At 65.7% G+C, this 57671-nt stretch carries 51 protein-coding genes (2 of these 51 cut by a window edge); 25 read left to right on the forward strand and 26 right to left on the reverse strand.

Features of this window, described 5'->3' with window-relative positions; genetic code table 11:
* Positions 1-604: the 3' portion of a LysR substrate-binding domain-containing protein gene (locus tag MWU77_RS15470; protein ID WP_169688798.1), read on the forward strand. The gene continues 326 nt to the left of window position 1, outside the view; 604 of the gene's 930 nt are visible here — the last part of the coding sequence; the start codon falls outside the window, past its left edge; its stop codon occupies positions 602-604.
* Positions 605-629: 25 nt separating this feature from the next.
* Here the strand turns inward: MWU77_RS15470 and MWU77_RS15475 are convergent, their stop codons facing one another.
* The 4 genes from MWU77_RS15475 to MWU77_RS15490 all read right to left on the reverse strand — a co-directional run bounded on the left by MWU77_RS15475 (position 630) and on the right by MWU77_RS15490 (position 6185).
* Positions 630-1403, reverse strand: a complete 774-nt coding sequence (locus tag MWU77_RS15475) for a LysR family transcriptional regulator substrate-binding protein (RefSeq protein WP_247274173.1) — start codon at positions 1401-1403, stop codon at positions 630-632.
* A gap of 31 nt (positions 1404-1434) precedes the next feature.
* Positions 1435-3939 (reverse strand): RNA helicase, encoded by a 2505-nt coding sequence (locus tag MWU77_RS15480; RefSeq protein WP_247274174.1) that lies wholly within the window; start codon positions 3937-3939, stop codon positions 1435-1437.
* A 31-nt stretch (positions 3940-3970) separates the two neighbouring features.
* Complete coding sequence (locus tag MWU77_RS15485; protein ID WP_169688801.1) at positions 3971-5008, reverse strand: alpha/beta fold hydrolase; 1038 nt, start codon at positions 5006-5008, stop codon at positions 3971-3973.
* A gap of 235 nt (positions 5009-5243) precedes the next feature.
* Positions 5244-6185 (reverse strand): proteasome assembly chaperone family protein, encoded by a 942-nt coding sequence (locus MWU77_RS15490; RefSeq protein WP_169688802.1) that lies wholly within the window; start codon positions 6183-6185, stop codon positions 5244-5246.
* A gap of 149 nt (positions 6186-6334) precedes the next feature.
* On the opposite strand from MWU77_RS15490, the gene MWU77_RS15495 reads away from it, so the two are divergent.
* Both MWU77_RS15495 and MWU77_RS15500 read left to right on the forward strand, forming a co-directional pair.
* Entirely contained in the window at positions 6335-7072 is a 738-nt protein-coding gene (locus tag MWU77_RS15495) for a DUF5642 family protein (RefSeq protein WP_247274175.1), read from the forward strand.
* A 199-nt stretch (positions 7073-7271) separates the two neighbouring features.
* The gene (locus tag MWU77_RS15500; protein WP_247274176.1) at positions 7272-8402 is read left to right on the forward strand and encodes a DUF4192 domain-containing protein; all 1131 of its coding nucleotides are present in this window, start codon (positions 7272-7274) and stop codon (positions 8400-8402) included.
* Here MWU77_RS15500 and galE read toward each other — a convergent pair whose 3' ends face one another.
* Positions 8403-9398: a UDP-glucose 4-epimerase GalE gene (galE, locus tag MWU77_RS15505; protein ID WP_169688804.1), complete on the reverse strand. Its 996-nt coding sequence runs from the start codon at positions 9396-9398 to the stop codon at positions 8403-8405.
* Between the two features lie 51 nt (positions 9399-9449).
* Positions 9450-10136: a metal-dependent transcriptional regulator gene (locus tag MWU77_RS15510; RefSeq protein ID WP_169688805.1), complete on the reverse strand. Its 687-nt coding sequence runs from the start codon at positions 10134-10136 to the stop codon at positions 9450-9452.
* 103 nt (positions 10137-10239) lie between these two features.
* On the opposite strand from MWU77_RS15510, the gene MWU77_RS15515 reads away from it, so the two are divergent.
* The gene (locus tag MWU77_RS15515; RefSeq protein ID WP_247274177.1) at positions 10240-11511 is read left to right on the forward strand and encodes an acetoin utilization protein AcuC; all 1272 of its coding nucleotides are present in this window, start codon (positions 10240-10242) and stop codon (positions 11509-11511) included.
* 82 nt (positions 11512-11593) lie between these two features.
* On the forward strand, positions 11594-14251 hold the full coding sequence (locus tag MWU77_RS15520) for a bifunctional GNAT family N-acetyltransferase/acetate--CoA ligase family protein (RefSeq protein WP_169688927.1): 2658 nt from the start codon (positions 11594-11596) through the stop codon (positions 14249-14251).
* 81 nt (positions 14252-14332) lie between these two features.
* Here the strand turns inward: MWU77_RS15520 and MWU77_RS15525 are convergent, their stop codons facing one another.
* The 3 genes from MWU77_RS15525 to MWU77_RS15535 form a co-directional block, all read right to left on the reverse strand.
* Complete coding sequence (locus tag MWU77_RS15525; protein WP_169688807.1) at positions 14333-15295, reverse strand: sigma-70 family RNA polymerase sigma factor; 963 nt, start codon at positions 15293-15295, stop codon at positions 14333-14335.
* Between the two features lie 178 nt (positions 15296-15473).
* Entirely contained in the window at positions 15474-16952 is a 1479-nt protein-coding gene (locus tag MWU77_RS15530) for a methyltransferase (RefSeq protein WP_169688808.1), read from the reverse strand.
* A gap of 104 nt (positions 16953-17056) precedes the next feature.
* Complete coding sequence (locus tag MWU77_RS15535; protein ID WP_169688809.1) at positions 17057-17416, reverse strand: DUF3099 domain-containing protein; 360 nt, start codon at positions 17414-17416, stop codon at positions 17057-17059.
* A gap of 73 nt (positions 17417-17489) precedes the next feature.
* On the opposite strand from MWU77_RS15535, the gene MWU77_RS15540 reads away from it, so the two are divergent.
* Positions 17490-17726: a DUF3039 domain-containing protein gene (locus MWU77_RS15540; protein WP_169688810.1), complete on the forward strand. Its 237-nt coding sequence runs from the start codon at positions 17490-17492 to the stop codon at positions 17724-17726.
* On the opposite strand, the gene MWU77_RS15545 is transcribed toward MWU77_RS15540, so the two are convergent.
* Entirely contained in the window at positions 17699-18967 is a 1269-nt protein-coding gene (locus MWU77_RS15545; protein ID WP_169688811.1) for a YihY/virulence factor BrkB family protein, read from the reverse strand. The two genes, MWU77_RS15540 and MWU77_RS15545, sit on opposite strands and share 28 nt — an antisense overlap.
* A gap of 221 nt (positions 18968-19188) precedes the next feature.
* On the opposite strand from MWU77_RS15545, the gene MWU77_RS15550 reads away from it, so the two are divergent.
* Positions 19189-20916 carry a DEAD/DEAH box helicase gene (locus tag MWU77_RS15550; protein ID WP_169688812.1) on the forward strand — a complete coding sequence of 576 codons (1728 nt, stop codon included), beginning with the start codon at positions 19189-19191 and terminating at the stop codon, positions 20914-20916.
* Positions 20917-21028: 112 nt separating this feature from the next.
* Here the strand turns inward: MWU77_RS15550 and MWU77_RS15555 are convergent, their stop codons facing one another.
* On the reverse strand, positions 21029-21223 hold the full coding sequence (locus tag MWU77_RS15555; RefSeq protein WP_169688813.1) for a hypothetical protein: 195 nt from the start codon (positions 21221-21223) through the stop codon (positions 21029-21031).
* Between the two features lie 284 nt (positions 21224-21507).
* Between MWU77_RS15555 and MWU77_RS15560 the strand changes: the two genes are divergently transcribed.
* On the forward strand, positions 21508-21852 hold the full coding sequence (locus tag MWU77_RS15560; RefSeq protein WP_169688814.1) for a DUF952 domain-containing protein: 345 nt from the start codon (positions 21508-21510) through the stop codon (positions 21850-21852).
* A gap of 88 nt (positions 21853-21940) precedes the next feature.
* Here the strand turns inward: MWU77_RS15560 and MWU77_RS15565 are convergent, their stop codons facing one another.
* Positions 21941-23290 carry an RNA polymerase sigma factor gene (locus MWU77_RS15565; RefSeq protein WP_169688815.1) on the reverse strand — a complete coding sequence of 450 codons (1350 nt, stop codon included), beginning with the start codon at positions 23288-23290 and terminating at the stop codon, positions 21941-21943.
* A gap of 134 nt (positions 23291-23424) precedes the next feature.
* Positions 23425-24210 carry a polyphosphate--glucose phosphotransferase gene (ppgK, locus tag MWU77_RS15570; protein WP_247274178.1) on the reverse strand — a complete coding sequence of 262 codons (786 nt, stop codon included), beginning with the start codon at positions 24208-24210 and terminating at the stop codon, positions 23425-23427.
* Positions 24211-24314: 104 nt separating this feature from the next.
* Between ppgK and MWU77_RS15575 the strand changes: the two genes are divergently transcribed.
* Complete coding sequence (locus MWU77_RS15575) at positions 24315-25241, forward strand: inositol monophosphatase family protein (protein WP_169688817.1); 927 nt, start codon at positions 24315-24317, stop codon at positions 25239-25241.
* Positions 25242-25352: 111 nt separating this feature from the next.
* On the opposite strand, the gene cei is transcribed toward MWU77_RS15575, so the two are convergent.
* Positions 25353-26036, reverse strand: coding sequence for an envelope integrity protein Cei (gene cei / locus MWU77_RS15580; protein ID WP_169688818.1), 684 nt, complete (start codon positions 26034-26036; stop codon positions 25353-25355).
* Between the two features lie 367 nt (positions 26037-26403).
* Between cei and MWU77_RS15585 the strand changes: the two genes are divergently transcribed.
* On the forward strand, positions 26404-26706 hold the full coding sequence (locus MWU77_RS15585; RefSeq protein ID WP_054714450.1) for a DUF4193 domain-containing protein: 303 nt from the start codon (positions 26404-26406) through the stop codon (positions 26704-26706).
* 157 nt (positions 26707-26863) lie between these two features.
* Here the strand turns inward: MWU77_RS15585 and MWU77_RS15590 are convergent, their stop codons facing one another.
* On the reverse strand, positions 26864-27367 hold the full coding sequence (locus MWU77_RS15590) for a DUF3093 domain-containing protein (RefSeq protein ID WP_247274179.1): 504 nt from the start codon (positions 27365-27367) through the stop codon (positions 26864-26866).
* 60 nt (positions 27368-27427) lie between these two features.
* Between MWU77_RS15590 and dut the strand changes: the two genes are divergently transcribed.
* Together dut and MWU77_RS15600 are read left to right on the forward strand one after the other, a co-directional pair.
* On the forward strand, positions 27428-27898 hold the full coding sequence (gene dut / locus MWU77_RS15595; RefSeq protein ID WP_169688819.1) for a dUTP diphosphatase: 471 nt from the start codon (positions 27428-27430) through the stop codon (positions 27896-27898).
* 1 nt (position 27899) lies between these two features.
* Positions 27900-28724 (forward strand): DUF3710 domain-containing protein, encoded by an 825-nt coding sequence (locus tag MWU77_RS15600; RefSeq protein WP_169688820.1) that lies wholly within the window; start codon positions 27900-27902, stop codon positions 28722-28724.
* Between the two features lie 46 nt (positions 28725-28770).
* Here the strand turns inward: MWU77_RS15600 and MWU77_RS15605 are convergent, their stop codons facing one another.
* The gene (locus tag MWU77_RS15605) at positions 28771-29517 is read right to left on the reverse strand and encodes an alpha/beta fold hydrolase (protein WP_240959294.1); all 747 of its coding nucleotides are present in this window, start codon (positions 29515-29517) and stop codon (positions 28771-28773) included.
* A gap of 134 nt (positions 29518-29651) precedes the next feature.
* Here MWU77_RS15605 and MWU77_RS15610 point away from each other — a divergent pair, with 134 nt between their 5' ends.
* On the forward strand, positions 29652-30029 hold the full coding sequence (locus MWU77_RS15610; RefSeq protein WP_169688821.1) for an OB-fold nucleic acid binding domain-containing protein: 378 nt from the start codon (positions 29652-29654) through the stop codon (positions 30027-30029).
* Between the two features lie 59 nt (positions 30030-30088).
* The gene (locus tag MWU77_RS15615) at positions 30089-30823 is read left to right on the forward strand and encodes a DUF3159 domain-containing protein (protein ID WP_247274180.1); all 735 of its coding nucleotides are present in this window, start codon (positions 30089-30091) and stop codon (positions 30821-30823) included.
* Here the strand turns inward: MWU77_RS15615 and MWU77_RS15620 are convergent.
* The gene (locus tag MWU77_RS15620; protein ID WP_169688823.1) at positions 30820-31473 is read right to left on the reverse strand and encodes a TrkA family potassium uptake protein; all 654 of its coding nucleotides are present in this window, start codon (positions 31471-31473) and stop codon (positions 30820-30822) included. The genes MWU77_RS15615 and MWU77_RS15620 overlap by 4 nt on opposite strands.
* Positions 31474-31483: 10 nt before the next feature.
* Positions 31484-32152: a TrkA family potassium uptake protein gene (locus MWU77_RS15625; protein WP_169688824.1), complete on the reverse strand. Its 669-nt coding sequence runs from the start codon at positions 32150-32152 to the stop codon at positions 31484-31486.
* Positions 32153-32273: 121 nt separating this feature from the next.
* Here MWU77_RS15625 and MWU77_RS15630 point away from each other — a divergent pair, with 121 nt between their 5' ends.
* The 5 genes from MWU77_RS15630 (at position 32274) to dxs (ending at position 39866) form a co-directional block, all read left to right on the forward strand.
* Positions 32274-34298 (forward strand): APC family permease, encoded by a 2025-nt coding sequence (locus MWU77_RS15630; protein ID WP_169688825.1) that lies wholly within the window; start codon positions 32274-32276, stop codon positions 34296-34298.
* Between the two features lie 56 nt (positions 34299-34354).
* Entirely contained in the window at positions 34355-35587 is a 1233-nt protein-coding gene (locus MWU77_RS15635; protein ID WP_247274209.1) for a class I SAM-dependent RNA methyltransferase, read from the forward strand.
* Between the two features lie 114 nt (positions 35588-35701).
* Positions 35702-36184 carry a MarR family winged helix-turn-helix transcriptional regulator gene (locus MWU77_RS15640; RefSeq protein ID WP_169688826.1) on the forward strand — a complete coding sequence of 161 codons (483 nt, stop codon included), beginning with the start codon at positions 35702-35704 and terminating at the stop codon, positions 36182-36184.
* Positions 36181-37800 carry an MDR family MFS transporter gene (locus MWU77_RS15645; RefSeq protein WP_247274181.1) on the forward strand — a complete coding sequence of 540 codons (1620 nt, stop codon included), beginning with the start codon at positions 36181-36183 and terminating at the stop codon, positions 37798-37800. Before MWU77_RS15640 ends, MWU77_RS15645 begins: the two co-directional genes overlap by 4 nt.
* A gap of 152 nt (positions 37801-37952) precedes the next feature.
* The gene (gene dxs, locus MWU77_RS15650) at positions 37953-39866 is read left to right on the forward strand and encodes a 1-deoxy-D-xylulose-5-phosphate synthase (protein ID WP_247274182.1); all 1914 of its coding nucleotides are present in this window, start codon (positions 37953-37955) and stop codon (positions 39864-39866) included.
* A 47-nt stretch (positions 39867-39913) separates the two neighbouring features.
* Here dxs and MWU77_RS15655 read toward each other — a convergent pair whose 3' ends face one another.
* The 5 genes from MWU77_RS15655 to MWU77_RS15675 form a co-directional block, all read right to left on the reverse strand.
* On the reverse strand, positions 39914-41320 hold the full coding sequence (locus MWU77_RS15655; RefSeq protein ID WP_169688829.1) for a sugar porter family MFS transporter: 1407 nt from the start codon (positions 41318-41320) through the stop codon (positions 39914-39916).
* A gap of 198 nt (positions 41321-41518) precedes the next feature.
* Positions 41519-43627, reverse strand: a complete 2109-nt coding sequence (locus tag MWU77_RS15660) for a 3-hydroxyacyl-CoA dehydrogenase NAD-binding domain-containing protein (RefSeq protein ID WP_169688830.1) — start codon at positions 43625-43627, stop codon at positions 41519-41521.
* 2 nt (positions 43628-43629) lie between these two features.
* Positions 43630-44838: a thiolase family protein gene (locus tag MWU77_RS15665; protein WP_247274183.1), complete on the reverse strand. Its 1209-nt coding sequence runs from the start codon at positions 44836-44838 to the stop codon at positions 43630-43632.
* Positions 44839-44978: 140 nt separating this feature from the next.
* Positions 44979-46241, reverse strand: coding sequence for a ribonuclease D (locus MWU77_RS15670; protein ID WP_247274184.1), 1263 nt, complete (start codon positions 46239-46241; stop codon positions 44979-44981).
* 10 nt (positions 46242-46251) lie between these two features.
* Positions 46252-46827: a DUF3000 domain-containing protein gene (locus MWU77_RS15675; RefSeq protein ID WP_169688833.1), complete on the reverse strand. Its 576-nt coding sequence runs from the start codon at positions 46825-46827 to the stop codon at positions 46252-46254.
* Between the two features lie 117 nt (positions 46828-46944).
* Between MWU77_RS15675 and hemE the strand changes: the two genes are divergently transcribed.
* From hemE to MWU77_RS15705, 6 genes are read left to right on the forward strand one after another with little or no spacing between them, the layout of a single operon-like run.
* A complete protein-coding gene (gene hemE, locus MWU77_RS15680; RefSeq protein WP_247274185.1) occupies positions 46945-48042 on the forward strand; it encodes a uroporphyrinogen decarboxylase in 1098 nt (365 codons plus the stop codon).
* Positions 48039-49394, forward strand: coding sequence for a protoporphyrinogen oxidase (locus MWU77_RS15685; RefSeq protein WP_169688835.1), 1356 nt, complete (start codon positions 48039-48041; stop codon positions 49392-49394). The genes hemE and MWU77_RS15685 overlap by 4 nt, the downstream gene beginning before the upstream one ends.
* 4 nt (positions 49395-49398) lie before the next feature.
* On the forward strand, positions 49399-50094 hold the full coding sequence (gene hemQ, locus MWU77_RS15690; RefSeq protein WP_169688836.1) for a hydrogen peroxide-dependent heme synthase: 696 nt from the start codon (positions 49399-49401) through the stop codon (positions 50092-50094).
* Positions 50095-50147: 53 nt separating this feature from the next.
* Positions 50148-52460 carry a molybdopterin-dependent oxidoreductase gene (locus MWU77_RS15695; protein ID WP_247274186.1) on the forward strand — a complete coding sequence of 771 codons (2313 nt, stop codon included), beginning with the start codon at positions 50148-50150 and terminating at the stop codon, positions 52458-52460.
* Positions 52461-52504: 44 nt separating this feature from the next.
* Positions 52505-53776, forward strand: a complete 1272-nt coding sequence (locus MWU77_RS15700; protein ID WP_247274187.1) for a serine hydrolase — start codon at positions 52505-52507, stop codon at positions 53774-53776.
* A 40-nt stretch (positions 53777-53816) separates the two neighbouring features.
* On the forward strand, positions 53817-54542 hold the full coding sequence (locus tag MWU77_RS15705; protein WP_169688838.1) for an HAD family hydrolase: 726 nt from the start codon (positions 53817-53819) through the stop codon (positions 54540-54542).
* Here the strand turns inward: MWU77_RS15705 and msrB are convergent.
* From msrB to MWU77_RS15720, 3 genes are all read right to left on the reverse strand, one after another.
* Positions 54505-54933: a peptide-methionine (R)-S-oxide reductase MsrB gene (gene msrB, locus MWU77_RS15710; RefSeq protein WP_169688839.1), complete on the reverse strand. Its 429-nt coding sequence runs from the start codon at positions 54931-54933 to the stop codon at positions 54505-54507. The genes MWU77_RS15705 and msrB overlap by 38 nt on opposite strands.
* Positions 54934-55009: 76 nt before the next feature.
* Positions 55010-56293 carry a glycosyltransferase family 87 protein gene (locus MWU77_RS15715; RefSeq protein WP_247274188.1) on the reverse strand — a complete coding sequence of 428 codons (1284 nt, stop codon included), beginning with the start codon at positions 56291-56293 and terminating at the stop codon, positions 55010-55012.
* 61 nt (positions 56294-56354) lie between these two features.
* Positions 56355-57671: the 3' portion of an alpha/beta hydrolase gene (locus MWU77_RS15720; RefSeq protein WP_206040130.1), read on the reverse strand. It continues 243 nt past the right edge of the window; 1317 of the gene's 1560 nt are visible here — the last part of the coding sequence; its start codon lies beyond the right edge, outside the window; its stop codon occupies positions 56355-56357.

Below are 57671 nucleotides of genomic sequence, written 5' to 3' on the forward strand. Positions count from 1 at the left end.
GCCCTACTTTCTCCCCGGCCTGTTGCCTGAACTCCGCATGCGCATGCCCAATCTCGCAGTGCACGTGATCGAGGATCAGACGGCCCGGCTCCTCGGTTCGCTCCGTTCGGGCACGCTTGATGTCGCAGTGCTCGCTCTGCCGTCCGAAGTGGCGGGAGTCGTGGAGATCCCTTTGTATGTCGAGGATTTCATCCTCGTTGTTCCCGCTGATCATCGCCTCGCAGGCAGAACCGATCTGCCACTGTCGATCCTCGACGAGCTTCCACTCCTGCTTCTCGACGAAGGCCACTGCCTCCGGGACCAGACCCTGGATCTGTGCCGATCCGTCGATGCCCGGCCCGATGCCGGAGACACACGGGCGACGTCGCTTGCCACTGTCGTGCGGTGTGTCGCAGGTGGCCTCGGCGTCACGCTCGTGCCCGCGTCGGCGGTGCCGGTGGAAACGGCAGGCGGGGACCTGGCCGTGGCGCACTTCGCCGCCCCCGAACCGGGACGCACCATCGGACTGGTCTTCCGGGCGTCGAGCGCGCGCGCAGACGACTACCGGGCATTGGCAGATGTGTTGCGGTCGCAAGCCCCGCCGCAGTCCCGGGTCACCGGCTGATCAGCTGCGCTGCGGAGAAATCCGATCAGCCACGTCGGCGGTTGGGACGGCCGGTGTTCTTGCCGCGTCCGGTGGCGCCCCGCCGCGATCGGGGTTTCTTGTCGCCGACCACCTTCCTCGGTTGTGAACCCTGACGCTCGCCGCGACGCTTACCCGAAGCTGCGGGTGCAGTGTCGGTTCCGGAAGGATCCTGCCTTCCACGGGAACTGTTCGCGGTGCGGCCCCGGACGATACCGACGAACTCGTCCACCTGATCGGTAGTGCGGTCGGTGAGCCACACGAGACCCACCTGCGACTGAGGGGCATCGGCGACCGGGCGATACGTCAGATCCTTACGATGATGCAGACGAGCGAGCGACTGCGGTGTCACGAGTACCCCCACCTCCGACGCGACATGCGATATCGCGTCCTCGGTGGTTGCGGGGCGCTCGAACGCTTCCTCCCCGGGCAAGCTCACCCAATCGAGCACGTCGTCGAGGGGGTGCAACACGGTCTCGTCTGCAAGGTCGGCTACCGACACCTCGTCGACGACGGCTATCGCGTGCTCCTTCGGCAGGACCACTACGGAGGTTTCCGTGTAGAGGGGGATCACCGACAGGCCGTCACGTTCGAGCGGCAACCGCAGGAGTGCGATGTCCGCCGTCCCGGCCCGCACGCACTCCGCCCCCGAGGTCGAATCGACGGGAACCAGCTCGATCGGTATCTCCGGAATCCGTTCCTTCCACACCCGAACCCATTTGGCCGGGGTCACGCCGGGGACGTAGGACAGGCGAAACGCCGCAGCGGGCTCATCGTTCACCGGAACCAGGGTACCGGTCTCGTCTCCGCTCTCAGCCTTCGACGATCTCGAACTCGTCGAAGACGACCTCGCCCGCGGCATCCGACTCGGCGAGGTTGACCTCACCGATCAGCGCCCAACCGTGATCACCCTGCGGATCCGCCAGCGTCTGGCGCACGCGCCACACTTCGGAGCCCATCTCGGCCGAGAACAACAGCGGTCCGCGCGCATCGGGGCCGGTGCCGATCTCGTCGTACTCGTCGAAGAAGAGCTCGAGCAGATCCGACCAGTCTTCCGCGTCGAGGCCGTCACCGAGGTCGGCAAGATCGTTCCAGCGACGTCGTGATGCGAGTTCGACGCGCTTGAACATCGCGTTGCGCACCATCACCCGGAACGCGCGAGTGTTCGCCGAGAGCGGTCGCGGTGTATCGGCACCGAATGCGATCTGCTGATCGTCGGATTCTGCGCCGGGGTTGGTGAGCGACTCCCATTCGTCGAGCAGAGATGAATCGACCTGCCGGATCAGCTCCCCGAGCCACTCCGTGATGTCCTCGAGTTCCTCGGTGCGCGCGGAATCGGGAACTGTCTGCCGCAGTGCCCGGTACGCGTCGGCGAGATACCGGAGTACCAGGCCTTCGGACCGCGCCAGTCCGTAGTGGCTGACCAGCTCCGCGAATGTCATCGCGCGCTCGATCATGTCGCGCACGACGGACTTCGGTGACAAGGGGAACTCGGAGACCCATGGGTGTCCGCCACGGTAGGTCTCGAATGCGGGCTCGAGGAGCTCCACGAGCGGCTTGGGCCAGGTGACCTCCTCGAGCAGTTCCATCCGCTCGTCGTACTCGATGCCGTCGGCCTTCATCTCGGCGACCGCTTCGCCACGTGCCGCATGCTGCTGAGCCATCAGGATCTGGCGGGGGTTGTCGAGGGTGGATTCGATCACCGACACCACGTCGAGGGCGTACGTGGTCGATTTCATGTCGAGCAGCTCGATCGCGGCCAGCGCAAACGGTGACAGCGGCTGATTCAGTGCGAAGTCCCGTTGCAGATCGACGGTCAGGCGCGCCATGCGCCCGTCCTGATCGGGCTCGTCGAGCTGCTGCACGACCCCTGCCTGCAACAGACCGCGGTACAGCGAAATCGCCTTGAGAATGTGTTTTCGTTGCGCAGGCCGCGGTTCGTGGTTGTCTTCGAGGAGGTGACGCATCGCGTCGAAGCAGTTGCCGGGTCGCGCAATGACGTTGAGAAGCATCGAGTTGCTCACCGCGAACCGGGACTGCAGGGGCTCCGGCGACGCGGCGATGAGTTTGTCGAAGGTGCCCTGTCCCCAGGAAACGAATCCTTCGGGTGCTTTCTTGCGCTGCACCTTGCGTCGTTTCTTGGGATCCTCGCCGGCTTTGGCGAGTGCGCGGATGTTGTCGATCTCGTGCTCGGGTGCCTGGACCACGACGCTTCCCATCGTGTCGTAGCCTGCCCGTCCGGCACGCCCCGCGATCTGGTGGAACTCCCGCGCCTTGAGCTGCCGCGTGCGGGTGCCGTCGTACTTGGTCAGCCCTGTCAGCAGAACCGTGCGGATCGGCACGTTGATACCGACGCCCAGAGTGTCGGTACCGCAGATCACCTTGAGGAGGCCGTCCTGCGCGAGCTTCTCGATCAATCGTCGGTATTTGGGCAGCATGCCCGCGTGGTGAACGCCGATTCCGTGCCGGACCAGCCGTGAGAGTGTCTTGCCGAATCCGGTGGTGAACCGGAATCCGCCCAGGGCGTCGGCGATGGCTGATTTCTCGTCCTTGGAACACATGTTGACGCTGGTGAGGGCCTGTGCCCGCTCGAGCGCGGCAGCCTGTGTGAAGTGCACCACGTAGACCGGGGCCTGATGGGTGGTGACGAGTTCTTCGATGGCCTCGCCGATCGGCACCTGAGAGTACGAGAAGGTCAGGGGAACGGGGCGTTCCGAACCCGAGACTTCAACGGTGGGCCGCCCGGTTCGCCGCGTGAGATCGTTCTTCAGGAACGTGACGTCGCCGAGTGTCGCCGACATCAGCAGGAACTGCGCATTCGGAAGTTCGACGAGCGGTACCTGCCATGCCCAGCCGCGTTCGGGTTCCGAATAGAAATGGAACTCGTCCATGACGACCTGGCCGATGTCGGAGTTCGCTCCCTCGCGCAACGCGAGATTGGCGACGATCTCGGCGGTCGCGCAGATGATCGGAGCCCCAGAGTTGACGGACGCGTCGCCGGTCATCATCCCGACGAGGTCGGCACCGAACACATCGCACAATGCGAAGAACTTCTCACTCACGAGCGCCTTGATCGGTGCCGTGTAGAAGGTCCGTTTTCCGGTGGCCAATGCGTGGAAATGAGCGCCGAGCGCGACCATCGATTTCCCCGAGCCGGTAGGGGTCGCGAGGATCACGTTGGCGCCGGAGACGAGCTCCATCAACGCCTCTTCCTGCGCCGGATAGAGCGTGATACCCCGGTCCGTCGTCCAGGAGGTGAACGCGTCGAAAAGAGAGTCGTCGTCGACAGGGTCGGGTATCAGATCCGGAAGCAGCACCGCTCCAGGCTAGTCGGAACGCCGGCCGGCTCTACGTCGCGCTGCGTTCGTCCGATCCCATTGCGCCGAGGACGGCTGTGCGTGTCGCCGGACCACCGGTGATGCGGGATTCGCGCAGTCCCGTGAGCAGCAGCTGCCGCCACTGCTCTTCGTCGAACTTGAGCGGTGTTGTGGAATCGAGGAAGTCCTCGATCACCCGCAGGAACCGGATCGGGTCGTCCCGGAACGGAAAATGCCCCGAACCGTGGAATATCTCGAGTCGCGACCCGGGCATGGCCGAGTGCGCGAGGTGTGCGTGTCCGACGGGGATCACACCATCTTGATCACCCCAGATCAGCTGCACCGGGACATCCTCGGTGAGATAGCAACGATCGAGCATCGTCACCACCTGACCACGCCAGTCGACCACCGCACGCAAGGTGCGCAGATATGCCTCGTATGCGGTCGGATCCGGCAGACCGGAGAGGATCCGCACGAGATCGCTCGTGTCGTGGAGTAGGGCTCCGGGCCGTAGCGGCGAGCCGTGGATTTGACCGAGGATGGTGCCCACGACCCTGACCGCGGGCACTGCTCCGGGAATTCTGAGCAGTCTGAGTAATTCACTCACCCCGGGCAGGGATGCGAGCCGCAGTGCCGGATGGACGTCCTTGGTGACGCCACCGGACGACACGAGCACGAGCCGTTCCACCATCTCGGGAAACTGGTAGCCGAACTGCATTGCAACCCCGCCGCCGAGGGAGTGGCCGATGATCGTGGCCCGTTCGACACCGAGCACCGCGAGGAGGTCGCGAATGCCGTTGGCATATGCGGCGACGGAATAGTCGGCGCGAGGCTTGTCGGAACGGCCGTGGCCGAGCAGGTCGGGGGCAATGACCGTGTACTTCTTCGCAAGGTGGGGAATGACGTCGAGCCAAGTGGACGAATTGTCGCCGATGCCGTGGATCAACACCAGGGCCGGACCGTTGCCCGCGAGGCGGAAGGCACGCCGGTACCCGTGAACGGTCCGGAAGACCATCCGAGGTTCCGAATCGGGAACCGGGCGCAATGTGCGCGGTCGCGATGTAGCCATCAGCCTCTCCTGCCGTATCCACGGGTTGCAGCCGGCCGGTCTCCTGTCTGGCTCGGGAGCTGATCCTTGCTTGCCTACCCTTGCATGCCGGGCGAGCATACTTTCTGTATGTGACGTCGGCAATGAGGATCGTGACCGGTATGTAACGCGGCTGCAGCGCTACCGAGCCCTCCCTGGAACCGGCCGCACCGAATTCGTGCCGAGTCGATTCCTGGACAGGCCGGGAGCCGGAGCGTCAGGAGTCGGAGTCCGTGTCACCGTCCTTGCGCTCGTACTCGGCGAGGAATCGTTCGAACTCGGCCCCCAGCTCGTCCCCGCTGGGCAGGCTTTCGTCGGTCGGCAGCGGAGTGGACTGTTGCTCCTGCGCTGCCACGTAGCTGTCGTACTGGCGTTCGAGGGCGCGCACGACGGACAGCACCTCCTCGTTGCCTTCGATGTGCTCGTCGACCTGCTCGCGAACGCGCGCGGCAGCCTCCCCCAACGCTCCGAGCGGAAGATCGAGATTTCCGACCTCCGCGACGTTGATCAACAGCGACTCGGCGGCAGCGGGGTAGTCGGTCTGCGCCAGATAGTGCGGAACATGCACCGAGAATCCGACAGCCTCGTGTCCGTGCTGAGCCATCCGGAACTCGAGCAAGGACGACGCGCCCGCCGGAACCTGCAGTTGACCGGACCACCGGTGATGATCGGCGATGAGATCCTTGTTCGTCGAATGGGCGGTCACGCCCAGCGGACGGGTGTGGGGGATCGCCATGGGGATCGAATTTAGGCCGATCGTGCGTCGGACCCCGAATCGCTCCGCCAGAATGCGGAGCGCCGTGATGAAGCGCTCCCATTTCAGATCCGGCTCGGTACCTGCGAGCAACAGGAACGGAGTGCCCGCGTTGTCGACGAGCGCATACAGGTTGAGTTCGGGCGCCGCGTAGTCGGAGAAGTGATCCGATTCGAACGTCATCATGGGCCGCCGTGAACGGTAGTCGACAAGTTCATCGATGGCGAAGGAAGCGACGACCTCCGTCTCGAGCTGCTCCCGGAGATGAGTGGTGGCCAGATGCACAGCGTGTCCGGCATCGGAGAAGCCCTCCAGCCCGTGCACCAACACAGGCCCCTGTCCGTCGGCCGAGGTCAAGCGAGGCGCGGGAAACTCCAGCTCGTACATCCGGGACTGTTCGTCCATATCCGAACCACTCCGATCACGTCGTCATAGCCTTCTGCCCGGTGGCGCACCGGCGTGGCATGGTGGTGTTCGAGTCTAATTGAACCGAGAACAGCGCTCGACGGGGTGTTCTGCCCCGATGAACGGGAACAGCGGAGGTTCGGGTGGCCGTGAACGCAGTTCGTCGGCGGCGCGACCGGTACGTCGGTCGCATGGTCATGTGCGCGGCACTGATCGCCACTGTGACAGGGTGCTCGACGACAGTGGCAGGCACCGCGTTGCCCAGAACTGCCTCGCGGACGATCGACGTGTCCGGGATCTCCGACCCCGCCCTGGACCGATCGTTGCCGGCTGCGCTTCTGCTGCCCCCGGAGAAGTTCCCCGCCTCGTACCCGGCGGTGACGCTGCCTCCCTCTGCAGTGGCGCAGGCCGCGCCGGACCTGGCAGGGATCCCCGTCGGCGCGAAGGTGGAACCGCCCGGATGTCTCCCGCTCCCGCAGAATTACGGCCCCGACGAAACCGCAATGGCCGTGGGGACCTCCGAGGACGGGCGGGCCACGATCAGCGTCGAAGTGGTGGTGCCGGCACCCACACTCCCCGAACTGAGGAAGCACCTCGGAGAGTGCAGCGAGGTCGATGCCACCGACAGTGGGGTGACCGCCACCGTCACCACCGTCGCCGCGCCGGAGCCGCTTCCGCCGATGGGGGGCGTCCGGACCGTCGCATACACACGCACGGTGGTTTCGGGAGACGATCGCCGGCTGGTCCAGTCGATGGAGACCCGCGGCGCCCAGCTCGGAGATGCCAGGGTCCTGGTGACCTACATGACCTTCGATCGTCGTGAGGTCGACCGCGATGCCCTGGACATCGTCTTCCACAATGCGGTGGTGTATGCCTTCGGAGATTGAGCGAGGGATCTCGTGAAGAGGTTTGCCGACCACTCGCGGCCGGAGCGTATCAGTCTGCGCTGACACTGCCAGCTGTGTCAGCGCCCGGCACGAGGTTGCGCTGCCCGGATTGTCCACAGCCGCCTCATCCATCCACAGATTTGCGGATTCCACGTCCGAGACCCGATCTCGGTCGCCGTGACCATGGATCGTGCTGGGCATGACCGCATCGACCTCATCCTCGCAGCCACTGCACCTGTCGGACATCGGCGAACTGCTCGCCGCAGTGCCGGCCATGCTCGGCTTCCATCCGGCGCGCTCGATTCTCGTATTGAGCCTCTCTCCCGCACAGCGATCATCCAACAGCGATAGGAGAAGCGACGCGATCGGCGCCGTTATGCGCCACGACCTCCTGCTTCCGCGGACCGACGAACCGATTCCTGCACCGATGAGCGCCGCGTTCGAGCGGTTCTGCACGGTCTGCGTCCGCGAAGGAGCACGCGCCGTACTGGTGGTGCTCGTCGACGACCGGCTCGACCATCCCCACTGCCCCGGCTCCGCTGCTGCAGTGCGTCTGGTCGAGGAACTCGCCGAAGAGCTCGCACTGTCCGGCATCGAAGTGGCCGGTGTGCATGCCACCCCCGAAATCGCCCGTGGGCGCGTGTGGTTCACACCGGAAGGCAATGTGAACGGGACGATCCCCGATCCCGAGAGTTCGGTGGTTGCCGCCACACGAGTTTTCGGTGGGAGTCCGATCCGGCGGTCGCGGGACGAACTCGACGCACTGCTCGCTCCGTCCGCGCCGGAGCATCGCAGGCGAGTGGGCCAATGCATCGACGATGTGATCGATGCCCGCGACCTGGCGTACGAGCGCGCTGCACGCGCCGGCGGTTCCGCCCGTGCAGACCGAATGGAACTCGAAACACTGCTCGGCCATCTCGAGGCATTCGGTGACGGGGCGGAACTCCGCGCCCAGGAATACGCCGAAGTGGCCGTACTCCTTGAGAATCCGACGGTCCGTGACGCGACCCTCGCACTGGCGGCGGGGGTGCAGGCGCGCCTCGCCGAGCGTATGTGGGTCGAGCTTGCTCGTGCCTTGCCGGATCCGGAACGAGCCGACGCTGCTGCACTCGTCGCCTTCAGTGCCTACGTACGAGGTGACGGTGCATTCGCGGGCGTCGCGCTCGGAGTGGCCCTGGAATCGAATCCGCGACACCGTCTTTCGGATCTTCTCGACCAGGCGTTGCAGGCCGGGCTGCGTCCCGAAGCCGTTCGTGGTCTTGCCGACACCGGCTACGAGATCGCAGCGCGACTGGGTGTGGTGCTGCCCTTGCCCGGACCGCCCGAATGATCAGGTACGGGCGGCGTGCGCGCGATCACCGAGATTTCGCATGAATTCCCAGGCGTCCGCGACGATCTCGTCGAGGTCTGTGTGCTCGGGTTTCCAACCGAGTTCGTCGATCGCGCGCGCACTCGAAGCGATCAGCACGGCAGGATCACCGGCGCGTCGTGGTGCATCGGCAGCGGCGATCGGAAGCCCGGTGATCCGCTCGCACGACGAAATGACCTCGCGCACGGTGAAGCCCTCACCGCTCCCGAGGTTGTAGATGCGGTGCGCTCCCGCAGTTGCCTTCGACAGCGCCAGCACGTGTGCGTCGGCAAGGTCCTTGACATGGATGTAGTCGCGGATCGCGGTGCCGTCCTTGGTCGGCCAATCCGTGCCGAACACCGAGATGCGCTCGCGTTGCCCCAGGGCGACCTGAAGGACGAGTGGGATCAGGTGTGTCTCGACGACACGATTCTCCCCGGCGCCCCGGTATGCGCCGGCCACATTGAAGTAGCGCAGACTGGTCGCGGCGATCCCGTGCGCGTGGGCGTACGAGGAGATCGCGTGATCGATTGCCAGTTTGGAGGCACCGTACGGATTCGTGGGCCGGGTGGGAGCATCCTCGGTGATCGGTACCTGCTCGGGCTCACCGTAGGTCGCTGCGGTGGACGAGAAGACAAGCCGCGGCGTGCCCGACAATCGCATCGCTTCGAGCAGTGCGAGTGTGCATACGACGTTGCCCTGCCAGTACTTCTCGGGGAACTCGACCGATTCTCCTACGAGCGATTGCGCACCGAAATGGAGAACGCCGTCGAATCGGGGTGAACTACCTCCGGAGCCCAGTATCTCCGCGGCGACATCGGCGATATCACCGTGAACGAACTCGGCGCCCGACGGCACGGCATCGGCGTTGCCGGTGGACAGATCGTCGACGACGACCACGTCGTGGCCACGCTCGAGCAACACGGTGCTGCATACGCTGCCCACATAACCGGCGCCGCCGGTCACCAGAAGTTTCACGCTGGGTCTCCTCTTCCACCGGCCCACCGGCCCGGTGGAAGAGGCCCGGCATCAGACCTGCTTCACCTGCACGGCATGGGCCATCTCGTCGGAAAGCTCGAATGTGTTGTGGCCGGTGACGGTGATCATCACCGAACCCGGACGCGTCTCGACTGTAACGCGTGCGTCGGGCACGACGCCCGCCTCACGCAGGCGAGCGATCACTTCTGGATCCGACTGGACGTACTCGGCGAGTCTGCGCACGACGACCGCGGTGGGCTGCCCGCTCGGAATCTCCGTCAGACGGACCAGTTTCTCGTCCGAGACGGCAGCCTTGTCGAGACCCAGTTCTGCGAGCCCGGGGATCGGGTTGCCGTACGGCGAAGTGGTCGGATTGTTCAGTACTTCGACGAGTCGGCGTTCCACCTCCTCGCTCATCACATGTTCCCAGCGGCACGCCTCGGCATGCACATTCTCCCAGTCGAGTCCGATCACATCGACGAGCAACCGCTCTGCGAGGCGGTGCTTACGCATGACGGACACGGCGAGATCCCGTCCCTTCTCCGTCAACTGCAGATGACGATCACCCGCGACGCGCAGCAGTCCGTCGCGTTCCATGCGGGCGACGGTCTGACTGACCGTCGGACCGCTCTGTTCGAGGCGTTCGGCAATGCGTGCCCGCAGGGGCACCACACCTTCCTCCTCCAAGTCGTAGATCGTCCGGAGATACATCTCCGTTGTATCGACCAGGTCCTTCACTCTCACACCCCTTCGTCTGCGCCCGATTCTAACCGTGGCGTTCAGGTGGTGGGTGAGGTCCGATGCTCGCGTGACCCGGGGCGGGCAAGTAGCGTCTGTGTTCATGACCACGAGCTCCACCGCGGCAGGCGGTTCGACACATCTGGGCGGCGACCGTGTGGTGGTCTGGAGCCCCGATTACCTCGACTATCGGTGGGGTCCGAGCCACCCGATGAACCCGACCCGGCTCGACCTGACGATGGCACTCGCACGCAGCATCGGGCTGCTCGAGGGCGTCGAAACGGTGCGTCCGGACCCTGCGGACGATGCTGATCTCCTTCGCATCCACACATCCGGCTATGTCGATGCTGTCAAGAAGGCCGGATCTGCGCCCGCCGGATCGGAACCTCCGGCGGACACACCGCACGGTTTGGGCACCGAAGACAATCCCATCTTTCCCAAGATGCACGAGGCGAGCGCCACACTGGCGGGCGGCACCCTGGCCGCTGCCCGGGAGATCGCATCCGGCCGGACCCGCAGGGCGGTGAGTATCGGCGGCGGCATGCACCACGCGATGGCCGACTGGGCCGCCGGATTCTGTGTCTACAACGACGCGGCGATCGCCATCTCGTGGTTGCTCGATCAGGGTTACGATCGCATCGCCTATGTCGATGTGGATGCTCACCACGGCGACGGGGTCCAGCACGCATTCCTGGACGACCCGCGTGTGCTGACCGTCTCGATCCATCAGCATCCCGCGACCCTGTGGCCGAACACCGGTTGGTCGAGTGAGGTCGGGGCCGGTGCCGCCGAAGGCACCGCCATCAATCTTCCTGTACTACCCGGCACGGTCGATTCCTTGTGGTTGCGGGCGTTCCAGGCCGTCGTGCCCGGCGCGATCGCCGCGTTCCGCCCGCAGATCCTCATCAGCCAGTGCGGGGCCGACAGTCACCGCGAAGACCCGCTGGCCGATCTGTCGCTCACCGTCGACGGGCAACGTGCGTCGTATCTCGCGATGCGCGACCTCGCCGACCGGTACTGCGAAGGACGTTGGCTTGCATTGGGCGGGGGAGGATACGGCCTGGTCCGGGTTGTACCACGTTCGTGGACACATCTGATCGCCGCGGCGCTCGACCGTGAGATCGACCTCACCGCAAAGGTTCCCGACGACTGGCGCGATCGTGTCGGCGCCATGGCGCGCGGAGTCGAACTCCCCACAGAAATGGGCGAAGGGGCGGACCTGTCGTATCTGGCGTGGGACGGTCCCGGTGGTACACCCGAAACCGGCGTTGCGTCACTCGATCGAGCGCTGACCCGAATCGATTCCGCGATCATCGCTACGCGCCGCGCCTGCTTCCCGCTTCTCGGACTGGACCCGGAGGACCCTCGTGACTGACTCGGAGAGCACGCAGGTACATGCGGGGGAGGAATCGCCTCGCACGCCCGATGCGACTGCCGACCCCGAGCGCGAACGGGCACTGGCGGTCGCGCGTGATTATCCCCGCCACTGGGTTGCCGATGTGCTGGCTTCCGATGGTGGTGTCGTCCATCTGCGGCCGATCGTTCCGGAAGACGCCGACAAGATCGTCGAATTCCACGGCAAGTTGTCCGAACGGACGCGGTATCTCCGATACTTCGGTCCCTACCCGACGATCTCGAAGCGCGATCTGTTCAATTTCACCGTCGTCGACCATCGCAAGCGGGTGGCGTTCGTGGCGATGCTCGGAGACGAGATCATCGCAGTCGGTCGCTACGAAGGACTGTCGTCCGAGGGGGACGGTCTGTCCGCCGAAGTCGCATTCACCGTGTCGGACTCGCATCAAGGTCGCGGGCTGGGGCCCATTCTGCTCGAACACCTCGCCGGCGCTGCCGCGGAGAACGGACTCCGTCGTTTCGTCGCCGAGGTCCTCGCAGAGAACCGCCACATGATCTCGGTCTTCCGTGAGGCCGGGTATCAGGTCAGCCGCAGTTTCGAGGGCGGTGTGGTGCGGTTGGAGTTCGACATCGACCCCACGGAGGCACTCGTCTCGGTGCGCAATGCGCGCGAGCGTGCCGCTGAAGCTCGTAGCGTCCGCAACATTCTGAGTCCGGGAAGCGTCGCGGTGATCGGTGCCTCCACCGACAGCCGGAAAGTCGGCAACGCCGTCCTGGTGAACATGCTGCGCAGCGGATTCACCGGACCGGTCTATCCGGTCAACGCCGAACACCGGTCGGTGCGGGGCGTGCGAGCTTATCCGACAGTGCGCGACATCCCGGACGAGATCGACCTGGCGATCGCCGCGGTTCCCGCCGAATCGATCGACGCGGTCCTCGACGACTGCCTCGCGAAAGGCGTCAAAGCGCTACTCGTCGTGTCGTCCGGATTCGGCGAGACCGGACCCGAGGGACGCGACGCGGAGCGCCGCCTGGCGCATGCCGCGCGTGCACACGGGATGCGATTGATCGGCCCGAACGCCCTCGGAGTCGCCAACAACGATCCGGCGTTCCGGTTGAATGCGACGCTCGCCCCCATACTGCCCGCCGCGGGCAATGTCGGGTTCTTCTGTCAGTCGGGTGCGTTGGGCATCGCGATTCTCGACGAAGCCGCCAAGACCGGAGTGGGCTTGTCCTCGTTCGTGTCTGCGGGAAACCGCGCCGATCTGTCTGGCAACGACCTGTTGCAGTACTGGGACACCGACCCTGCTACCGAGGTGGTACTCCTTTACCTCGAGAGCTTCGGCAACCCACGTAAGTTCTCGCGCATCGCCCGCCGGGTCGCGCGAAGCAAGCCGATCGTGGCGGTCAAATCCGGCCGGCATGCGGTACCTCCGGTGCTCGAGGCCCGTACCGGGGAGATGGACGACGCAATTGTGCGTCACCTGTTCGAGCAGGCCGGCGTTGTTCAGGTCGAATCCATTGCGCAACTGTTCGATTCGGCGTTGTTGTTCAGCTATCAACCGCTACCCGCCGGACCGCGGGTCGCGGTCGTGGGTAATTCCACAGCGCTCGGGGTGCTCGCCGTGGATGCGGCGAGAGGGCAGGGCCTCAAGCCCGCCGACGCAGTGGATCTCGGCGCGCAGGCGACCCCGGAAGGGTTCGCGGAAGCGGTGGCCCGGGCGCTCGGGGCACCGGAGATCGATGCGGTCATCGCCGTGTTCGTTCCCCCGGTTGCGGTGACGGTCGAGCCCTACGCGCAAGCACTGCGCGATGCAGTGGCGGGTGCGGAGAAGCCGGTGGTCACGACATTCCTTGCGACCGAGGGCATCCCTGATGTTCTCGCGGTCCGAGATGAAGAGGGCAATCCGGCCCGGGGGTCGGTACCCTCGTACCCGGGTCCCGAACGGGCCGCGACAGCTCTTGCACGTGCGTGGCGGTATGCCAAGTGGCGGTCTCGCCCCCAGTCGCAGGTTGTCCGTCCCGCGGGGATCGACCCGGAGCGTGCCCGTGCTCTCGTCGACGGCTGGCTCGACACCACGCCCGGCGGCCGCTACCTGTCCGACACCGAGACCGCATTGCTGCTCTCGTGTTACGGCGTGCACATCGCCACCTTCCGGTCGGTGACCACCGAGGACGAGGCGATCGCAGCAGCCCACGAGATCGGCTTTCCGGTGGCAGTCAAGGCGACCGGGGCCCAATGGCGACACCGGCCCGATCTGACCGGGGTCCGGCTCGACCTCGTCGACGCCGATTCGGTTCGTTTCGCCTACCGGGACCTCGCTGCGGTGTCCGGGGAGCCGCTGCTTCATGTGCAGAAGATGGCGACCAAGGGCATCGGATGCGCGATTCGGGTACAGGACGACCCCTCGTTCGGTTCGTTGATCTCCTTCGGAGTCGCAGGCGTGATCTCCGACCTGCTGGGTGACCGCGCCTACCAGGTGTTGCCGCTGACCGAGGACGAAGCCGTCGAACTGATCGACGCACCCAAGGCGGCGCCGCTACTGACCGGCTACCGCAATGCTGCACCGGCGAATCGCGCCGCACTCGTCGATATCGTCCAGCGCATTTCCGCGCTTGCCGACGACCTGCCCGAGGTTCGTGAGCTCGTATGCGAACCGGTGCTGGCGTCGCCGGTCGGTGCCGAGCTCACCGACGCGCACCTGCGGATCGGCCCGGAATCGCAGCATCCTCTCGACCTGGGCCCGCGCCGGCTGCGGTGACCGGAGCGAGCAACCTGCCGACAGCACGATCCCCGAGAACCCAGCCCGGCTCTCGGGGATCGCTGAAGCTGACGCGCCCGGTCAGCTTGCGTAGGCGCGGAGGCGTTCGGCGCGCTCGCCCTCGCGGAGTTTGCCCATCACTTCACGCTCGATCTGCCGTACGCGCTCGCGCGAGAGACCGAACAACTTGCCGATCTGGTCGAGAGTGCGCGGCTGGCCGTCGTCCAGCCCGTACCGGAGGCGGATGACCTGCTGCTCCCTCTCGTCGAGGGTTCCGAGAACGCTGCGGACATCGCTGTGCAGGAGTCCGGCGATCACGGCGGTCTCCGCGGAGGTCGCCTCGGCGTCCTCGATGAAGTCGCCCAGAGGTGCTTCTTCGTCGCTTCCGACCGGCATGTCCAGGCTCACCGGGTCGCGGCTGTGGTCGAGCAGGTCAGCGATCTTCGCGACCGGAATGCCGGATTCTTCCGAGAGTTCTTCGTCGGTGGCCTCGCGTCCGAGCTGCTGGTGCAGTTCCCGCTTGATCCTGGCAAGCTTGTTGACCTGCTCGACGAGATGGACCGGAAGGCGGATCGTGCGGCTCTGATCGGCCATACCGCGGGTGATTGCCTGACGGATCCACCACGTGGCGTAGGTCGAGAACTTGAAGCCCTTTGCGTAGTCGAACTTCTCCATCGCTCGGATGAGACCGAGGTTGCCTTCCTGGATCAGGTCGAGCAGGGGCATGCCGCGTCCGGTGTAGCGCTTGGCCAGCGACACCACGAGCCGCAGGTTCGCTTCGAGTAGATGACTACGAGCTGCCTGGCCTTCGCGTACGACGATCGCAAGGTCGCGCTTCTTTGCAGGTGAGAGACGCTTTTTGGTCTCGAGCACGTGCTTGGCATAAAGGCCGGCCTCGATCCGCTTTGCCAGTTCTACCTCGTCCGCTGCGGTCAGCAATGCCGTCTTTCCGATGCCGTTCAGATAAACGCGCACAAGATCGGCGGCGGGACTTTGATTGTCGAGGTCGGAATTGACTCGAGCGGTTGTTGCGGGGCGTGCCATGACGTGCCTCCTCATCGGTGGTGTCTCACAGGGTTCAACGCTCGGGTCACCTGGGAAAGTTCCCGCCGGTTTCCGAGCCGCAGTGCTGCGACCTGCGCGAACCTGGTAGCTCGTCTGAGAAGTTGCTGAGAGATCGGGGAAGGGGCGCCGTTGCGGGAACTGCCCCGCCCGCTCGGATCTATACCGGCGTGACGAGACCGTGACGGACGAGTCCCTGCATCAGAGGCACCGCCATCGCCGCCAACTCGTCCTCGTCCTCACCGTGGGCCGCGGAGAGCAGTGAGACCAGATCGCCCAGGGGGAGGCCATCGGAACGCAGGCCGCCGAGCAGGGCAGCTGCCAGGTCGTCCAGTTCGTGCTGCCACGCGGGGCCGCCCCCGCGATGCACCCGGGTGACAACCTGATTCCAGCCTTCCTCGCCGGGGAGGAAGACGCGCTCGAGTGCAGTGTCGTCGCGTACCTGGAACCGAGATTCGAGGAGATCGTGGTCGCGTAACCACTGGAGGCGTGCGAAATAGTCGATCGATTCCGGCCCGAGCGCATCGGTGAAGGCATGGCGCAGGTCCTCGGCCAGCACATCCGACGGCTCATCCGTGCGACGCAGATAGACGAACCCGAAGCCGACACCCTCGACGCAGTTGCGTGCGAAATGGTCGAACCACTCCTCGGCGCGTCCCGCGACTGCCGGGTCGCGCTGGTCGGCGTCGCCATCGCGGAGCCAGGTCCCTATGTACAGAGCCGGATCAGCCACGTCACGCTGCACGATCCATGCATCCACACCGTGGGCCGGTAACCACGACGCGACGCGTGCTCGCCAGTCCTGGCCTTCGATATGAACCCACGACGCCAGGATGGACGCGGTCCCGCCCGGATTCAGGTGGTCGACGCTCTGCGAGATCATCAGCTTGCTCGCGCCGTCGAGATCGAGACCGGAATCACGGTAGCTGTGCTCGACCTGGCCGCTGCTCACCACGAACGGAGGGTTCGCGACGATTCGGTCGAAGCGGCGGCCGGCAACGGGTTCGAACCACGAGCCTTCGAGAAGTTCGAGGTCCAGTTCGTTCAGCGCGGCGGAGGCCGCGGCCAGTGTCAGGCAGCGCGGTGTGATGTCGGTCGCGGTCACGGTATCGGCGTACTCGGTCGCGTGGATCGCCTGGACGCCGCACCCGGTGCCGAGATCGAGTGCGGAACCCACCGGGTCGGTGGGAGTGGCCTGCAACAACGAGAGCGATGCCTGGCCGACGCCCAGCACATGATCAGGACGAGTAGGGCTGGGTCGAAGCGCACCGTCGAGGTCCGACAGAACCCAGAGGTTGCCCCCGCCGGCGTCCAGCGGCCGCAGATCCAGCGCCGACCGCACACCGTCCGCGTCACGTTCGAGCAGACCGGAGGCGATCGCGTCGTCGAGATTCAGAGGTGCAAGTGCCGCGGCGACCTCGTCGGCCGGGCAGGTGTCCTGTAAAAGGAACAGCCGCACGAGCACACCGAGATCACCCGCGCCACGCGAGGCACGCCGTGCGGCGACCGGTTCGCTGCGCCCCAACGCGGCGTGAGCTTCCGCGCCCAGGAGTTCACGCACGCTGTCGATGTCATAGCGACACCGGATCAACGCAGTGCGCAGGGAGGGGCAGATCGACAGAAGTAGGTCGCGGTCCACGGAAGCATTCTCGCAGCCGCGTGTACAGGTGGGCCCGGTGCCCACCCCCGCGCCGAATGTCCGTGATGTCTGTGCGTGCGCCGAACGTCGGTCGGCCGGTCCGGTCAGCCGTCGATGACGCGATGCTCGGATCGCTCGAGCGCCGCAAGTTCCCTGTGCCTGCTGTCCCAGCGGCTCGGCTCATCCTTGCGTCGTGGCGGCCGGTCGTTCGCGATGAGCACCGCGATCCACGGCAGGGGGATCGAGAGCCCGATGATCGCCATCGCGATCCACGGGTTCGCCCACACGCCGTACGAGATGGCTGCCAGGATCAGGGCGGGAATGCGGAAAGCCATCAAGGTCATGTACTTACGGACCCGCGCTCGGTGCTGGTCCTCGAGAGACGCCTCCGCCTCCGTGATCAGGACCGGGTTATCGGGCGATCCGCTCTCGTGGGATCCGCCGAAACCAGGTGTTCGTGCCATATCTACTACTTTCCCACGCCCATAGATCGAATGCACATACCGGTCCGGGGGTGCGGTGCGGCATCATGGACACGTGAGCACGGATATCAAGGAACGGCCGGATACCACCACCGACGAAACCACCAGCGACGACACCCCCAAGTTCTTCCACTACGTGAAGAAGGACAAGATCGCAGAGAGCGCCGTCATGGGGACCCACGTTGTTGCACTGTGTGGTGAGGTCTTTCCGGTGACCATGTCGCCGAAGCCTGGTTCGCCGGTGTGCCCCGAGTGCAAGAAGGTCTACGAGGGCCTGCGCAAGGGCGACTGAGGAAGTCGGGTCAGGGACTCACGCTCCACTGCCCCCGGTCCTCGCGGCGAAACCGGACCACCATCGGCCGAGGTGCTCGATGCCTCCTCGGCCGTTTCGTCGTGCCTGGATCCTCCGGAGGGATCCGGCCTGTCGACCGGGCATGTGTCGGGCCCACCTTCGTCGGACGGACACGCGTCGTCGTAGCCGGGCAGTTGATCGGAACGAAGAAGATCGGTGAGCCGGATAGGACTCGCCATGGTGATCCGACGTGTCAGGTTGGTGACCGGACCCTCCTCGGGCGACGGCTGCTTGTCCGCCTGCTCGGCGAGCCACACACGCCACTGTTCGATCCGTGTTGCTCGCGCAGGCCACATCTCCTGGATCGTGGCATTGAACTCGGCACCGATCACCACCGCGAAGCCGAGGAAGAATGTGAACAGCAGGAACGCAATGGGCGCGGCCAGTGCGCCATAGGTGTACCCGTGTTCGGCAATCCAGGTCAGGTACCTGCGCAGGCCTGCGCTCGCGAGAATGAAGAACGCCCCTGCGAGTACTGCTCCGCCGAGCAGGCGATGCCACGGCAGAGTCTTCGGCAAGGCCACTTTGTACAGAGTGGTCAGGGCAATGAGCAGGAGCAGACCGACAGCCGGGTAGTAGAAGGTGTCGACGATCTGCGAACCCACCGAGTACCACGACTGGGGTAGCAATCGGCCGATCATCGTCGGCCCCAGTGCCACCAAGGGCAACGTGATGACCGCCAGGATGAGAAACATCACGTACAGCAGCAGACCGAACACTCGCTGCCAGACCGGGTGACGATGGTCCTGTTGCCCGTGCGCCTCGACGATCGAATCCACGAACGTGGCGACGGCCGAAGATCCTGCCCAGAGCGACAGGAGAAAGCCCAATGACATCACATCCGCGCGTCCACGGTTGAGCACGTCGTAGACCGTCGGCGCGATGATCTCATCGACGACGCTGTCGCTGAATGCGGTGCGTGTGAACGTGACGATCTTGGACACGATGATGTTGGGAATGTCGGGTCCGAACCATCCGCCCACGTAACCGAGGCTGCCGAGCAGTCCCAGGAGTAGCGGGGGGAGCGACAGGGTCTGCCAGAACGCGGCGGTCGCGGCCTTGCTGAAGATCGAGTGATCCCACGCGGACTGCGCAGTGTGACCGAAGACCCGACCGCACGCCCGTACCGCGCGCCCGATGCGGCGCGGTCCGGGCACGTGGGGCACAGCTGTGGCGTTCATCTACTTCCAGCATTCCTGATGACACGCCGCGATGCGCGCACCACATGCGGTTGTCGGTACTTCGGATTCTGTCACGACCGTCACTTTCCCTCGTCGTCGGCCTGGCGGTTCGGGGCGTCGATCGCGGGGCCGAGGCGATAGGCTGCATGGCGGTCGGTGATCGGTTGGCCAGTCCTGCCGTCACAGACCGGAGTTGAGCGGACAAGGAGCACGAAGAACCGGTGAGCACTGAAACCGTCGGACAAGCTACGACCTCCGCCCCCGGAGGACAGCTGCGCGCATGGCAGCGTCGCGCCCTGACCAAGTACCTCGCCACCAAACCTCGCGATTTCCTCGCGGTGGCCACGCCGGGGGCGGGCAAGACCACATTCGCGCTGAGGGTCGCGTCGGAACTGTTGAAGGACCGGACCGTCGACCAGGTCACGGTCGTTGCCCCCACCGAACACCTCAAGCACCAGTGGTCGTCCGCAGCGGCCCGACTCGGCATCGCCCTGGACTCGAACTTCACGAACTCCACAGGGCAGACCTCGAGCGACTACCAGGGCGTCGTCGTGACCTATGCGCAGATCGCTTCCCACCCGTTCAAGCACCGTGTTCGCACCGAAGCGCGCCGCACGCTGGTCATCCTCGACGAGATCCACCACGGTGGTGACGCCAAGAGCTGGGGGGAGGGAATTCTCGAGGCGTTCGGAGATGCGACACGCAGACTGGCGCTGACAGGCACCCCGTTCCGTAGCGACGACAGTGCCATTCCGTTCGTGACGTACGAACCGAACGAGGAAGGCCTGATGCAATCGAAGGCCGACCACGCGTACGGATATTCCGATGCACTTGCAGATGGCGTCGTCCGGCCGGTCGTGTTCCTCGCCTACTCCGGCGAAGCCAGGTGGAGAACCAGTGCGGGGGAGGAATACACCGCCAGGCTCGGTGAGCCGCTCAGCGCCGAGCACACGGCGCGCGCCTGGCGTACCGCGCTGGACCCGGAGGGTGACTGGGTGCCTGCCGTGCTGGGTGCCGCCAACACCCGCCTCGAGCAGTTGCGCGCGGGCGGCATGCCGGACGCGGGCGGCCTCGTCATCGCGACCGATCAGACTGTCGCTCGTGCGTATGCGAAGACTCTCGAACGCCTCACGGGTGAGCCGCCTGCCGTCGTCCTTTCCGACGATCCCACCGCATCGTCGCGTATTTCAGAGTTCAGCGCGGGCACCCAACGGTGGATGGTGGCAGTCCGAATGGTGTCCGAGGGAGTCGATGTCCCCAGGCTCGCCGTCGGCGTGTATGCGACCAGCGCCTCGACTCCGCTGTTCTTTGCTCAGGCGATCGGGCGTTTCGTGCGTGCGAGGCAGAAGGGGGAGACGGCCAGTGTGTTCCTCCCGTCGGTACCGGTGCTGCTCGAACTCGCCAGTCAGCTCGAGGCACAGCGCGACCATGTCCTGGGAAAACCGCATCGAGTCAAAGAAGGCTTCGACGACGAACTGCTCGCCGACGCCAATCGCAGGAAGGACGAGCCGGGCGAGGACGAGAAGGCCTATACCTCGATCGGTGCGGAGGCCGAGCTCGATCAGGTGATCTACGACGGTTCGTCCTTCGGCACTGCCACGTTCTCGGGTAGCGACGAGGAAGCGGACTATCTCGGCCTGCCTGGGCTACTTGATGCAGACCAGATGAGAGCGTTGCTGCGTCAGAGACAGGAGAAGCAGCTCGACAAACCTGCGGCCCAGCAGACGCCGAGTCCACCGCAGCAGGTGGCCGAACGGATCGCTGCGGCCGATGAGCTGCCCCAGCTGCGGCGCGAACTCAATTCCTTGGTAGCGGTCGTGCACCACCGCACTCGTAAACCACACGGCGTGATCCACGGGGAGCTGCGACGTCAGTGCGGTGGGCCGCCGACCGCAATGGCGAGCGCCGAGCAGTTGCGCGATCGCATCGCGATTCTGCGGAGCTGGTGACGCCCCTGCTGTCGGCGACAAACCGTCCATGAACGACGATACGGGCGACTACCGAAAGGTAGTCGCCCGTATGCGGGGTCGAGTCGCGGAACCGTAGGCTCCGGACGGCGGATCAGACGGTGGCGTCGGCCTCGGTGACGATCGTGGCACCGAGCTCACGGAGCCGATCGGTGTGTTCGTTTGCGTGATGACCGCAGAACAACAGTTCGCCGCCTGTGGGAAGGACAGCGCGTACGCGAGCGGCTGCGTTGCAGCGATCGCACCTGTCGGCGGCGGTCAACTTCGGGGTGGTCAACGTACCGGGCATGACTCCTCCAAACTGGCCACCTTCGACAACGGTCGCCTGGGGTCTGGTCCGCCGCGCCGGGGGTAGCGCGGTAGATCTACTCTTACAGACGATTCGCGTTCGTGGGTTGTTCCCCTGATCGTCCATTCGTGTTGTGTTTCACGAATGGACACTGAGAAACACCAGGACGTGGGCGTTTGCTGATCTGCTCTCGTGCTCCCCGGCGCAGCTGTTCGCTCACAGCGCAGCAGCGGGTACGGCGCGTCGACGAATCGTCCGCGCTCCGGCGATGCGAACAATGGGGCATGAGTGAAGTTCTGCTGCACATCTGCCCGCGCGACGAGTGGTTCCGTGCCCGTGAGGAAGGCGCCGTGACACCACCTTCACTGACCGAGGTGGGATTCGTGCATCTGTCGACGCCCGATCAGGTCCACCTTCCAGCGAATCGCTTGTTCCATGGCCGCACGGACCTTGTTCTCCTCCGGATCGACCCGTCTCGACTGATCGACGACGTGCGGTTCGAACCGGGTGTGCCTACGGACCCCGAGTCGATGAGGTTTCCACATCTGTACGGGCCGCTACCGGTCGACGCGATCGTGGAAGTCGTCGACTATCGCCCGGGAGACGACGGACGATTCGCACCCGTATGATCGGCTCTCGCGAGGAGGGGCGGAGGGACGACGACGTCCCTCCGCCCCTTTCGGACAGCGCGGCCCGCCTCCGGGGCGGGCGAGGTGACTAGTCGAGGTAGTCGCGCAGGACCTGCGACCGCGACGGGTGGCGCAGCTTCGACATGGTCTTCGACTCGATCTGGCGAATGCGTTCACGGGTCACCCCGTAGACCTGGCCGATCTCGTCGAGAGTGCGTGGCTGACCGTCGGTGAGGCCGAAGCGCAGCCGGACGACGCCGGCCTCACGCTCGGAGAGCGTCTCGAGGACGGACTGCAGCTGATCCTGCAGCAGCGTGAACGACACGGCGTCAACTGCGACGACAGCCTCGGAGTCTTCGATGAAGTCGCCGAGCTGACTGTCGCCCTCGTCGCCGATGGTCTGGTCGAGCGAAATGGGTTCACGCGCGTACTGCTGGATCTCCAGCACCTTCTCCGGCGTGATGTCCATTTCCTTCGCAAGCTCTTCGGGCGTGGGCTCGCGACCCAGATCCTGGAGCAGCTCGCGCTGGATTCGACCGAGCTTGTTGATGACCTCGACCATGTGCACCGGGATGCGAATGGTGCGGGCCTGGTCGGCCATCGCGCGGGTGATGGCCTGACGGATCCACCACGTCGCGTAGGTCGAGAACTTGTAGCCCTTGGTGTAGTCGAACTTCTCCACGGCCCGGATGAGACCCAGGTTGCCTTCCTGGATGAGGTCGAGGAAGGCCATGCCGCGACCGGTGTACCGCTTGGCGAGCGAGACGACCAGGCGAAGGTTCGCTTCGAGAAGATGATTCTTGGCGCGATTGCCGTCGCGGCAGATCCAGTTCATGTCGCGGCGCTGGGCCACCGGGAGTTTCTCGCCCTTCGCGGCGAGTTCTTGCAGACGGAACGTGGCGTAGAGGCCTGCTTCGATGCGCTTGGCGAGTTCGACCTCCTCCTCGGCGTTGAGGAGCGCAACCTTGCCGATCTGCTTGAGATAGGCACGAACCGAGTCGGCGGAGGCGGTGAGCTCGGCATCCTTGCGCGCCTGACGGAGGGCTTCGGATTCCTCTTCGTCCCAGACGAAGTCGCCGGACGCCTTGTCTTTTTCGCTGGGTTCGTCGTCTTCGACCGACGCGTCGTCGGCGACCAGTTCGCCTTCCGAGACGTCGATGTCTTCGAGCTCCGGTTCGCCCGCGCCGTCGAACTCGTCGTCCCCGGCCTTCCCGCCCTTGGCTGCGGTCTTCTTCGCCGCGGTCTTCTTGGCAGCCTTCTTGGCGGGTGCCTTCTTCGCCGCGGCCTTCTTGGCGGGGGCCTTCTTCGCGGCGGCCTTCTTGGCCGGTGGCTTTGCTGCGGGTGTCGCAGTGTCTGTAGCGTCAGCGGCGCCCGAAGCGTCCGCGACGGGTGCCGATTCCTTCTGTGAATCAGCGGTGTGGATGTCGGTGGCTGCCACGTACGCCCTTTCGTGACGAGGTAGTGCGGCGTCGCGCCAGAGGTGTTCCGGCGGAGAGGTCTGTCGGGATCAGGCCGGGTTCCGGCCGGCTGTGCACCATTGTAACGATCCCTGTGACCGAGGATGTGTCGGACTCAAGGAGTCGCGCCTGTTTTCGCAGCGTATGCAGCGCCGACGATCCCCGCTGTATTGCGTAGTTCGGCCGGGACCACGGGAGTGTCGTTCGTCAGCAGCGGAATCCACTTCTCGTGCTTGCGGCTGATACCACCGCCCGCGATGAACAGGTCGGGCCACAGCAGGGCCTCGAAACGTTCGAGGACCAGCGAGACTTCACGAGCCCACCGTTTGTAGGACCAGTCGTGGCGTTCCTTGACGGAGGAGGCTGCACGATGCTCGGCTTCTTTCCCGTCGATCTCCATGTGCCCCAACTCGGTGTTCGGCAGAAGGACGCCGTTGTGCAGTACTGCCGAGCCGATGCCGGTACCGAAGGTCAGGAGGATGACCACGCCGTCGGTGTCGGCCGCCGCGCCGAACCGATCCTCGGCGATACCCGCGGCATCGGCGTCGTTGAGGACCGTGACAGCTCGTTCGTCGAGGACGGACCCGAACAGCGCCCGTGCGTCCGTCCCGATCCACGACGAATCGATATTTGCCGCGGTCCGGGCGACGCCTGCGGTCACCACGCTCGGGAGGGTGATACCCACGGGGCCGTCCCATCTCGCCTGCCGGACGATCTCGGCCACTGTCTCGGCCACGGCGTCGGGAGTCGACGGTTGCGGCGTGAGGATCTTGATCCGGTCGCCGATCAACTGACCGGTGGACAGGTCGACCAGGCCGCCTTTGACTCCGCTGCCACCGACGTCGACGCCGAATCCCACGTCGGCAGAATCGCTCGGGGTGGGGGGTGTCGGCTGCGTCATGAGGTGCTCACTCTCGGGGTAGGTGCGCAACGGTGGTCGGTCGGCCGCAATGCTTGTGGGGCAACGATAGTTGGAAGTCCCGTTCTGTGCGGGTGGTGCGGAGGATGCGCGTGTGTTCCGATGGTCGAGTGTCAGATGCCATCGATTCCCGTGCTGTCTCCGAATCCGACCTCGCCGAGCTTCGAGCGGTCGCCGTCACCGTTGCACAGGAAGCGGCAGCGCATGTGCGACGCCGCCGTGCCGAGCTGTTCGGATCGGCCCGGTCGCCGGGTGGTGAGGGCCACTCTGTGCAGACGAAGTCCACCGACACCGATCCGGTCACCATCGCCGACACCGAGTCCGAGGACCTCATCCGAACTCGGCTCGGGCAGTTGAGACCCGGTGACGGGTTCCTCGGCGAAGAAAGTGGGGGAGGCCACGGTGCCGACGAGGACGGCGGGGGAGTGACCGGGGTCCAGTGGGTGGTCGACCCCATCGACGGCACGGTGAATTTCGTCTACGGGATTGCTGCCTATGCAGTGAGTGTCGCGGCCCGAATCGATGGGGTTTCGGTGGCAGGTGCTGTGGTCGATGTCGCGGCGGATCGCCTCTACTCGGCGGCGGTGGGACTCGGCGCGACATGTACCGGCGCGGACGGGGTGGTGACGACGCTGCGCTGCACGCCGGTGACCGATCTGGGCCTGGCGCTCGTGGCCACCGGATTCTCGTACTCGGCAACGCGCCGAGCGAGCCAAGGGAAGATTGTTGCAGAACTGCTGCCACAGGTACGAGATATCCGGCGTATCGGGGCTGCGGCCCTGGATCTGTGCATGGTCGCGTCGGGGAGCGTGGACGCCCACTACGAACACGGGCTCAATCCTTGGGATTGGGCGGCAGGCGCGCTCATTGCCTCCGAAGCAGGGGCCGAGGTCCGACTGCCGACGGGGTTCGGCGACGACGGCGAGATCATGACTGCCGCGGCGCCCGGCATTGCGGAAGCGTTCGCCGCGGCGCTTACGAAAATTGGGGCGATCGCACCGCTTCCCGACTGACAGCGCCGACGACTTCTCGTTCGGATAACACTGGGAATGTGATCCGAATTCGAGGGCGAATTTCGGAGAAAAGAGCAATTTGCCCGAATTTGATCGAGAATGTCGGCGCCGTCAGCAGGGGGAGTTGAGCGCGGCGTCGAGGAGTTCCACATCGAGAGGCGCCGACTTCTCGCCTACAGGTGCCTCCCGCAACGTGCGCAGGAGTTCTTCGGCATCAGCGCTCGGTGTCATGTCGCGGAAATAGGTGCCCAGTGCCAGGTCGACCGTGTCGTCCTGGCGATCGTCGAGGATGAGCTCGGCACACGGCGCCACGAGACGCGCAGTATTCGCTGCTGCGCGACCGGCTTCGCCGAACCGGACCTGGCCGTGGCATTGCATGTTCTGATCGACGTACACCGGATCGTTGCCCGCTTGCACGTCCGGCGCACTCGCAAAGCCGTAGTCGCCGAGTTGCGCCGCTACGGTGGATGCCTGTCCGCGCTGGCCGTTCGCGTTGAACACCCGCACCCGGGTAGCTGCGAGCGGGGCCGGATCGACATCGAGCATGGTCGAACGGTCCACCACCTGGCCGAGTGGGGCGGGCGGAGGACTATCGGGATCGGTCGATGTGGTGGGCGGCGCAGGGCAAGCGACGGTGCTCGTGGTGGTGTCGGCCGTGGTGAGTACCGAGGTCCAGACCACGATCGTGCCCGCGGCGAGAACCGCGCCCGCGAGCGCGGCGGGAACCCACCGGCGACGATGGAACGGGCGACCGCGCTTGTCGGTTGCACTGCCTTCGGTGATCAGGGAAACCACGCAGGCCTGCCTTTCGTCTCGTCGCGCTGAGTGCGATGCGTCGTTCACTGTAGAGGGCGGGTCTGTCTGTGCGGCGGAGGCGTACCGCCTCAGAAATGTCACGGTGACCGTGATGTTGGTGACGATTTCCGGTCGATTCCGGTGGAATCGTGAATCGATTGCATATTCAGCTCTTCTGTCGGCTATTGTTCGGCGGCCGAGCGTCGTCCATCGACGAGGGCGACGGGGTTCGGGTTCGAGGAATTTCGGGGATACCGACGAGCCGATACCTGTGGGAACTTCACCGCGCTGTCAAGCGTTGCCTTGGCCGGGAGCACCACGGTGGTTCCTGTCGAGCACCTGTAAGAGGACTAGAGGTAAGAGGGAAATGGCGACTGACTACGACGCACCGCGGCGGACCGATAGCGACGATGTGTCGGAAGACTCACTCGAAGAACTGAAGGCACGGCGCAACGAGGCGCAGTCCGCGGTAGTGGACGTCGACGAATCGGACACAGCCGAATCCTTCGAGCTCCCGGGTGCGGACCTGTCCGGCGAGGAACTCTCGGTGCGGGTGGTGCCGAAGCAGGCCGATGAATTCACCTGCTCGAGCTGCTTCTTGGTGCATCACCGAAGCCGCCTTGCGAGCGAGGAGGGCGGACAGATGATCTGCCGTGACTGCGCCTGGTGACCATGGGCCCGCGCTGAATCGACTCCGCGCTGAATCGACTTCGAAACGCCGCAGCAGTGACCTGAGATGGCCACGGCTGCGGCGTAGAAGTATCCGGCGGCGTAGAAGTATCCGGCATCGAAACATCCGGCATGGGAAGACCTGCTGGGTTACGCGGTCAGCTCTTCGAAGGCTCCCCGTGTCCCAGCGCGCCCAGGAGTTCCGCAGGCCGCCTCGTGCTGATCAACCAGTACGGGGTCGGATCCTCCGGGTCGTCGAGGACGATCAGAGCCATCGTCTTGACCCACGGTCGATGCCGCACGAACGCGGCCGGATCGAGCTGCCTGCCGAGCGCAGAGCTCTTTGCCGAACCCGGGACCACGACTCCCCTCGAGATCAATTCCACCGGTAGATGAGCCTGGTCGACCACGAGCTCACCGTTGATGACTTCGATACGCCGTCGCGAGAGCCATACCAGCGTCCACACCGCGCACGGGATCAGCGCGGCATACGGCACCCAGGCGTACATCCCCGGCGCACCCATGTGCAGTTCGGCTGCGAGCAGCGCTGCGATTCCGATACCGATGGGCCACCACCAGATCGGAACCCACAACCGTTCGGAGTAGGTCGGCGTGTGGGTCAACGAACCGGTGGCGCTGCCGGAGCTGGAGGTATCAGACACGCCACCAGGATAGTCGCCTCGAGATGGGGCATCGACATCCGGAGAGTAGTCTCGGTCCACGTGACCGACCTTTCCCCCATCCCGCTGCGTCGTCTCGACCCGGGCGTCCCCATGCCGACACGGGCGCACTCCGGTGACGCGGGCGTGGATCTGTGTGCTACCTGCGATGTGACGATCGACCCCGGACAGCGGGTGCTCGTCGGAACCGGAATAGCCGTGGCGTTGCCGGTGGGGACCGTCGGATTGATCCACCCGCGGTCGGGGCTTGCCGCCAAGTTCGGACTTTCCGTTGTGAACACCCCGGGCACCGTCGATGCCGGCTACCGGGGGGAGATCAAAGTGTGCCTTATCAACCACGACACCGAGCACCCCTTCGAGGTGAGACGGGGTGACCGCATCGCACAGCTCCTCGTGCAGCGGGTCGAGCTCGTCGACTTCGTCGAGGTCGACGAACTCGACGACACCCCGCGTGGTGCCGCTGGTCACGGCTCGAGTGGTGGCCACGCAGGCCTCCTGACAGAAGGGTCCTGACATGTTCGGACGACGCCGTAAGAACCGCTCCGACAACTCCGCTGACGCGACGACCGACGAATTCGAACGGATCGGAGCTTCCTCTCCGGACGACGACGTCGACGACGATGCAGCGGCCGAGGGCGGCCCGTACGACATCGGCGAGATGGACGAGGACGAGGTCGGTGGCTCCCGCCTCGACCTCGGCTCCGTGCTCGTCCCGATTCCGCAGGGCGGCCAGATCCAGGTGGAGATGGCGCCCAACGGGAATCCCCAGGCGGTGCACCTGGTAACGCAGCACGGCCGGATCACGGTCGCGGCCTACGCTGCGCCCAAGTCGCCCGGCCAATGGCGCGAAGTGGCTGCCGAGCTGGCCGAGACGCTGCGCAACGACAACGCCACCGTGAGCATGGAAACCGGACCGTGGGGCCGGGAACTGCACGGGAGCACCCCGAATGCGGATATGAGGTTCATCGGAGTCGACGGCTACCGATGGATGATCCGATGTGTTGCCGCGGGTCCCGCCGGAGCCGCCGCCGCGAACGGTCCGCTGGTCGCAGCAGCCCACGCGGTACTTGCCGACACCGTCGTGCGACGAGGCAAGGAACCCCATCCCGTCCGAACGCCTCTGCCGGTCGTCCTTCCTCAGGCGCTTGCGGATCAACTTGTTGCCGCGCAACAGCAACAACAGCAGGCGTCGCGCCAAGCAGCCGGGCCGCAGCAAGGACAGGCTCGTCCCCAGCAACCAGGAGCCCCGGCCGCCGGACAACAGGCGCCTCCTGCCCGGCCCCAACCGCGTCCGCGCACCGGTGGGTCGGGGTCGGCCATGCAGCAATTGGGCTTCTGACCCGAAATCAGCTCTTCGGTGGCTCGCCCCCCGTGATCGCGCCGCATCACCTCGGCGCGGCGGCCCGTTTCGTACGGGCCGCTGTGTCGAGGGCTGCGAGACATCCCGCGCCGAGCACCGCCGGATCCGTTCCGACGTCGGCCAGGGAGATCGTGGTCAGGGCCGCGAACGGCAGCGCTGTGTCCCACTCACGCCCCACCTCGAGGGGATGAACAGCGTCGTCGACAGCCGCGGTGATCCCGACGGGCACCGTCACCGAACGCAGTTCGTCGGCGTCGAGGGCCCGGTAGTTCGCGGCCTCTTCCAGCGCCTCGGGAAGATCCGGCCACTGGGAACTCCACGAGCGTGACAACGTGGCTCCGAGCCACGCCGGACTCGACTCGACCATTGCTGCAGCGACGGACTCCAGACCGTGGGTACGTAGCTGCGATGCCGTCCAGCGGGCACTCGCTGCGGCGGGGGAATCGTCCGGCTTTCCGGTCCAGGCAGGGAGTGCCGCGAGAACGCCGACTGCCAGGTCCGGGTGCCTGGCCGCCCAGTGCAACGCGACCGCGGCTCCGATGGACACACCACCGACGAGAACGGGGCCCTCGAGAGCCGCCCGGTCCATGGCTTCGACGTAGCCGGCAACCACACCGCGAGGATCCGGCTCGACTGCGACCGCGGCGATACCGCGGCGCTGCAGTGGGATGGCGAAGGCATCGTCGGCGAACCTGGCGTCGGACCCCGTCCCAGGTAGGAGGACTGCGGTAACGACGGAATCGTACGGTGCAGCAGCGGTATCTCGCATCATGAATGTGATCCTGCCGAATCGATTCGAAGGCGGTCGACCCGGTCTCGGTTGTCTCCCGTGCGGATCGGTCTACAGTGGCGGACGAAGGAAGTGTCGCGGCGCGAAACCCGTGCCGCCCGTTGCAGGAGCGCGCTATGGCATCCGCCGCAGCCGGCTACATTCGCCGGCTCACCCGCCGCCTCACTGAGGATCTCGAAGACCTCGACGCCGAGGAGATGGCCGAGTCATCACACGCGACGGGCGCGTTGCCTGTCGTGTCCTGTACCCGGGGGCAGGAAGTGACGATGTTCGGGCGACTGAGAAGTGTGGAGTCCTCGTCGAAGACTGCTTCTGCGTCGGTCGAGGCCGAACTCTTCGACGGAACCGACTCGATCCTGCTGGTGTGGATCGGGCGTCGGCGTATACCCGGCATCGAACCCGGCAAGACGCTGCAGGTGCGCGGCAGGGTCGGCGAGCGGGAGGGCCGCAAAGCCATCTACAACCCGTACTACGAGCTCAGAGATCCGGCCTGATCGACCGACCTGCAGTTCGGCGGGAGTCGAGAGAATCCGAGTATGGCACCCTCGTATACGTGAGCGATACCAGTCGGCAGACCCTTCTCGAACAACTCGGTGGACTCAGCGGGTTGGTGTATTCGACATTGCCCGTGCTGGTCTTCGTGCCCATCAACAGCGTATGGGGCCTGACTGCCGCGATCTGGTCCGCCATCGGAGTCGCCTGCGGTGTGCTCGTGTGGCGGTTGATCCGGCGGACACCCATCCAGCCGGCGATCTCCGGATTCATGGGTGTGGCCCTGTGCGCCTTCATTGCGCACCGGACGGGCGATGCCAAGGGCTACTTCCTGTTCGGCATCTACGCGAGTCTGGTCTACGGCGGCGCGTTCGCGCTGTCGGTGCTTGTGCGCCGGCCCCTCGTCGGCGTGATCTGGGGGATGCTCAACGGGCAGGGGTCACGCTGGCGTGCCCATCGGGAGGCGGTGCGCGCGTACGACATCGCGACGGCCGCGTGGGCGCTGGTGTTCATCGCGCGCTATCTCGTTCAGAACCACCTCTACGACGAGGATCAGACCGGCTGGCTCGCTGCCGCTCGAATCGGTATGGGATGGCCATTGACGGCGCTCGCATTGCTCGTGACCCTCTGGACTGTCCGCAAGGCCGATAGGCTGGTGGAGTCCACGATGGAGCACGACGAGGGGCAACCGGACCCCACGGGGGCTATGGACTCTACGGTGGCCGCGGATTCTGCAGCGACCCCGGACACGGCTACCGCGCCGCACGATGCCCGCCCGCGGCACGAGAAGCGCTAACGCTCGATCAAGGCGCGAAGTTCGTCTTCGACGTCCTCCGCTGCAACGAACAGCAGTTCATCCCCTCCTTCGAGCGGATCGTCGCCCTGCGGGACGATCACGCGGTCGCCGCGCAGGATCGTCACGAGCGCGACGTCTCGGGGTAACGCGAGCTTGCGCACCGGTTTGCCTGCAAGAGCGGTGGTGTCCGGGAGCGTGATCTCGACGAGATTCGCGCCCTTCCGCAGTGTCATCAACCGCACGAGATCGCCGACCGAGACCGCTTCCTCGACGAGCGAGGCCAACATCCTCGGGGTGGAGACCGCCACGTCGACACCCCACGACTCGTCGAACAGCCATTCGTTGCGCGGGTCGTTGACGCGGGCAACCACACGCGCCACTCCGAACTCCGTGGTTGCGAGCAGGCTCAGCACGAGGTTTGCCTTGTCGTCGCCCGTCGCTGCGATCACGACGTCGTAATGTTCGAGTCCTGCGGCCTCGAGGAGACTGAGCTCACAGGCATCGCCGTGGACCCACTTCGCATCCGGCACTGCCGCGGGGTCGACGTGATCGAGCTTGCGCTCGACGAGCATCACCTCATGCTCGTTGCGCAGAAGTTCGCGGGCGATGGAGCGCCCCACCGCGCCTGCACCTGCGATGACCACCTTCATCGGCACGTCCTCACTCGTCGTTGTCGGCGGGCGGATTCTCGGCCAGCGCAATCGATTCGGCGACGGTTCCCGAGACCGCCGCGATGTAGACCTGGTCGTCGGCCTGGATCAGGGTTTTCCGGTCCGGGAGCACCCCCGCACCGAACCGGATGAGGAAGGCCACTCTCGCTCCGGTGGCCGCTTCGAGATCGGTCACCCGCCTTCCGACCCAGTCCTCGTGGACGTTGACCTCGCAGACCGCGACCGAACCCGTCGGATCACGCCAGCGCGCATTCTCACTTTCGTGGGTGAGGGTGTGCAGGAGCCGATCTGTGGTCCACGGCACCGTGGCGATGGTGGGAATTCCGAGCCGCTCGTACACAGCGGCACGCTTCGCGTCGTAGATGCGTGCGACCACACGTTCCACACCGAAGATCTCGCGGGCGGTACGCGCGGCGATGATATTGGAATTGTCTCCGGAGGACACTGCCGCGAAGGCGTCAGCGCGTTCGATTCCGGCGTCGATGAGGACCTCGCGGTCGAACCCCATCCCGACGACCGTGTGGCCGGGGAAGTGCTCGCCCAGTCGAAGGAACGCCCCTGCGTCCCGGTCGATGACCGCCACCTCGTGTCCGAGCCGGGTCAGCGCGGTGGCCACCGAGGATCCCACCCGGCCGCAACCCATGACCACCATGTACACCGCGCACTCCGTTCGTCGGCTCGTCCTGCCGAACGGAAACCGTACCGCTCCGACGGCAACAGCGGGCGAAATGACCCGGACAGCGGGTCGGGACCGGCCCGGTACGGCTTAGGCTGGGCCCGTGTCCAAGCTCTCCACCGCCACGAAGCGGCTTCTACTGGGTCGGCCGTTTCGAAGTGACACCCTCGGGCACACATTGCTTCCCAAGCGCATCGCGCTGCCCGTGTTCGCCTCCGATGCCCTGTCGTCGATCGCATACGCGCCGGAGGAGATATTCCTGGTCCTCTCGGTGGCGGGACTCTCGGCATACGCCTTCACTCCGTGGGTCGGCGTTGCTGTTGCGGTCGTGCTCGTCATAGTGGTGGCGAGTTACCGGCAGAATGTGCGTGCCTACCCGTCCGGTGGTGGCGATTACGAGGTGGCGACGAAGAACCTCGGACCCATCGCCGGGCTGACGGTCGGCAGTGCGCTTCTCGTGGACTACGTGCTCATTCTCGCGGTGTCGATTTCGTCGGCCGCAGCAAACATCGGGTCGGCCGTGCCGTTCGTCGCGCAGCACAAGGTGTTGTTCGCGGTCCTGGCGATCGGGCTCCTCACGGCCATGAACCTGCGCGGCATGCGGGAGGCGGGAACCGCGTTCGCCATCCCCACATACGCGTTCATGGCCGCCATGGCCATCATGATCGCCTGGGGCTTCATACAGATTTTCGTGCTCGGGGACGATCTGCGCGCGGAGTCCGCCGACTTCGAACTCGTGGCGGAGCAGACGGATCTGACGGCGATCGCCTTCGTGTTTCTGATCGCCCGCGCGTTCTCGTCCGGGTGTGCCGCTCTCACGGGTGTCGAAGCGATCAGCACGGGAGTGCCTGCGTTCCGCAAGCCGAAGGCCCGCAACGCTGCGACCACGTTGCTTTTGCTCGGCGCGGTGGCCGTGCCGTTGTTCCTCGGGGTGGTGTTCCTCGCAGGTCGGATCGGTGTGGTGGTCGCCGAGCATCCCGCCACTCAATTGAGGGGCGCCCCGGAGGGGTACGAGCAGAAGACGCTTGTCGCGCAACTCGCACACGCGGTGTTCGCCGGCTTTCCCGTCGGTTTCTTCCTCGTGACCGTGGCCACGGCATTGATCCTGTTGCTCGCAGCGAACACCGCGTTCAGTGGGTTCCCGGCGCTGGCGTCGGTACTCGCGCAGAATCGGTATCTCCCGCGACAACTGCATACCCGCGGTGACAAGCTGGCGTTCAGTAACGGGATCCTGTTCCTGTCGGGTGTGGCCATCGTGTTCGTGTGGGTCTTCGATGCCCGGGTCACCCAGCTGATTCAGCTGTACATCGTGGGAGTGTTCGTCGCGTTCACGCTCGGACAGGCGGGCATGGTGCGGCACTGGACCCGGCACTTGGCGGTGGAGACCGATCCGTCCGAACGGGGAAGGATGATCCGCGCACGCATGATCAACGGTCTCGGTTTGATTGCGACCGCCGTGGTGTTGATCATCGTGCTGGTCACCAAATTCTCCGGGGGAGCGTGGATCGCGGTCCTCATGATTCTGGTGATCTTCGTGCTGATGAAAGCGATCCGGCGTCACTACGACAGCGTGGCCGCTGAACTCGAGGCTGCGGAGTGGGACGGAGTACTGCCGAGCCGCACACACTCGATCGTCCTGGTGTCGACGCTGCACCTGCCGACACGTCGAGCCTTGGCCTTTGCGCGGGCGACACGGCCCGACACCCTCGAGGCAATCACGGTCAACGTCGACGACGTCAATACCCGTCAACTGGTCCGGGACTGGGATGCCAGCGACATCACGGTACCGTTGAAGGTCGTCGAGTCGCCGTATCGCGAGATCACCCGGCCGGTTCTGGATTACGTGCGACGCGTACGGCGGGATTCCCCGCGCGACGTCGTCACCGTATTCATTCCGGAGTACGTGGTCGGGCACTGGTGGGAGCAGATCCTTCACAACCAGAGCGCGCTGCGATTGAAGAGTCGACTGCTCTTCCAGCCGGGAGTGATGGTCACGAGTGTGCCGTGGCAGTTGCGTTCGTCTGCGAAGGTACCGAAGGACCGAGTCGACACCGTGCCGGGGGCGATCCGCCGCGGGTTGGAGAACCAAGCGGGTCCCGGGCCCGCAAAACAGGAGGATGATCAGTGAGCCGCCAGGGTCAGCAGAGCGCAGGAACCGACTGGTCCGGGCAACGGATCGAGCTGATGCTCGGCAATCCCGCACACGGCGGCTTCTGCGTCGCCCGCCACGAAGGACGGGTGGTGTTCGTGCGACACGGCCTGCCAGGGGAGCGGGTGTTCGCGGTCGTCACCGAGGACCGCGGCGGCTCCTTCTGTTTCGCCGACGCGGTGGAAATCGTCGAAGCGTCGGACGATCGCGTCGACCGCGCGTGCCCCATCTCCGGCCCAGGCGGCGCAGGCTGCTGCGACATGTCGCATGCCACGCCGTCGGCGCAACTGAACATTGCGGCGACCGTGGTAGCCGAACAACTGCGCCGTCTGGGCGGGGTGGAGCGTGACGTTCTCGTGGAGGAGGTGCCCGGAAGCACCCCGGACGGCACTCGGTGGCGGACGCGGGTCCGATTGGCGGTCGATGCGGCGGGAACGCCGGGATACCGGCGTTACCACAGCAACGACGTGGTGCCGGAACTCGGCTGCACCCAGATCGACCGACGCGCCTACATCGACCTGCCCGACCACGTCTGGCAACCGGGTTCCGATCTGCAGGTCGTCCTCGACGCGAACGGTGAACGGCATGTGGTGGAGATCGCACCGCCAGTGGTCTCACGCACCGGTCGGCGTAGCCGGGGCAGGCGTGGCGCGTCGGCGCGCCGTGCTGCAGTGAACGCACCGCGCGCGGAGAAAGTGGTCGAGGGGTCCGGTCGTCCCGTCGAGCGGGTCGGATCACGGGAATGGCAGCTGGCAGCCACGGGATTCTGGCAGGCTCATCGAGGGGCTGCGCGTATGTACTCGACCGTGGTGAGCGAGTGGGCGGATGCCGGGGCGGGCAGCACCGTGTGGGATCTCTACGGCGGTGTGGGTGTGTTCGCGGCAGCGGTGGCTGGGCAGGTCGGTTCGTCCGGACGAATCGAGTCGGTGGAGTCGTCCCGTCAGGCGGTGGACGACGGCACGGAGGCTCTCGCCGACCTGTCGCAGGTGTCGTTTCGGCACGGGCGGGTAGAGCGCATGATCGGTGCACTGGCGTCCCCCGACGTGGTGATTCTCGATCCGCCGCGCGCCGGTGCGGGTAAGGACGTCGTCGCTGCGATCGCGGATGCGGCACCTCGGCGAGTGATCCATGTCGGTTGCGACCCGGCGTCGTTCGGGCGGGATGTCGGCCTCTATCGCGAGCGGGGATTCGAGCTGGCGGATCTGCGTGCGTTCGCTGCGTTTCCTTCGACACACCACGTGGAATGCCTCGCGCTGTTCACACGCTGATTCGTCCCAGGTGAGGGCGTGAGTGCTGTCCGATTCGGGGTATTTGCTTGAGGCATGCAACTAATTATATAGTTGCATGCCTCAAGCAAATTATTCGTAGAATCGGAGGATCGCGTGACCGCCGTCCAGCCGGATACCGTCCACGCGCTCACCGACGCCATCTTCCTGTTCGGCCGCACGCTACGGGCCGCACTCTCGCACAGCGAAGTCGATCTGCTTCCCAATGCTCTCGCAGGGGTGCTCTTCCTCCTCGCTCGTACCGGGCAGTGCCGTCCGAGTGAACTCGCAGCCGAGATGCAGGTCGGTCAATCGTCGTTGAGCCGCCAGATCGGTGAGCTCGTCGACCGCGGCTTGGTCGACAAGCATCCCGACCCCGATGACAAGCGGGCGCATCTCGTGACCTGCTCGTCCGCGGGCCTCGACATATTGGGTGCGATCAGAGATCGGCGTACCGAACGACTGGCCACCCAACTCGGGGACTGGAACGAACAGCAACTCGAGGACGCTCTCGACGCCCTCGATCGGCTCAACAACGCGCTGGGGCCCATTGCTCCCGCCGGCGTGGGCACCCCTAACGCACAAAGGATCTGTTCATGAGTACAACCGCAGTCACGGACGGTGCATCGACGCCGCCCGGTACCGGTCAGGATGCAGAAGCGCTCCTGACCCACCGCGAGATCCTCGCAATCCTCGCCGGCCTGCTCGCCGCATTGTTCACCGCATTGCTCAGCAGCACTATCGTCTCCACCGCGCTCCCGACGATCATCGCCGACCTCCGGGGCACGCAGACTCAATATGCATGGGTCATCACCACAGCACTGCTCGCCAATGCGGCGTCCACACCGATCTGGGGCAAGCTGTCCGACCTGTTCAACAAGAAGCTGCTCGTTCAGCTGTCGATTCTGATCTTCGTCGGCGGCTCCGTGCTGGCGGGTCTCGCTCAGGATGTGAACATCCTCCTCGGCGCACGCGTCATCCAGGGCATCGGGATGGGCGGTCTGACCGCGTTGGTCGTGGCCATCATCGGCAGCATCATTCCGCCACGTGAGCGCGGCCGGTACTCCGGCTACATGGGTGCGGTGATGGCCGTCGCGATGTCGGGCGGTCCGGTCCTCGGCGGTGTGATCGTCGACAGCCCGCTGGGCTGGCGCTGGTGCTTCTACGTGTGTGTCCCGCTTGCCGTGGTGGCACTGTTCCTGCTTCAGCGCACTCTGAAGATTGCAACCGAACGCAAGGCGAACGTGAAGATCGACTGGCTCGGTGCGACGTTGATCACCGCCGGTGTCAGCGTTCTCCTGATCTGGGTCTCGTTCGCAGGCAAGGAAGGCTACTACGAGTGGGTCTCTCTCGAATCGGCCCTCTACGTTCTCGCCGGTCTTGCGCTTCTTGCGCTGACGGTGTTCGTCGAGTCGAAGGTGTCCGATCCGGTCATTCCGCTGAAGATCATCACCGAACGGACGACCGCGCTGGCCATCATCGCATCCATCGCAGTCGGTGTCGGGTTGTTCGGTGCCACCACGTTCCTCACCCAGTACTTCCAGACCGCGCGCGGTTTCAGCCCGACCTCGGCCGGCCTGCTCACCATCCCGATGGTCGCGGGCACGTTGGTCTCCTCGATGGTGTCGGGGCAACTGATCACCCGTTTCGGTCGGTGGAAGCCGTTCATCGTCGGCGGCGCAGTGCTCCAGTTCGTCGGCTTCGCACTTCTCGGGACGCTCGACCACACCACCTCGCTCGTGGTCATCGGCATCTACATCGCGATCGTGGGTCTGGGCACCGGCATGTTGATGCAGAACCTGGTGCTCGCAGTTCAGAACACTGTGAGCGTGAAGAACATCGGCGCAGCAAGTAGCTCGGTCGCATTCTTCCGCACCTTCGGCGGCGCGATCGGTGTGTCGATCCTCGGGTCGATCCTTGCGGCTCGCGTGGCCACACTCTCGGCGGAGGGGTTCGCGAAACTGGGCATCGATACCTCGGCGTCCGGCGGCAGCGGTGCCAATCTGGACATCGACGCGCTCCCCGCGCCGGTTGCGGAGGTCGTGCATACGTCCTATGGCGACGCCACGGGTACGCTCTTCCTCGTAGCCGCCGGATTCGCACTCATTACTCTGGTGGCAGTGGTGCTCATCCCGAACCGTGAGCTGCGCACCACGATCGACATCGTCGACGAGGAGCCCGCGACCGACCGTCGTGCCCCTGCCGCCGAGGTGTAGAGAGGCATCGAGCGAGGCGCACATGTGTCGCCCGACCTGTGCGTCTCGCGGTGTGAGTGATGTGACGGTCCGAACCGTGCAGCCGCTCCGTAGAATGCAGTAACTGCTCGCGCACCGTCGCGGGAATCACGATCCGGAGGGAGCTAGATCAGTTGGGTGTCCTGTCCCGCATCCAGTCACCCGACGATGTGCGTCGCCTCTCGCCCAGCGAGGTCACGCAACTCGCAGGTGAGATCCGCGGCTTCCTTGTCGAGAAGGTGGCGGCAACCGGGGGACACCTCGGCCCCAACCTCGGTGTCGTCGAGTTGACGCTCGCACTCCATCGCGTGTTCGACTCGCCGCACGATCCGATCCTGTTCGACACCGGCCACCAGGCCTACGTCCACAAGATTCTCACCGGCCGCAAGGACGACTTCGACACACTGCGGCAGCGCGGTGGCCTGTCCGGGTATCCGTGCCGGGCCGAGAGCGAGCACGACTGGATCGAGTCGTCGCATGCCTCGGCCGCGCTGTCCTACGCAGATGGTCTCGCGAAGGCATACCAGCTCAGTGGCCAGGAACGTACCGTCGTCGCAGTGGTCGGAGACGGAGCCCTCACCGGGGGAATGTGCTGGGAAGCGCTCAACAACATCGCCGCAGGCAGCAATCGCTCGCTGGTGATGGTGGTCAACGACAACGGCCGCTCGTACGCGCCGACGATCGGAGGTCTCGCCGAACACCTGGCTGCGCTCCGTCTTCGGCCCGGTTACGAGCGCGCGCTCGACAACGGTCGCCGCATGGTCAAGAAGATCCCGTGGCTCGGAGCTGCGGCGTACTCCGTGCTGCACGGGATGAAGACCGGACTCAAAGATGCGGTGAGCCCGCAGGTGCTGTTCACCGACCTCGGAATCAAATACCTCGGGCCGGTCGACGGTCACGACGAGCCCGCACTCGAAGCCGCCCTGCGCCGTGCGAAGGCATACGGCGGTCCGGTGATCGTGCACGCGGTCACCAGGAAAGGCGCGGGGTACGCGCCTGCCGAGAACCATGAGGCCGACCAGATGCACGCCACGGGTGTGATGGATCCGCGTACGGGGCGCGCAACGTCGTCGTCGAAACCTGACTGGACGTCCGTGTTCTCGGACGAACTCATCGCCCATGCCGAAGCGCGTGAAGACGTGGTCGCGATCACTGCCGCGATGGCGGGCCCCACCGGGCTGGCGAAGTTCGGCGAACGATTCCCCGATCGGACATTCGATGTGGGGATCGCCGAGCAGCACGCCGTGACCTCCGCGGCGGGCCTTGCGCTCGGCGGCATGCACCCTGTCGTCGCGGTGTATTCGACGTTCCTCAACCGGGCGTTCGACCAGCTCCTCATGGATGTGGCCCTGCTGAAACAACCCGTGACGCTGGTGCTCGATCGAGCCGGAATCACAGGCACGGACGGCGCGAGCCACAACGGCATGTGGGACATGTCACTCCTCGGTATCGTCCCCGGAATCCGCGTGGCAGCGCCGCGCGACGGCTCCACTCTGCGTGAAGAGCTCGGTGAAGCCCTCGGGGTCGATGACGGCCCGACAGTGCTCCGATTCCCGAAGGGCGCTGTCGGAGAAGATATTCCCGCGATCGAGCGCCTCGGCGGCACGGTCGATGTGCTGCGAATGCCCGAGCGTCGAACGGGCGATGTTCTGTTCGTCGCGGTGGGGGTGTTCGCATCCTTGGCGCTCGACGCCGCCGACCGGCTTGCTCAGCAGGGCATCACCGCCGCTGTCGTCGACCCGCGGTGGGTGCTGCCGGTTCCCCACCCGGTGACCGATCTGGCGGATGCGTTCCGCTTGGTCGTGACGATCGAGGACGGTGGTATCCACGGCGGTGTCGGCTCGGCGGTGTCATCGGCGTTGCGCAGCAACGACATCGACGTGCCTACGCGCGACATCGCGGTACCCCAGGAGTTTCTCGACCACGGGTCGAGGGGAGAGATCCACCAGGAGCTCGGCTTGACCGCGCAGGATGTCGCGCGGCAGGTCACCGGCTGGGTGGTGGGTCTCGACGGCAGTGACGCCTCGGAGACCATCGCGCAACGCTGAGGCGGCGGATCGGGCAACGCTGAGCCGATCGGTCGCGTAACTCATCGTCAGCTGTGCATGTCCTCGAGTTCCATCCCCTTGGTTTCCGGGATCTTCGACTTGACGAAGAAGAACGACAGCAGAGCGAAGAACGCGAACAGTCCGTAGAGGAACCACAGCCCCACCGATTCCGTGAGCGGCGGGAACGCCAGGGTCACCGTGAAGTTCGCGATCCAGTTGGCCGCGGTGCTCAGTCCCAGCGCCAGGGCGCGCATCCGATTGGGGAACATCTCGCCGAGCATCACCCACATGATGGGACCCCAGGTGGCAGCGAAGAACACCACGAATGCGTTGGCTCCGATGAGTGCCACCGTGCCCCACGGCGCAGGCAATTGCAGATCCTCACCACTACCGGTGGCCTGCGAAAACGCGATGGCGGCGAGCAGCAGGCTCACGAACATGCCGATCGACCCCACCATCAGCAGGGGACGCCGTCCGACCTTGTCGACGAACAGTATCGCCACGAAAGTCATGACGACATTGATGACGGCGGTGATCACGGACGTCGTGAACGACTGATTCTCACTGAACCCCACTGATTTCCACAGCGTCGTCGAATAGTAGAAGATCGCGTTGATGCCGACGAACTGCTGGAAGATCGCCATCGTGATGCCGACCCACACCAGCGACTGCAGGCCGAAGACCGGGCCTCGGATATCGTCCCACGACCGGGCAGTCTCGCGGCGCAGCGTCAGCCGAATCTCGGCGACGCGTTCGTCCGGGTGCAGGTCGCCGGTGACGTTGGCAAGAACCCGGGCGGCTTCCTCATCGAGGTCCTTACCGACCAGAAAGCGTGGGGACTCCGGGATCATCAGAGCGAGCACGCCGTACACGAGGGCGGGGACCACGCCGACGAGGAACATCCATCGCCACGCCTCCAGATTCCACCACAGCTCGTTGGAGGCGCCGCCCGCGGCGTTCTGCAGGATCGCATCGGACAGCAGCGCGGCGAAGATGCCCAGCGTAATCGCGAGTTGTTGTAGTGAGGCCAGGCTGCCGCGGTAACGCGCCGGCGCGATCTCCGAGATGTAGGTGGGTGCGATGACGGACGCGATGCCGATGCCGAGGCCGCCGAGGACACGCCACAACATCAGGTCCGGCACGCTGAAGGCCAGACCTGAACCGATCGACGAGATCGTGAACAGCGCCGAGCCGAGCAACATGACCTTCTTGCGACCCCACCGATCGGCGAGTTGCCCGGCGAACCACGCACCCGCGGCGCAACCGAGTAGCGCGATGGCGACGGCGAAGCCGGTGAAGAAGGAACCCAACTCGAAATGACCCTGGATGGAGTCGACCGCCCCGTTGATGACCGAACTGTCGAAACCGAAGAGGAAGCCGCCGACTGCGGCCGCGACCGTCACGGCGATGACTTTGGCGGCGTGTCCGGTCGAGGGTTGTGTCGGCTCGTTCATATCCTCTCGCACCTGCTCTCCCGTGGGTGCCGCTCCAGGCGGGGCCTGGTCGGTGCGCAACGACGACGAGCTCGCCGCCGTGGGCAGTGTCGGACGAACTCACGCTAACCCTCGGCACCCCACTCCGCGGCAAGATCACAAAAAACGAGGGTGTGTCACCGATCGGTGACACACCCTCGTTTCGTAGGTCCGGGGTACTCAGGAGACGCTGGCGACTCCCGGTGCCAGGAAGCGCTTTCCATTGACCGCTTCGGAGGCGCCGGTGCGGTCGAGGTACGGCGTGATACCACCGTTCCAGAACGCGAAACCGCCGCCGAGGATCAGGCACAGGTCGATGTCCTCGGGTGCTGCGACCACACCCTCGTCGAGCATGATCCGGATCTCCTCGGCAAACGCGCGCCGGGTCCTGTCGAGCACCTGGTCGGCGGTCGACGGGTTGTCTCCCTGCGGCCACAGCGCGGCCACGTCGGGATCGACGACCTGCGTGCCGCCCTCGTAGGACCACACGCCGGGTTTCTTCGCCGCGACGAGTGCTTCGAGGCCGGGGGAAGACACGAAGCGGTCCGGGTATGCAGCCTGGAGGGTTTCGCCGGTGTGCAGCGCGATGGCCGGGCCGACGAGCGCGAGGAGTGTGAACGGCGACATCGGCATGCCCAACGCACCGACGGCGTTGTCCGCCACGTCGAACGGGGTGCCCTCGTCCACCGCGGTCATGACCTCGCCGAGAGTGCGGGTGACGAGGCGGTTGAAGACGAATCCGGGCTTGTCACCGCACAACACCGCCGACTTCTTCAGCGACTTCGCGGTGGCGAACGCCGTAGCGAGGGTGGCGTCGTCGGTCCGGTCGCCCTTGATCACCTCGAGCAGCGGCAGTACCGCGACCGGGTTGAAGAAGTGGAAGCCCACGACCCGCTCCGGATGCTGCAGATCCGCGGCCATCTCGGTGATCGACAGCGACGAGGTGTTCGTCGCGAGGATCGTCTCTGCAGAGATGTGCTGTTCGAGCTCCGCGAACACGTTCTTCTTGACGTCCATGTTCTCGAACACGGCCTCGATGATGAAATCGGTCTTCGCGAACGCTGCCTTGTCCGGAGAACCGGACACGAGTGCCTTGAGGCGATTCGCCGCGTCAGGGGAGAGACGGCCCTTGCCCTGCAGTTTGTCGATCTCGGTGTGCACATAGCCCACACCCTTGTCGATACGTTCCTGATCGATGTCGGTGAGGATCACCGGCACCTTCAGCTGACGCACGAACAACAGCGCGAGCTGACTGGCCATCAGTCCGGCCCCGACGATGCCCACGCCGGTGATCTTCCGGGCGAGCGATCTGTCCGGTGCACCCGCAGGACGCTTCGCGCGCTTGTTGACGAGATCGAACGAGTACAGGCCTGCGCGCAGCTCATCGGTCAGCAATAGATCGGCGAGTGCTTCGTCCTCGGCAGCGAAACCCTTGTCGAGCGACGCGGAATCTGCAATGTCGGTGCTGCGGGCGAGTTCGAGCAACTCGATCGCGCGGGCCGGGGCGGGTGCGTGCCCGCGAGTCTTACCCTCGACCAGGGCCTTCGCCCGTGCGATCGCGGCATCCCACCCGGCGCCGCGGTCGATCTCGGGGCGGACGGGTGTGATCTCACCGTTGAGGACCTTCGCGGCCCACGCCAGCGACTGCTCGAGGAAGTCGGCCGAACCGAAGACCTCGTCGGCGTAGCCGAGCTTCTTCGCCTGAGCAGCGCGGATCGTACGCCCGTTGTTGAGCGGGTTCTCGAGGATGAGTGTGACCGCGTGGTCGGGGCCGACGATGTTCGGCAGCAATTGCGTTCCGCCCCATCCCGGGACGAGACCGAGCATCGTCTCGGGCAGGCCGAGAGCCGGAACGTTGTCCGCCACGGTGCGGTAGTGCGCGTGCAGACCCACTTCGAGTCCGCCACCGAGCGCCAGGCCGTTGACGAACGCGAACGTCGGGATCGACGACTCGCGCAGCTTGCGGAACACGTCGTGGCCGAGCTTGCCGAGCTCGACACCCTGCGCGCGCTCGGTGACTGCGGGGACCCCCTTGAGGTCGGCGCCGGCAGCGAAGATGAACGGCTTGCCGGTGACGGCGACAGCAACCGGGTTCGCGGCGAATGCCTCGTCGAGAGCAGCGCCGAAGGCGGCAAGGCCCGCGGGTCCGAACGAGTTCGGTTTGGTGTGGTCGAACCCGTTGTCGAGGGTGACAAGGGCGATCCGGCCATCGAGGCCGGGTACGGATACGAGCCGCACGTAGGCGTTCGTCACGACTTCGTCGGCGAACAGGGACGAAAGATCGGTCATGACTACTTGTCTCCCTCGAAGTTCGGGTTCTCCCAGATCACGGTGCCGCCCATGCCGAGTCCGATGCACATGGTGGTCAGGCCGTAACGGACCTCGGGGTTCTGGGTGAACTGGTGTGAGAGCTGGGTCATCAGGCGCACACCGGACGATGCGAGCGGGTGCCCGCACGCGATCGCGCCACCCCACTGATTGACGCGGGGATCGTCGTCGGCGATACCGAAGTGCTCGAGGAACGCGAGCACCTGCACGGCGAATGCCTCGTTGATCTCGAACAGACCGATGTCGTCGATGCTCAGTCCGGTACGGGCCAGGACCTTCTCGGTCGCCGGGACGGGGCCGATACCCATGACGGCCGGATCGACGCCCTGGAAGGCGAATCCGACCATGCGCATACCGATCGGCAGGCCGAGCTCGCGCGCGGTGTCCTCACCCGCCAGGATCGCTGCGGTTGCCCCGTCGTTGAGACCGGCAGCGTTGCCGGCAGTGATGCGTCCGGCGGGGCGGAAGGGGGTCTTGAGTTTCGCGAGGTCCTCGATCGTCGTCCCGGGGCGGGGTGGCTCGTCCTCGGTGGCGAGGCCCCATCCTGCAGCGGAGCGGGTCGCAACGGGTACGAGGGTGTCGGCGATCCAGCCGGCTTTCTTGGCTGCGTCGTACTTGTTCTGGCTGTTGATCGCGTAGGCGTCCGTGCGGGCCTTGGTGATGCTCGGGAACCGGTCGTGCAGGTTCTCGGCGGTGTTGCCCATCACCAGGGCGGACGGGTCGACGAGTTTGTCGGCGAGGAAGCGGGGGTTCGGGTCGGCGCCCTCACCCATCGGATGGCGGCCCATGTGCTCGACGCCGCCGGCGATGACGACGTCGTACTGACCGAAACCGATGCCCGATGCGGTGGTGGTCACGGCGGTCATTGCGCCGGCGCACATGCGATCGATGGCGAAGCCCGGCACGGATTCGGGGAGCCCGGCGAGTATCGCGGAGGTGCGACCGATCGTCAGTCCCTGGTCGCCGGTCTGCGTGGTCGCCGCGACGGCGACCTCATCGACACGGGCGGGATCGAGCTGGGGGTTGCGGCGCATCAATTCCCGGATGGCCTTGACGACAAGATCGTCGGCGCGGGTGTCGGCGTAGATGCCCTTCGGGCCCGCCTTGCCGAACGGGGTACGTATGCCGTCGACGAAGACGACGTTGCGTTGGTTCGAGGTGGTGGAAGCCACGCGTTTCCTCCCGGTGGAGCGGAATCCTCGCCGACACGTTCCGCGGCGAGGCGATGCGGACCGGATACCAGGGGGTGACCGGCCTCGGAACCACTCTACATCCTCATTACCGGTGAGTAACTTGCGTGGCGTGCACGCGTCTACTTCTCGTCCGTGAGCGCCTTCGCGAGCCGTGGGGTCGTTAGCTCGCGCTGCCACGGGCGCGCACCACCGGCGGTGAACCGGCTCTCGATGTACGCGACCGCATCGGCGGTCGCGGCGAGGTCCCAGTCCCAGCACAGGCGCCGCACGAGCTCGGGGCTCACGAGATTCTCGACCGGAACCGAGACCTCGTCGCTCAACGTGGAGAGTTCGGTACGGGCGGCCGTCAGGCGCGCGGCAGCCTCAGGATGATGACGCGACCAGCGCCCCGCGGGAGGTGGTCCGTCGAACGTCTGCGTCAGTGGGGGAAGCTCTGAATCCGGAAGTTTGCGGGCGCGTTCGATCGCCGACAACCACACCCGAGACGAGCGACGTTGGCGCGGACCACCGAAGACGGGCAGCTCCTGCAGCTCGCCGATCGTCCGTGGACCGGCCTGTGCCGCTGCGACAATCGCGGAATCCGGCAGGATCCGTCCGGGTGCGATGTCGCGCCGGGATGCGACTTCGTCTCGCGCCGACCACAATTCCCGAACGATCGCCAGCTTGCGGGCATTCTTGATCGCGTGGACGCCGGAGGTGCGACGCCATCGCTCGGGCTTCGGCTTCGGCGGTCCTGCGAGTCGGATGTGCTCGAATTCCTGTGCAGCCCACTCCGACTTTCCCTGCCGGTCCAATTCGGCGGCCATCTCGGCGCGGAGTTCGACGAGGATCTCGACGTCCAGCGCAGCGTAGTTGAGCCACGAGTCGGGCAGCGGGCGTTTCGACCAGTCGGCAGCGCCGTGCCCTTTCTTCAGTTCCAGGCCGAGTGTCTGCGCGACGATTGCGGCCAGCCCGACTCGCGGGAACCCCGCGAGTCGGCCGGCAAGTTCGGTGTCGTACAGCGTCGCCGGACGCAGGCCGAGCTCGTCCAGTCCGGGCAGGTCCTGATCGGCGGAGTGCAGAACCCACTCGAGCTCGTTGACCACCGCCGCGAGCGGCGCGAGGTCCCCTGCGATCGGGATGGGATCGAGCAGGACAGTGCCGGCGCCCTCGCGGCGCAGCTGGACCAGATACGCGCGGGCGGAGTATCTATAACCCGAGGCGCGCTCGGCGTCGACAGCGAGTGGACCGTGGCCGCGCGCCAGCAGTGCCGCGGCCTCCTCGGCGCCGGCTGCGGTGGTGACGACGTCGGGGACACCCTCGCGGGGGCTCAACAACGGCTCGGTGGCCGCAGCGGGCGCGTCGTCAGCGGGGATCGGGTCCTGATCGTTTCCTGCCGGCATGGCCGTGACTCTATCGCTGCAAGCGAGCGACCCCGGCCGGTGGCAGTCCCGCCGCGTACGCGAGGACCTCGCAGAATGCCTCGACGTGCGGGCTGAGTATCTCGGAGGTCGGCGTCCACGACGCACGCAATTCCAATTGATGTGCGCGAGCCGGTCCCGCGATGTCACCGAAACGCACCGAACTCGTCGAGGTGACGGTTCCTCCGAGCGCGGTGAGCGGTTCGTGATGGGCCTCGAGCGCATCTACGAGCCAGCTCCACGCCACCTCGGGCAGTAGCGGATCGGCGGCCAAGGTCGCGTCGACATCGGCCTGGATGTACGAGACGAGGCGGGTGGTGCCGTGCCAGGCCTCGTCGCCGTCGGGGTCGTACAACAGAATCAGGCGTCCGAACGCGTCACCCTCGGACTCTTCCGGAACTTCTGTCGCGTCGGGATGGAGCACCTCGGCACCGAGTGCATAGCTGAACGGCGCGAGTCGCTGCGGTGGCCGGATCGGCTCGACCTCGATCTCCGGGCGTACGGTGGCCGCATTCATCGCATCGACAGCAGCGCGGAAACGGGCCGGCTCTGCAGACGAGGTGGTCACGCCAGCGGACGTTAGTGCCGGTGACCGAGCGCACGCGGGAGGCGCGCCGATTCCAGCGAACCGGACACGCGTGGCAGCATGGGCTACGACCCGTGCCTTTCGGAAGAACGAGGATCAATGACCGGCTTGGAGAACACGAACGTCGGCTCTGCTGCGGCCACCCAGCACCCCACTCGGCGGGCTCTCCCGCACGCCCCACTTCTCGCTGCGGCGCGCGGCGAGCAACCGGCGCACCGGCCGGTGTGGTTCATGCGTCAGGCGGGTCGCTCGCTGCCGGAGTATCGCGAGATCCGCGCAGGCATCGGCATGCTCGAATCCTGCTTCGACTCCGAGCTCGTGTGCGAGATCACCATGCAGCCCGTGCGGCGACACAAGGTCGACGCCGCGATTCTGTTCTCCGATATCGTTGTGCCCCTCAAAGCAGCAGGTATCGACCTCGACATAGTCGCCGGTACCGGCCCCGTCGTCGCGAATCCCATCCGCACGGCCGCCGATGTCGCAGCACTGCCGAATCTCGAGCAGGACCAGGTCGGTGCCGTTGCGCGCGCTGTGACTCTGCTGACCCGCGAGCTCGGCGACACACCGCTGATCGGATTCGCCGGCGCACCGTTCACGTTGGCGTCGTACCTGGTCGAAGGGGGTCCGAGCCGAAATCACGAGCGCACGAAGGCACTCATGCACGCCGACCCGAAGACTTGGCATGCACTCCTCGGCAAGCTCACCGATGTCGCGATCGTATTTCTGCGTGCGCAACTCGAAGCGGGGGTCGACGCAATCCAGCTCTTCGATTCGTGGGCGGGTGCACTCTCACTCGTCGACTATCGGGAGTTCGTGATGCCGCATTCGCAGCGGGTCTTCGCCGAACTCGAATCCTTCGGTGTTCCCCGGACCCACTTCGGCGTGGGAACGGGTGAACTCCTCGGTGCGATGGGCGAGGTCGGCGCGGATGTCGTGGGTGTCGACTGGCGGGTGCCGCTCGACGTCGCGGCGAACCGTGTCGGCGCGGGCAAGGCCCTGCAGGGCAACCTCGACCCGGCGCTGTTGTTCGCCGGGTGGGATGTCGTCGAGTCCGAGGTCCGTCGCGTCATCGCGTCGGCCGACCGAGCCCTCGCGGCCGGTGCGACCGGACACATCTTCAACCTCGGTCACGGTGTGCTTCCCGACACCGATCCGAGCATCCTCACCCGGGTCGTCGAGCTGGTGCATTCGCTGTGAGCGCGCCCGTCGTCGTCGTCGGTGGTGGCATCACCGGGCTCGTCGCGGCGTATCGGCTGCGGACGGTATTCGGCCCGAACGCCCGGATAGTGCTGCTCGAGCGATCGGACCGACTCGGCGGCAAGCTTCGCACCGTCTCGCTGGCGGGCGCTCCTGTCGATGTAGGCGCGGAGGCATTCATCGGGCGGCGACCCGAGGTGCCCGAATTGCTCGACGAGCTCGGACTCACCGATCAACTCGTCCATCCGTCGGGCGCGCGTCCGCTCATCTACGCGGGTACGGCGCTGCACCCCATTCCCGCCGGAACCCTGATGGGAATCCCCGCTGATGCCCGATCGCTGGACGGACTCGTCGATGACGAGACTCTCGTCCGCATCAGGAGGGAGCCCGAGACCCCACTGAGGTGGGACACCGACGGCGATATGTCGGTCGCGGAATTGGTGGGGTCGCGGTTCGGCGAGCAGGTCGTGCGCCGCAGCGTCGACCCGCTGCTCGGTGGCGTCTACTCCGGCCTTTCCGATACAGCCGGGGTTCGTGCCACGGTGCCGACACTCGCGCGCGCACTCGACGACGGTGCGGCGAGCCTGACCGAGGCGGTCGCGAGCGCGCTGCCGGCTCCGTCCGGCAAGCCGGTCTTCGGCACCTTGCGCGGCGGCTATGGAGTCCTCCTCGACGCGCTCGCACAGGCTGCTGACGCGGAGATCCACACCGGAACCGTGGCGTCGAACCTGCGTCGTGTCGGGGATCGCTGGTCACTCGATCCGCTCGGCGAGGTCGACGGCGTGATCCTGGCGGTACCGGCACCGGAAGTGGCCGCCCTGCTGGCCGGACCGGTCCCGGCCGCCGCGGCGCACGCCGCCGAGATTCCGCTTGCATCGTCGGTGACGGTGTCGCTCGCGTTGCCGTCGGCGGCGGCGCTGCCGCAGAACTCCGGCATCCTCGTCGCCACGGGAGAGGAATTGTCGGCCAAGGCTTTTACGCTGTCCGGACGGAAGTGGCCGCACCTCGCCGAACGGGATGTCTCCCTCGTCCGCGTGTCGTTCGGCAGGTTCGGCGACGACAGGCTTGTCGATGCAACCGAAGAACAGCTGATCACCCTTGCCCGCGCCGACCTCGCTACGGTGACGGGCGTCGACGACGAACCCAAGGCGGCTTTCGTGCAGCGGTGGCACGGAGGCCTGCCCCAGTACCGGGCCGGACACACCGAGATCGTTGCGGCGTTCGAGCGGGAGATCGACGGAATCGAGGGCCTTGCCGTAGCCGGTGCGATGCTGCACGGAGTGGGCGTTCCCGCGTGTGTCGAATCAGGCACAAAGGCCGCAGCACGGCTTGCAACACGAGTGGCAGGATGAGGGTATGGCACGTCTCGATTTCGAAAAGCTCAATTCCACGCTTCGCTACGCGATGTGGTCGGTGTTCCAGGTCACGCCGGGCGCGCTCGGTGAAGATCGCACCGAGGCCGTTGAGGACTTCCAGAAGTTCCTCGCCTCGTTCGACGGCACCGATGTGATCGTGCGCGGGATCTACGACATTGCAGGGATGCGCGCCGACGCAGACTTCATGATCTGGACCCACGCCGAGCGCATCGAGGATCTGCAGAAGTTCTACGCGGACTTCCGCCGCACCACGATCCTCGGGCGCGCGAGTACCGCAGTGTGGTCGAACACTGCGCTGCACCGGCCTGCGGAGTTCAACAAGAGCCACCTTCCGGCGTTCGTCGCAGGGGAGGAGCCGGGTGACTACATCTGCGTGTACCCGTTCGTGCGGTCCTACGACTGGTATCTCCTTCCCGATGCTGAACGTCGCACGATGCTCGCGGACCACGGCAAGGAGGCTCGTCCGTACCCGGATGTGCGTGCCAATACGGTCCCGGCATTTGCGCTGGGCGACTACGAATGGATCCTCGCGTTCGAGGCACCTGCCCTCGATCGGATCGTCGACCTGATGCGTGATCTGCGTGCCACCGAGGCGCGGAGGCACGTCCGTGAGGAGACACCGTTCTTCTCGGGGCCGCGGGTGGCGCCGGAGCCGTTGATCGCCTCGCTTCCCTGATGTTGTCCGACGGGCCGCGGAATTCCCGCATGGCGCACGCGAGGTACTCGCACATGGCGCACGCGAGGTACTCGCACATGGCGCACTGGGGGATGTATTCGGCGGAGGCGCGCGGTGGCGAGGTCGTCGCCGTGCATCCCTTCGCGGGAGACCGCGACCCGTCACCCATTCTCGCGAACGTGCCGGGTTCGGTGCGGCATCGCGCTCGCATCGCCGGTCCGGTGGTGCGCCGCGGGTGGCTCGAGAACGGACCGGGTCCGACCACGCGCCGGGGGAGCGACGAATTCGTCGCCGTGTCGTGGGACGAACTGACCGAGCTGCTCGCGCGTGAATTGCGTCGGGTCGCGGATCGTTACGGCAATCGCTCGATCTACGGCGGCTCGTACGGATGGTCGGCGCCCGGACGGTTCCATCACGCGCAGAGCCAGGTTCACCGTTTTCTCAAGATGTTCGGTGGATACACGCGGTCGGTGCACAGCTATTCGCTCGGCGCGACCGGTGTGGTCATGCCACACGTCGTCGGCACCCACTGGAAACTGTTCGCGCGCTCGACCCACTGGGATCTCATCGCCGGGCACACGGAACTCTTCGTGTGTTTCGGCGGTGTCCCCGTCAAGAACACCTCCATCAACGACGGTGGAAACAGCGACCACCCGACCCGCGACGCACTCGACGGGATGCGGGCCCGCGGGGGCCGTATCGTGTCGATCAGCCCCCTGCGCGACGACACACACGGCGAGTGCGAGTGGCTCGCACCGCGGCCGGGAAGCGATGTCGCGATCATGCTGGCGCTGGCCTACGTCCTGGCCACCGAGGGCCTCGCCGACCGCCGATTCCTCGAGCGGTACTGCACCGGCTACGACAAATTCGAGGACTACCTGCTCGGCCGGACGGACGGGATCCGGAAATCGCCGCAGTGGGCGGCGGAGTTGTCGGGACTGTCCGCAGATACGTTGACCGAACTCGCGCGCCGAATGGCATCCTCACGGACGTTGGTGACCGTGTCGTGGTCGCTGCAACGTGTGCGGTTCGGGGAGCAGGCGCCGTGGGCCGGAATCACGCTGGCTGCCATGCTCGGACAGATCGGTCTGCCGGGCGGAGGCTTCGGCCACGGGTACGGGTCGATGAACGAGCCCGGCACCGCGCCGGTGCCGTATCCACTGCCCACCCTGTTCCAGGGGAACAACGAGGTGGACGATTTCATACCGGTGGCCGCGATCTCCGATCTGTTGTTGCGACCGGGGGAGAAGTTCGACTACGACGGCAACCGATACACGTTTCCCGACATCCGGCTCGTCTACTGGGCGGGCGGGAATCCGTTCCATCACCATCAGGACATCGGCCGGCTCCGCCGCGCACTCGGACGCCCCGACACGATCGTGGTCCACGATCCGTACTGGACCCCGATGGCCAAGCACGCCGACATCGTGGTGCCGTCCACCACGACCCTCGAACGCAACGACCTGACCTGTACGCGCAGCGATCCCCTGCTCGTTGCGATGCACGCGGCTGTACCCCGATTCGAGGACGCCCGCGACGACTACGACACATTCTCGGCGCTCGCGTACCGGCTGGGTTTCGGCGACCGGTTCACCGAGAAGCGCAGCGCACAGGAGTGGCTCGAATATCTCTACGAGCAGTGGCGCGGATTCGTTCTCGCAGATCCGGCCAGGGTGGAGGACCCACCCGAGTTCGACAAGTTCTGGGGTCACGGTCACGTGCGGATGCGCACCGAGGACGATCTGACGTTGTTCGAAGAGTTTCGCGACGACCCGCAACGCGACCCGTTACGGACCCCGAGCGGCCGCATCGAGATCTTCTCCGCGGACATCGACGGATTCGGCTACGAGGACTGCGCAGGCCATCCGAAGTGGTACGAGCCCGAGGAGTGGCTCGGCGGCGCACGCGCTGAGCAGTTCCCACTGCATCTCATCGCGAATCAGCCGAGGACCCGGCTCCACGGTCAGCTCGATCACGGTGCTTTCAGTCAGGCGTCGAAGATTCGGGGCCGCGAGCCGATCCGGATGCACCCGGGTGATGCCGAGGCGCGCAACCTCTCGGAGGGTGATGTGGTTCGGGTGTTCAACGACCGTGGCGCCTGTCTTGCCGGGGTGGTGCTCGACGACGGGGTGCTGCGCGGCGTCGTTCAGCTCTCGACCGGAGCGTGGTACGACCCTTACGACTCGGAAGACCCCGAGTCGATGTGCGTGCACGGAAACCCGAACGTGCTCACGGCCGATGTGGGTACGTCACGTCTGTCTCAGGGCTGCACGGGGCAGCATGTGCTCGTCGAGATCGAGCTCTTCGTGGGGGAGTTGCCACCGATCCGCGCGTACGATCCACCGACGATCCTGCGTCATCTGTGAGTTTCATCACTATCGCCGGTGGTGTCGCAGTATTCTGAGTGCTCATGAAGCGTTGTGCAGTCAACGATCGTCGTCTGCGGGCTGCCGGCGCCGCGGTGGCATTGATCCTCTTCGCCGGTGCATGTACGGATTCGGGAGGGGACGCATCCTCGTCCACCTCCCCTTCAGGCACGATGTCGGAAACGTCGGGTTCCGAGGCGTCCGAGGCCGGGGCCCCGACTCCGGTGGATCAAGCCGAACTACAGTCGGCTCTCGAATCCGGAGCGCAGGAGTTTTTGCTCCCCGGCGCGGTCGCGCTGCTTCGGACGCCCTCCGGCACCATCACCGCGACCTACGGGACCACCGAGCATGACGGGGGTGAGCCGGTCTCCCTCGACGACCATATTCGCGTCGGCTCCAACACGAAGACCTGGACGGCCACGGTCATCCTGCAGATGGTGTCCGAAGGTGCACTGTCACTGTCCGATCCGGTATCGAAGCATCGTCCGGACGTTCCCAACGGCGAGAACATCACGGTCGAGCAGCTGTTGAACATGCGTTCCGGGCTGTACAACTACAGCGAGACACCGGAACTCAACGAGGCACTCGACAACGATCCGGGGCGGGTGTGGCAACCCGACGAGTTGCTCGCTCTCGGGTTTGCGAACCCACCGTATTTCCCGCCGGGGGAGGGCTACCACTACTCGAACACCAACTATGTGCTGCTCGGTCTGATCGCGGTCCAACTCGACGGCAAGCCGTTGCCGGATATCTTCGACGAACGGATATTCAGGCCGGCCAGGATGTCCGATTCCTCGTTCCCCGACCCGACCGAGGTGGAGCTACCGACGCCCTACTCCCACGGCTACTTCTTCGGCACGAACATGCTCACCCTCACCGACCCGGCTCTGCCGGAGGAGATGCAGACCGAAGCCGAGAACGGAACGCTTGCCCCTACGGACGTCACGAACACCAATCCGTCGTGGGCCTGGTCGGCAGGCGCAGGCATCGCAACCGCCGAGGACCTGGCCACATGGGTCGAGGCACTTACGAACGGTTCGGTGCTCGACGCGGAGCTGCAGCAGCAGCGAATGGACAGCATCGTCCCGACCGATCCGTCCACGCCGGATGCGGCGGGCTACGGCTGGGGCATCGCGAAGATGGGCCCGATGTACGGGCACACCGGAGAGCTTCCGGGATACAACTCGTTCATGGGGTCCGATCCGGAGAACGGCATCACACTGATCGTGTGGGCGAACCTGGCGCCAGGCGCCGACGGCCGTGACCCGGCCACCACGATCGCCAAGGGCCTGATCGACGGAATGTACGGTCTCTGAGATCCGCCCGGCATCGACAGGAACAGCTAGCCTTCGAAGTATGGGCACGAATCCCTTCGACGCGGTCCTGTTCGACTTCTCCGGCACGCTTTTCAGGCTCGAGGAGGACGACAGTTGGATGGAGCAGATCACCGACAGCGGCGGTGCGCCGTTCGATGTGCACCAGCAGGCAGAACTGATGCGACGCCTCACTGCACCGACCGGGCAACCGGTGGAGATGGATGCCGAGGAGCACCATGCCTGGACCAATCGTGACCGCGACCCGGCCTGGCATCGGGAGGCATATCTCACGGTGCTGAGAAGGTCCGGTGTCGCCGATCCGCAGCAGGCACGGAATCTGTACGCCAAAGTGACGGACCCCGCGTGCTGGACCGTCTATCCCGACACGGTCCCGGTGATAGAAGCCCTGTCGGGTGACGGCTATCGCATCGGCGTGCTCAGCAACATTGCCTTCGATATCCGGCCGGCGTTCGCTGTGCTCGGAATCGACGACCTCGTCTCGGTGTTCACACTCTCGTTCGAGGTCGGTGCGGTGAAGCCGGAACCGGAGATCTTCCGGCACGCCGTCGACATGCTGGACGTGGATCCTGCTCGCACCCTCATGATCGGCGACAGCGAGAAGGCCGACGGTGCCGCACGAGGTATCGGCTGTTCGTTCCAGCTCGTGGAGCCTCTGCCCACCACCGACCGGCCCGATGCGCTGTGGCGAGCACTGTCGGCGGCAGGTATCAGTCCGTCGGAACCAGGCGCAGGGAGATCGAGTTGATGCAGTACCGCTGATCGGTGGGAGTCGGATACCCCTCGCCCTCGAATACATGGCCCATGTGGCTATGGCACGACGCGCACAGTACCTCGACCCGCCGCATTCCGAGGCTGTCGTCGGTGCGGAGGATCACGGCGTCGGACTCCGCCGGATCGAAGAACGACGGCCAGCCGCAATGCGAGTGGAACTTCTCCGAGCTACGGAACAATTCCGCACCGCACGCGCGGCACTCGTAGACACCCTCGGTATCGGTGTCGGTGTATTCGCCGGTGAATGGGCGTTCCGTCCCCGCCCGGCGAAGCACGGCGTATTCCTCGGGCGTCAGCTTGGCGCGCCACTCGTCGTCGCTGTGGGTGACCTTCGGCGCGGGTTCCGACCGGGGAGGGATAGTCATGGCATCCACGCTAGCGGTGAGCGACCGACTGTGCCATGAGGTGTGTCCGGTCGGGTACGGGTGGCCGGCAGTCGGATCACGGTGTTGCGACTTCTGGTTCAGGTTCCTGATCCGGCTTCGACCGTGCGGTGGTACTCGACCGGGTAGATCGCAACAAGTGTGACGGCTCGATACCGCCATCGAGGCGGCCCTCGCGGCGGGCGGCCAGATAGCGATCGAGGAGCACAGCGAAAATGACGATCAGGAGCAGAGACCAGCCGAACGTCGTCTTCATGTACTCCGCTGCACGACCGGCTTCGACCCAGCGACCGGACAACCACGAGTCGTAGCTGAGGAACCCGTAGACGGCGAGCCACGCGGGCCAGTTCCGCATGACCGAATTCGGCAGCAGCACAGTCATCAGCAGCGGGAACAGCATCATGGAGTAGTACATCTGGCCGAGCGAGGTGAGCAGGAATGATGCGCCGAGAAGCACGCCGGCGCTGGTGCAGACGAAGAACAGTTCATCGTCGCGGCAGTAGCGGTACAGCAACCACATCGATGCCACGACCATCAGACCCAGCACGGCCCGCAGGCCTATGACCAGCCAGCCGGGCAGACCGTAGTACATCCCGTTGCCCACGATCGCGCTGTTGAAATAGTCCCGCGATTCGAGAAGGTACGGAACGGTGTGCTCGACGAACTGCCACGCATCGACCGACAACGGCCACGCGATGGCCGTCAATGCAATGGGAACAGCGGCAGCGGTGACGAAAACCTTCCACTGGCCCCGCACCAGCGCCAACAGCAGCAGAGGCGCCAAAATGGGTTTCACGGCGAAGGTGAGACCGAGTGCGGCGCCCGCCCAGAGGTCTCGACGTTTGAGCAGCAGCGCCAGGAAGGCGACCTCGCCGAGCAACACGAGACCGTTGATATTGGTGAAGACGAGCGTGTTCGTGACCGTCTCGGACGAGAACGCGGCCAGCACGAGAATCGGTGCGACCGGAGAATCGAGACGCAACCCGAACATCCGCAACAACAGGTACAGCGCGATCAGGATCGCGACGGCGTTCGCGAGGATGAACAACCAGCGCGAGCGTTCCGGGTCGATCACGGCGATCGGTGAGATCAGCAGAGTCCCCGACGGTGGGTACAGGTAATGCGGGTCCACCCAGTCGAAGTTGGCGGTATACACCGGGCGGCGATTGAGGAATGCCAGTGCAGCCTCGTACACGGGCTTGAAATCATCGGTTCGGAAGCCGTTGACGGCCTTGATGACGACCCGATGCAACACCGTCAGTACGGCCAGTGGCCATACGACGTACTTGACCACTTCCGCTGTGGTGCGGGCGGTGCGAGGCTCGAGACTGCTGAGGAACACTACGGCACGGTACACCGCAACCGGACCGAACGGCGCATCCAGGCGCTCCGCGCAGCTGCGATCAGGCCGGGCAGAGGCTCCCGTTCGGTGGAAGCTCTCCGTTTGCCACATACGCTTCTGCGCGACTTTGCGCGCAGGCCGAATGGAGCGTTGCGGAATACCCGGCCCCCTGCCACGCGAGTGCCGTCCATCGGATACCGCTCGCGGTCAGCGCGCCGGTCACCGAATCCAAGCCTGCATTTCCGACGATGGGGTCGGCTGCCGCGCTGGTGACGAGGACCGGTACGTCGAGTGCTGCCGGAAGGGGCGGCGGCGCCATGCTCGGCCACGCCGCACACGAGGTCGCCGCGACGGCGGCATCACTCCCGAACAACGGATACGTCGTGGACCACGACTTCTGAAGTTCAGCGGCGCGCATCGCCGTCGGCCATCGCTGCCCGTCGCTGCACTGTGACACCCATTGGCCGTCGGTCGTCAGCATCGCTTCTGCCGTGCCCACGGATTCGAGCAGTGGCATGACGTCACCGTCCCTGGCTGCGGCAAGGATGTCGGACAGTTCGCGGATACGGGCCTGTAGGTCGGCACGTGGGGTGCCCAGGAACGCGGTGAGCGCGGTGAGGAGGGCATTCGACGACACCGGCGCGAGGAGACCGTCCGCGGCGCGACCGTAGAGATCCTCGATCGCTCCGCGCGGGTCCGGCCCCAGCGAACACTCCAGTGCGGCGCAGCGGCGGGCGAAGTCGTCGACGGCGGCTTCTGCGCCTCGTGCAGCGGATTCGGCGAGCAGTTCGGCGTCTGCCGTCGCTGCCGCGGGCGAGTCGAGGAGCAGCCGCCCGACTCCGCCCGGGTACGCCGCCGCGTACGCGAGCGCAACCGTCGCGCCGTTACCGATACCGAGCAGCCCCAACCGATCGACATCCCAGGCGCGGCGCAGCTGCTCGATATCGCTCGCGGCGTGGGAGGCGCCGAACATCAGTTGCTGTGGCTGCAGGTAGTCGGTACACGAGATGGTCGCCTGCCGACCGAGTTCGGCGACGCGATCGGACGCTTCACCGCTGCGACCGAACTGCCCGAGGTCGGAAAGGGCGCGGCGATCGGCGCCGAAGATGCAGTCGATCTCCTGGGACATCCCGAGTCCACGACGGTCGACGGCGACCAGAGGGCGCGCGGTCAGGGTCGCCGACATCGGGCCCGTAGCGAGTGCGGCGAGCGCGCGACTCGACGGGAGATCGGAGCCGGTGGTCACAACCAGTGGGGCGACGTCGCCGGGAGTCTCGGAAAGCCGTGCCCGGAGCACTCCGAGGGGGAACGTTCCGGGTACGGTCCCTGTCACGTCGATCGGTGCAGGAACCTGGGCGCACTCGAGAACGAGCCCCGC

The sequence above is a fragment of the Rhodococcus sp. F64268 genome (assembly GCF_023015605.1).
Taxonomy (GTDB): domain Bacteria; phylum Actinomycetota; class Actinomycetes; order Mycobacteriales; family Mycobacteriaceae; genus Rhodococcus.

Coding starts and splice junctions, on each gene's coding strand:
- MWU77_RS15485 (WP_169688801.1), bottom strand. CDS start 5,008: ATGGCTACATCGCGACCGCGCACATTGCGCCCGGTTCCCGATTCGGAA.
- MWU77_RS15490 (WP_169688802.1), bottom strand. CDS start 6,185: ATGGACGAACAGTCCCGGATGTACGAGCTGGAGTTTCCCGCGCCTCGC.
- MWU77_RS15500 (WP_247274176.1), top strand. CDS start 7,272: ATGACCGCATCGACCTCATCCTCGCAGCCACTGCACCTGTCGGACATC.
- MWU77_RS15515 (WP_247274177.1), top strand. CDS start 10,240: ATGACCACGAGCTCCACCGCGGCAGGCGGTTCGACACATCTGGGCGGC.
- MWU77_RS15525 (WP_169688807.1), bottom strand. CDS start 15,295: ATGGCACGCCCCGCAACAACCGCTCGAGTCAATTCCGACCTCGACAAT.
- MWU77_RS15535 (WP_169688809.1), bottom strand. CDS start 17,416: ATGGCACGAACACCTGGTTTCGGCGGATCCCACGAGAGCGGATCGCCC.
- MWU77_RS15545 (WP_169688811.1), bottom strand. CDS start 18,967: ATGAACGCCACAGCTGTGCCCCACGTGCCCGGACCGCGCCGCATCGGG.
- MWU77_RS15555 (WP_169688813.1), bottom strand. CDS start 21,223: ATGCCCGGTACGTTGACCACCCCGAAGTTGACCGCCGCCGACAGGTGC.
- MWU77_RS15560 (WP_169688814.1), top strand. CDS start 21,508: ATGAGTGAAGTTCTGCTGCACATCTGCCCGCGCGACGAGTGGTTCCGT.
- ppgK (WP_247274178.1), bottom strand. CDS start 24,210: ATGACGCAGCCGACACCCCCCACCCCGAGCGATTCTGCCGACGTGGGA.
- MWU77_RS15575 (WP_169688817.1), top strand. CDS start 24,315: ATGCGCGTGTGTTCCGATGGTCGAGTGTCAGATGCCATCGATTCCCGT.
- MWU77_RS15585 (WP_054714450.1), top strand. CDS start 26,404: ATGGCGACTGACTACGACGCACCGCGGCGGACCGATAGCGACGATGTG.
- MWU77_RS15600 (WP_169688820.1), top strand. CDS start 27,900: ATGTTCGGACGACGCCGTAAGAACCGCTCCGACAACTCCGCTGACGCG.
- MWU77_RS15605 (WP_240959294.1), bottom strand. CDS start 29,517: ATGATGCGAGATACCGCTGCTGCACCGTACGATTCCGTCGTTACCGCA.
- MWU77_RS15610 (WP_169688821.1), top strand. CDS start 29,652: ATGGCATCCGCCGCAGCCGGCTACATTCGCCGGCTCACCCGCCGCCTC.
- MWU77_RS15620 (WP_169688823.1), bottom strand. CDS start 31,473: ATGAAGGTGGTCATCGCAGGTGCAGGCGCGGTGGGGCGCTCCATCGCC.
- MWU77_RS15635 (WP_247274209.1), top strand. CDS start 34,355: ATGCTCGGCAATCCCGCACACGGCGGCTTCTGCGTCGCCCGCCACGAA.
- MWU77_RS15645 (WP_247274181.1), top strand. CDS start 36,181: ATGAGTACAACCGCAGTCACGGACGGTGCATCGACGCCGCCCGGTACC.
- MWU77_RS15655 (WP_169688829.1), bottom strand. CDS start 41,320: ATGAACGAGCCGACACAACCCTCGACCGGACACGCCGCCAAAGTCATC.
- MWU77_RS15660 (WP_169688830.1), bottom strand. CDS start 43,627: ATGACCGATCTTTCGTCCCTGTTCGCCGACGAAGTCGTGACGAACGCC.
- MWU77_RS15670 (WP_247274184.1), bottom strand. CDS start 46,241: ATGCCGGCAGGAAACGATCAGGACCCGATCCCCGCTGACGACGCGCCC.
- hemE (WP_247274185.1), top strand. CDS start 46,945: ATGACCGGCTTGGAGAACACGAACGTCGGCTCTGCTGCGGCCACCCAG.
- hemQ (WP_169688836.1), top strand. CDS start 49,399: ATGGCACGTCTCGATTTCGAAAAGCTCAATTCCACGCTTCGCTACGCG.
- MWU77_RS15695 (WP_247274186.1), top strand. CDS start 50,148: ATGGCGCACGCGAGGTACTCGCACATGGCGCACTGGGGGATGTATTCG.
- MWU77_RS15700 (WP_247274187.1), top strand. CDS start 52,505: ATGAAGCGTTGTGCAGTCAACGATCGTCGTCTGCGGGCTGCCGGCGCC.
- MWU77_RS15705 (WP_169688838.1), top strand. CDS start 53,817: ATGGGCACGAATCCCTTCGACGCGGTCCTGTTCGACTTCTCCGGCACG.
- msrB (WP_169688839.1), bottom strand. CDS start 54,933: ATGACTATCCCTCCCCGGTCGGAACCCGCGCCGAAGGTCACCCACAGC.